At 37.9% G+C, this 57,671-nt stretch carries 44 protein-coding genes (2 of these 44 only partly in view); 34 read left to right on the top strand and 10 right to left on the bottom strand.

Annotated elements, in window-relative coordinates; translation table 11 throughout:
• Together ND855_RS10520 and ND855_RS10515 are read left to right on the top strand one after the other, a co-directional pair.
• A protein-coding gene (locus tag ND855_RS10520; RefSeq protein WP_265358297.1) for an NHL repeat-containing protein crosses the window boundary here: on the top strand, positions 1–1,134 show its 3' portion. The gene continues 132 nt to the left of window position 1, outside the view; only the last 1,134 of its 1,266 coding nucleotides appear in the window; the start codon falls outside the window, past its left edge; the stop codon is at positions 1,132–1,134.
• 66 nt (positions 1,135–1,200) lie between these two features.
• Positions 1,201–2,091 (top strand): LBF_1199 family protein, encoded by an 891-nt coding sequence (locus ND855_RS10515; protein ID WP_265358296.1) that lies wholly within the window; start codon positions 1,201–1,203, stop codon positions 2,089–2,091.
• A gap of 53 nt (positions 2,092–2,144) precedes the next feature.
• On the opposite strand, the gene ND855_RS10510 is transcribed toward ND855_RS10515, so the two are convergent.
• Genes ND855_RS10510 through ND855_RS10490 form a run of 5 tightly spaced genes read right to left on the bottom strand, consistent with a single transcriptional unit; the run spans position 2,145 to position 9,796 of the window.
• A complete protein-coding gene (locus ND855_RS10510; protein ID WP_265358295.1) occupies positions 2,145–4,526 on the bottom strand; it encodes a TonB-dependent receptor family protein in 2,382 nt (793 codons plus the stop codon).
• Positions 4,523–5,848, bottom strand: a complete 1,326-nt coding sequence (locus ND855_RS10505; RefSeq protein WP_265358294.1) for an HTTM domain-containing protein — start codon at positions 5,846–5,848, stop codon at positions 4,523–4,525. Before ND855_RS10505 ends, ND855_RS10510 begins: the two co-directional genes overlap by 4 nt.
• On the bottom strand, positions 5,835–6,971 hold the full coding sequence (locus ND855_RS10500) for an imelysin family protein (RefSeq protein ID WP_265358293.1): 1,137 nt from the start codon (positions 6,969–6,971) through the stop codon (positions 5,835–5,837). The genes ND855_RS10505 and ND855_RS10500 overlap by 14 nt, the downstream gene beginning before the upstream one ends.
• Positions 6,968–8,494: a di-heme oxidoreductase family protein gene (locus ND855_RS10495; RefSeq protein ID WP_265358292.1), complete on the bottom strand. Its 1,527-nt coding sequence runs from the start codon at positions 8,492–8,494 to the stop codon at positions 6,968–6,970. Before ND855_RS10495 ends, ND855_RS10500 begins: the two co-directional genes overlap by 4 nt.
• 12 nt (positions 8,495–8,506) lie before the next feature.
• Positions 8,507–9,796, bottom strand: a complete 1,290-nt coding sequence (locus ND855_RS10490) for an imelysin family protein (RefSeq protein ID WP_265358291.1) — start codon at positions 9,794–9,796, stop codon at positions 8,507–8,509.
• A 237-nt stretch (positions 9,797–10,033) separates the two neighbouring features.
• On the opposite strand from ND855_RS10490, the gene ND855_RS10485 reads away from it, so the two are divergent.
• The 3 genes from ND855_RS10485 (at position 10,034) to ND855_RS10475 (ending at position 13,642) form a co-directional block, all read left to right on the top strand.
• Complete coding sequence (locus ND855_RS10485; protein ID WP_265358290.1) at positions 10,034–11,299, top strand: SGNH/GDSL hydrolase family protein; 1,266 nt, start codon at positions 10,034–10,036, stop codon at positions 11,297–11,299.
• Between the two features lie 10 nt (positions 11,300–11,309).
• Positions 11,310–11,987: a hypothetical protein gene (locus ND855_RS10480; RefSeq protein WP_265358289.1), complete on the top strand. Its 678-nt coding sequence runs from the start codon at positions 11,310–11,312 to the stop codon at positions 11,985–11,987.
• A gap of 92 nt (positions 11,988–12,079) precedes the next feature.
• Entirely contained in the window at positions 12,080–13,642 is a 1,563-nt protein-coding gene (locus tag ND855_RS10475) for a HEAT repeat domain-containing protein (RefSeq protein ID WP_265358288.1), read from the top strand.
• A 122-nt stretch (positions 13,643–13,764) separates the two neighbouring features.
• Here the strand turns inward: ND855_RS10475 and ND855_RS10470 are convergent, their stop codons facing one another.
• Together ND855_RS10470 and zigA are read right to left on the bottom strand one after the other, a co-directional pair.
• Positions 13,765–14,292: a hypothetical protein gene (locus tag ND855_RS10470; RefSeq protein WP_265358287.1), complete on the bottom strand. Its 528-nt coding sequence runs from the start codon at positions 14,290–14,292 to the stop codon at positions 13,765–13,767.
• A complete protein-coding gene (gene zigA / locus ND855_RS10465; protein WP_265358286.1) occupies positions 14,289–15,515 on the bottom strand; it encodes a zinc metallochaperone GTPase ZigA in 1,227 nt (408 codons plus the stop codon). The genes ND855_RS10470 and zigA overlap by 4 nt, the downstream gene beginning before the upstream one ends.
• Positions 15,516–15,772: 257 nt before the next feature.
• Between zigA and ND855_RS10460 the strand changes: the two genes are divergently transcribed.
• The 9 genes from ND855_RS10460 to ND855_RS10420 all read left to right on the top strand — a co-directional run bounded on the left by ND855_RS10460 (position 15,773) and on the right by ND855_RS10420 (position 25,795).
• Entirely contained in the window at positions 15,773–17,305 is a 1,533-nt protein-coding gene (locus ND855_RS10460) for a methyl-accepting chemotaxis protein (RefSeq protein ID WP_265358285.1), read from the top strand.
• 129 nt (positions 17,306–17,434) lie between these two features.
• Entirely contained in the window at positions 17,435–19,192 is a 1,758-nt protein-coding gene (locus tag ND855_RS10455; protein ID WP_265358284.1) for an acyl-CoA dehydrogenase family protein, read from the top strand.
• Positions 19,193–19,283: 91 nt separating this feature from the next.
• Positions 19,284–20,192, top strand: a complete 909-nt coding sequence (locus ND855_RS10450) for an amidohydrolase family protein (RefSeq protein ID WP_265359384.1) — start codon at positions 19,284–19,286, stop codon at positions 20,190–20,192.
• Positions 20,193–20,245: 53 nt separating this feature from the next.
• A complete protein-coding gene (locus tag ND855_RS10445; protein ID WP_265358283.1) occupies positions 20,246–20,989 on the top strand; it encodes a hypothetical protein in 744 nt (247 codons plus the stop codon).
• Positions 20,990–21,059: 70 nt separating this feature from the next.
• Positions 21,060–22,370: a hypothetical protein gene (locus ND855_RS10440; RefSeq protein ID WP_265358282.1), complete on the top strand. Its 1,311-nt coding sequence runs from the start codon at positions 21,060–21,062 to the stop codon at positions 22,368–22,370.
• Between the two features lie 98 nt (positions 22,371–22,468).
• Complete coding sequence (locus ND855_RS10435) at positions 22,469–23,347, top strand: metal ABC transporter substrate-binding protein (protein ID WP_265359383.1); 879 nt, start codon at positions 22,469–22,471, stop codon at positions 23,345–23,347.
• Positions 23,325–24,038, top strand: a complete 714-nt coding sequence (locus ND855_RS10430; protein ID WP_265358281.1) for a metal ABC transporter ATP-binding protein — start codon at positions 23,325–23,327, stop codon at positions 24,036–24,038. The genes ND855_RS10435 and ND855_RS10430 overlap by 23 nt, the downstream gene beginning before the upstream one ends.
• Positions 24,031–24,885 (top strand): metal ABC transporter permease, encoded by an 855-nt coding sequence (locus ND855_RS10425; protein WP_265359382.1) that lies wholly within the window; start codon positions 24,031–24,033, stop codon positions 24,883–24,885. Before ND855_RS10430 ends, ND855_RS10425 begins: the two co-directional genes overlap by 8 nt.
• A gap of 7 nt (positions 24,886–24,892) precedes the next feature.
• A complete protein-coding gene (locus tag ND855_RS10420) occupies positions 24,893–25,795 on the top strand; it encodes a class I SAM-dependent methyltransferase (protein ID WP_265358280.1) in 903 nt (300 codons plus the stop codon).
• Here the strand turns inward: ND855_RS10420 and tmk are convergent.
• Positions 25,781–26,386 (bottom strand): dTMP kinase, encoded by a 606-nt coding sequence (gene tmk / locus ND855_RS10415; RefSeq protein ID WP_265358279.1) that lies wholly within the window; start codon positions 26,384–26,386, stop codon positions 25,781–25,783. The two genes, ND855_RS10420 and tmk, sit on opposite strands and share 15 nt — an antisense overlap.
• 79 nt (positions 26,387–26,465) lie before the next feature.
• On the opposite strand from tmk, the gene ND855_RS10410 reads away from it, so the two are divergent.
• The 3 genes from ND855_RS10410 (at position 26,466) to ND855_RS10400 (ending at position 30,050) form a co-directional block, all read left to right on the top strand.
• Complete coding sequence (locus ND855_RS10410) at positions 26,466–26,636, top strand: hypothetical protein (RefSeq protein ID WP_165780331.1); 171 nt, start codon at positions 26,466–26,468, stop codon at positions 26,634–26,636.
• Between the two features lie 196 nt (positions 26,637–26,832).
• Positions 26,833–28,092, top strand: a complete 1,260-nt coding sequence (locus ND855_RS10405; protein WP_265358278.1) for an EAL domain-containing protein — start codon at positions 26,833–26,835, stop codon at positions 28,090–28,092.
• A 44-nt stretch (positions 28,093–28,136) separates the two neighbouring features.
• The gene (locus tag ND855_RS10400; RefSeq protein WP_265358277.1) at positions 28,137–30,050 is read left to right on the top strand and encodes a B12-binding domain-containing radical SAM protein; all 1,914 of its coding nucleotides are present in this window, start codon (positions 28,137–28,139) and stop codon (positions 30,048–30,050) included.
• Positions 30,051–30,078: 28 nt separating this feature from the next.
• On the opposite strand, the gene ND855_RS10395 is transcribed toward ND855_RS10400, so the two are convergent.
• Positions 30,079–31,236, bottom strand: a complete 1,158-nt coding sequence (locus tag ND855_RS10395) for a DUF1577 domain-containing protein (protein WP_265358276.1) — start codon at positions 31,234–31,236, stop codon at positions 30,079–30,081.
• A 97-nt stretch (positions 31,237–31,333) separates the two neighbouring features.
• Between ND855_RS10395 and guaB the strand changes: the two genes are divergently transcribed.
• The 3 genes from guaB to ND855_RS10380 are packed head-to-tail and all read left to right on the top strand — an operon-like array spanning position 31,334 to position 34,321.
• The gene (gene guaB, locus ND855_RS10390; protein ID WP_265358275.1) at positions 31,334–32,860 is read left to right on the top strand and encodes an IMP dehydrogenase; all 1,527 of its coding nucleotides are present in this window, start codon (positions 31,334–31,336) and stop codon (positions 32,858–32,860) included.
• A gap of 9 nt (positions 32,861–32,869) precedes the next feature.
• Positions 32,870–33,640, top strand: a complete 771-nt coding sequence (locus tag ND855_RS10385; RefSeq protein ID WP_265358274.1) for an outer membrane lipoprotein-sorting protein — start codon at positions 32,870–32,872, stop codon at positions 33,638–33,640.
• Positions 33,641–33,643: 3 nt separating this feature from the next.
• On the top strand, positions 33,644–34,321 hold the full coding sequence (locus ND855_RS10380; RefSeq protein WP_265358273.1) for a 16S rRNA (uracil(1498)-N(3))-methyltransferase: 678 nt from the start codon (positions 33,644–33,646) through the stop codon (positions 34,319–34,321).
• Positions 34,322–34,328: 7 nt separating this feature from the next.
• Here ND855_RS10380 and ND855_RS10375 read toward each other — a convergent pair whose 3' ends face one another.
• The gene (locus ND855_RS10375; RefSeq protein WP_207762665.1) at positions 34,329–34,598 is read right to left on the bottom strand and encodes a hypothetical protein; all 270 of its coding nucleotides are present in this window, start codon (positions 34,596–34,598) and stop codon (positions 34,329–34,331) included.
• Positions 34,599–34,692: 94 nt separating this feature from the next.
• On the opposite strand from ND855_RS10375, the gene ND855_RS10370 reads away from it, so the two are divergent.
• The 14 genes from ND855_RS10370 to ND855_RS10305 form a co-directional block, all read left to right on the top strand.
• Positions 34,693–36,162: a hypothetical protein gene (locus ND855_RS10370; RefSeq protein ID WP_265358272.1), complete on the top strand. Its 1,470-nt coding sequence runs from the start codon at positions 34,693–34,695 to the stop codon at positions 36,160–36,162.
• A gap of 3 nt (positions 36,163–36,165) precedes the next feature.
• Complete coding sequence (locus ND855_RS10365; RefSeq protein WP_265358271.1) at positions 36,166–37,320, top strand: LIC10775 family protein; 1,155 nt, start codon at positions 36,166–36,168, stop codon at positions 37,318–37,320.
• Positions 37,321–37,338: 18 nt separating this feature from the next.
• Positions 37,339–38,124: a hypothetical protein gene (locus ND855_RS10360; RefSeq protein WP_265358270.1), complete on the top strand. Its 786-nt coding sequence runs from the start codon at positions 37,339–37,341 to the stop codon at positions 38,122–38,124.
• 99 nt (positions 38,125–38,223) lie between these two features.
• Complete coding sequence (gene kdpA, locus ND855_RS10355; protein WP_265358269.1) at positions 38,224–39,855, top strand: potassium-transporting ATPase subunit KdpA; 1,632 nt, start codon at positions 38,224–38,226, stop codon at positions 39,853–39,855.
• Between the two features lie 12 nt (positions 39,856–39,867).
• The gene (kdpB, locus tag ND855_RS10350) at positions 39,868–41,919 is read left to right on the top strand and encodes a potassium-transporting ATPase subunit KdpB (protein WP_265358268.1); all 2,052 of its coding nucleotides are present in this window, start codon (positions 39,868–39,870) and stop codon (positions 41,917–41,919) included.
• Positions 41,916–42,506, top strand: a complete 591-nt coding sequence (locus ND855_RS10345) for a potassium-transporting ATPase subunit C (RefSeq protein ID WP_265358267.1) — start codon at positions 41,916–41,918, stop codon at positions 42,504–42,506. Before kdpB ends, ND855_RS10345 begins: the two co-directional genes overlap by 4 nt.
• Complete coding sequence (locus tag ND855_RS10340; RefSeq protein WP_265358266.1) at positions 42,503–45,079, top strand: sensor histidine kinase; 2,577 nt, start codon at positions 42,503–42,505, stop codon at positions 45,077–45,079. Before ND855_RS10345 ends, ND855_RS10340 begins: the two co-directional genes overlap by 4 nt.
• 18 nt (positions 45,080–45,097) lie before the next feature.
• On the top strand, positions 45,098–45,778 hold the full coding sequence (locus ND855_RS10335) for a response regulator transcription factor (RefSeq protein ID WP_265358265.1): 681 nt from the start codon (positions 45,098–45,100) through the stop codon (positions 45,776–45,778).
• 142 nt (positions 45,779–45,920) lie between these two features.
• Complete coding sequence (locus ND855_RS10330) at positions 45,921–47,183, top strand: porin (protein WP_407658711.1); 1,263 nt, start codon at positions 45,921–45,923, stop codon at positions 47,181–47,183.
• A 149-nt stretch (positions 47,184–47,332) separates the two neighbouring features.
• Positions 47,333–47,713 carry a hypothetical protein gene (locus ND855_RS10325; protein WP_265358264.1) on the top strand — a complete coding sequence of 127 codons (381 nt, stop codon included), beginning with the start codon at positions 47,333–47,335 and terminating at the stop codon, positions 47,711–47,713.
• Between the two features lie 79 nt (positions 47,714–47,792).
• Positions 47,793–49,469 carry a hypothetical protein gene (locus tag ND855_RS10320; protein ID WP_265358263.1) on the top strand — a complete coding sequence of 559 codons (1,677 nt, stop codon included), beginning with the start codon at positions 47,793–47,795 and terminating at the stop codon, positions 49,467–49,469.
• A gap of 9 nt (positions 49,470–49,478) precedes the next feature.
• Positions 49,479–49,955: an LA_3150 family lipoprotein gene (locus ND855_RS10315; protein WP_265358262.1), complete on the top strand. Its 477-nt coding sequence runs from the start codon at positions 49,479–49,481 to the stop codon at positions 49,953–49,955.
• 235 nt (positions 49,956–50,190) lie between these two features.
• Positions 50,191–55,794, top strand: a complete 5,604-nt coding sequence (locus ND855_RS10310) for an alpha-2-macroglobulin family protein (RefSeq protein ID WP_322113535.1) — start codon at positions 50,191–50,193, stop codon at positions 55,792–55,794.
• Positions 55,795–55,835: 41 nt separating this feature from the next.
• Positions 55,836–57,671, top strand: the 5' portion of a protein-coding gene (locus ND855_RS10305; RefSeq protein ID WP_322113569.1) for a sulfatase-like hydrolase/transferase. 432 nt of this gene lie beyond the right edge of the window; only the first 1,836 of its 2,268 coding nucleotides appear in the window; its start codon is at positions 55,836–55,838; its stop codon lies beyond the right edge, outside the window.

The raw sequence follows: 57,671 nt of genomic DNA, 5'->3' as shown, positions 1-57,671 counted from the left end.
GCAAGGATCCTCACAGATGATGACCGAGAATTTTGTGGTTCTCGTGCCCCCAATAAATCCATTTGCGAAATGGACCCGCTTTCGATCATCCAACCTCGTCGTTGGAAGTATGTAGCGGAAGAACTTAAAAAACAAGCGGCCTTAGGTACTGACGGAGTGAGTTTTCAAACTTTCACCCAACCAGAAACGGGTTTAGCAAAATGGCTTGGTGGTGTTCTTACGAACCAAGAGTTAGTGTATTCTCTTCCCTATAATCGATCAGATCTTCTCGTCATTGATCCAACACAAAATTCCTCATCCAATGTGAATACAACATCGATTGGATCGGCACAATGGGAAGGAGGGGTACTTGCACCAAATGGTAAAATCTACGGAATTCCAAGGGATGCAAACCAAATCCTTGTGTTCAATCCACTCACGAATCAAAGTTATTTTTTAACTTCCCCTCTAACAGGTGTCGGTAAGTGGCGTGGTGGAGTGCTTGCTCCGAACGGTCTTATTTATGGAATTCCCAATTCTGCAAATCAAATTTTAGTCATAGACCCACAAACAGATTTGGTTCGCACCATTCCTTCTCCACTCTCATTATCAAATATGTGGGAAGGGGGAGTGCTTGCTCCCAATGGAAAAATTTATGCATTCCCCGTTGATATTGATTTTATTTTTGTTTTGGATCCTTATTCAGAAAGATCGTATACAATCCCTTCACCAAAAACAGGTTTAGGAAAATGGAGGCATGCTGTTGTGACATCTGATGGTATGTTAGTTGGTATTCCTTCAAACGATTCTGATTTTATCTTTTTGGACCCTAGTAATGATTCAGTAACCCTTCGAACTTCTCCAACAGGTGGTACAGGTAAATGGAGAGGTGGAATTTTTTCTGCCGATGGAAGGATTATCACCATCCCGGCAGATATTACAGATATACTTGCAATTGATCCAGTCAGTTTAGCATATACTACACATAATACGGGAATTGGTAGTGGAAATAAATGGGGAGATGGAGTATTGACACCTAACGGCAAGATAGTTGCTTTGCCACATACATATGATTCAATCCTGACCATTAATACTGGTTCTAGGGGAAAAATTTGTAAAAATCTTCTACTTAGTTCGTATTGGAATGTATATTAATATACTAAAAAAAAGAACTATCTAAATTTCAATTGACTTTGTTCGTTTTTCACATTATGAATAGTCATGCGATGGAAGGCCTCTCAATTTTGGAAAAACGCATCGCCAAATGAGCTTCTATCATTTTTTTCCTCCATTGACAAAGGTGAAGATCTTAAATCATTAGCTGAACATATGTTGTCAGATACTGAGTTTTGTGACTTGGTATTCGAATATTTATGGTTGTTACGCACTGAGGATGCGACAAAAAAATTTCTAAATGATCCGAACATCACTCCAGAACTTTTGATGAGATTCATTTACTTTGGATATGGAAAACAGTTTTTATTAGATCATTTTGATTCCAATGCCTATTTTTTGCAAATTCGAAGTATGTTTGATTCCGCTCAAAGTTTGAGAATTTTATCTCTTGGTGAAGAGATGGATCGTGATCCCACTTTAAAAATTCATCTCCTTTCGAATTTAGACCCTCAAACTTGGGAAGCATACTTTGATCTTTTAGAAGAAAAAAATATGACTATGCAAACCTTACTCGGAATATTTTCAAACTTAAGAGAAAATGAAATACGTAAGATTTTACTAAACAGCCATACTTTGTATTATTATCTAAGAATGATGATGGTTTCCGGAAATCTAAAGAATGAAGAAATTAGCGAAAAAGAAATTGAAAACAGGAAACGACTTGAGGTTATTTTAAGTTCCATCCATGTTTGGGAAACTTTTTGCCAGGAATTAAAAGATAAGTATGATTTGCAAAAAGAAATCAATTTAACTCCTAAGGAACGAAATTCCAAACGTATGTCTCTCGTTTTAAAAGAACTAACGAAAATTCCAACCGCAGAACGAAACGATGTATTGGTGTATTTAAAAGGGAATGGTGTTGTTCTTGATTCATGGGAAGAGACAACCGTACAATCTGCCCTTTTAAATTATGATCGAGTCGGAAAGTACTTTTAATCTCATTTCATTAGCTTATTTACTTTGATAGAAATTTGATTCATATATACAAATTATAATTCCAAGGTAAAACCAACATTGATTTGTCGGAATGGACCAGGTTGGATCCCAGTTGGTAGTCTTCCCGATACATATTGTTTATCTTGGATGTTTTTAGCATTGATGAAGACTGACCATTTGTCTGGAGATCGATACCCTAAACTTGTATTCCATAATTCCACTTTTGGAATGATCCCTTTATTTCCATCTTCCGATTCATCTTTCGTGTTCAGTAAATCTGAATATTGTTTTCCAATATATTGGTATTCTAAACGACCATAATATCCTTGTGGTGACGAAATCGAAATCGCTGTTGTAATTGTTTCTTTGGGAACATAGGGTAAATAATTTCCAGTTGTATCACTAGAGATGAATTGGTAGTTATTGACTGTATAAGCAGGTACAATCTCTATCAATTCACGTCCATCACTAGTTTGGGATACTGGGAAAGGATTAAAACTTCTCGATTTAGCTTCAATGCGAGAGTAGATCAACTCAATGGGCACTCTCCATTCTGATTTTTGCATTTTTGCCGGATCCCAAACAACAACTGCTTCACCTCCAGTATGGGTAGAATAACCAGTGTTTGCTGGTCTAATCCCGTTTTCTCCACCAACTTCGTTCACGTTGATGATTTGATCACGAAAATACATTTTATAACCAACTAGTTCTGTGTATAGATAGGAAGTTAAATCACCTCTGATGCCAGATTCGTAATTTGTAGAAGTTTCTGGTTTGAGTCGATAGTCATTACCTTGTGGGCTAAAGGAAGTTCCAAAGGTAGGAGGAGAAAATCCTTTATGAGCTCCCGAAAACCAAATGAACTTTTTTGTGATATCGTAAGTGATTCCAATTCCAGGAAGGATGATATGAGTTCTGGATTCACTTGAACTCCTTCTATTGACAGAAACATCATTGGGTAAAACAGCACCTAATCTATAATCTTCTTGTGTCGCTTGCCTTCTAGTGGTAATTGCTTTTTGTCTCACTTCTTCATATCTAATCCCTGGAATCAATTTCCAATTCTCAGATAGTTGGATCCTGTCTTGGAAATAAGAGGCAAAGGCTTCAATTTTTCTTTCTTGTCGGTTTAGGTTAAAATTCGGTAAGGAAGGTTGTAATAAGTTATTTGAAAGGGATTCCTCTTGCAGACTCGCTTTGGTTAGATACCCTAATGGATCGTCAGTTTTTTTTACATTTGTTTGTGTCAGATTATTTTCACCATGGAATCTGATTCCAAGGTCCGTTTCATGTTTTAAACCAAAGGTTGAAAATTTGGATTCCAGTTTTGTTTCCAAACCACCAACTAAAAAAGATTGGTCTCTGCTTGTGTACGTTTCTCGCATATAAATACTGTCGCCAGGTCGGTTGCCAATGATGCCTGGAGAGTATGTTCTAAGTGTATCGGTCGGTGGATTTAAATATCCACCTTCATCGGTCTTTCCAGATAAAAAGTCTTGCCTTGCCCAATTTCTTTCTGCTTGGGAAACATAACCTCGAATGATGAGGGAATGTTCATCTGTTAATTTCCAATTATGAGATATAATGGTCTGGCTGCGATTTAATTGTTTTTCATCATACTTGGCAGGATTGATTCTTGGATCTTTCCAAAATAATCCTTGCGACAAACCTAAGTAAGTCGATTGTGCATTTTGCATATGATAACCTAATTTGATAGTTGTGGTATGGTTCTCATTCCAATCTTGAATCCATTTTACATTTCCTTCTGTTACGTCAAAATTTTGATAATTCCGAAATCCATTTCCTTGTTTTCTTAAAAGAGAAACTTCAAATGCACTTGATCCAAAACTTTTACCATAGGAATTATAGGTAGAAAGGTATCCATTTTCGCCCCCTACGTTTTTTGTATAAAAGGTTGATTCAACTGGCGGACGTTTGGTGACAAAATTCACAATTCCACCAATCGTATTTGGCCCAAATAAAATGGAACCAGATCCCTTAATCACTTCAATTCGTTCCATTCTTTCAATTGACGGGGAGTAATAACTTTCTGGTTGCCCATAAGGAGATAGAGATGTGAGAATACCATCTTCAAGGATTAATGTTTTCCTTGATTCTTCATTACTTACCCCTCTAAATCCGATATTGGGTGTGAGTCCTGCTGCGTCTTGGAACCTAACACTGGCTCCAGGAGCCCTCCTTAACGCTTCCATTGGATCGGTCGGTGATGCTTCTTGTAAGTATTTATTATCGAGGATATAAGCAGAACCTGGGATTTTTTTTAGGTCTTCTTTTTTGTTACCAATGACATGGATTCCTTCATTCTTTTGAGGAATTTGTTCTTTTTCTTCTGTCCCAGATTGTGCGTAATTGTTACGACTAAGAAAGAAAAGGAGGATAACAAGTAATTGAAAACGGAATCGGAACGTATTCATCGATTGAGTCCTTTTAATGGTAAAAAATTAATTTCGATTTTCGTTAAATCTACATCTGGTGCAAACAAGGGTTTTGTTCGTTTGCCGTTTAGTGAAACATGGGATTGAACATACACTGGTATGTCTTTTTGGCCTGTTTCGATTGCGGCTTTCGATTGGATGTGTTTGGCGTATTGAATGAGATGTTCAGGTTGAATCACCATCATTCTGTATTGGTATTCTGTAAGTTCGTTCCTTGGATCAATGGATTTACCTTGGACAAAAAATAGGGCTTCACCCACTTTATCGGCTACCATCACTTGCCATGAGAATTTAATTCCTTCTTCTGTCCAAGTAACCTGACCAGGATAAAATAAGTGGCGAAAAGGAATCAGAATTTGAAATAGAAGGAAAACTATGAGAATCCCTTCAATTGGATACAAACGACTATTTGATGGAATTTCATTTTCTTTGTCTTCCAGTTGAATTTTATGATCTTTCTCTTTGAAAAATCGATTCCATACTTGTTTTGGCCAGTCTGCAGGAAAAAAGATAAGTGAAGATACACTCATCACAATTGGAAAAACACCTATCGGAAATAAAAACGAGGTAAATGAATGAAAGAGAAGGACTACACTCCATGTTACCAATCGAAACCGAGCGAAACATAGTAAAAAAGGGATCGATAGATCAAACAGGATTCCTATCCAAGAGAAAACATAAGCAGTCACAGGTAACCCAAGAATTGGGTCAAACCACGGAAGTTTTCCTTCTGATTGGTACAACCATAGTTTTAATGGTAATGCTTCCCACATCCAATCGGGTTGTAATTTGGCAAGTCCACCGAAAAAATAAACCAAACCAATTTGTAATCGAAATGCATAAATCCATAGTTTGGTGACTGGCATTGGAGTTCGAATCCAATTTTGAATTCCTGTGATCGGTGTGTCATACTTTGAGATCGGAGATAACCAGAGTAAAAATCCCAAAATTGATATCAGGTAATAATGATTCAGGTAAATAGTTGCATCGATAAAATGAAACCAAGTGAATCCGATCGTAAAAATCATAAGATTTGTGCGAACAAAATAACCAAATAAAATCCCAATCGAAGTCAAAAGTAAAATGATAAATAAAAGGTAAATGAACGAAGGTGGTAAGTTTGGAACCCATTCCAGTCCAAAATGTTTGAAAAAAAAAGTTGGTTGGATGAAGTAAGTATGGATCCATCCAAAATAAAAGTATCGAATGATGATAATCGTCGTTGTTAGCCCATAACCAAATCGTAGAAACTGTAAGGATAAAGATGAGACTGGTTGATTAAAAAATTTAATCACCGTCATTTGTACTCGCTCCAATGGTTCCACCAAGAGAACTAATTAATTCTGTACTGATCATCACACGGAGTTCTTTGAATTCACCTAACATCGCCTCTACATCTTGGTTTCCATTTGTGATCGCATTTTGGAACGTACCATATTTTGATTTAAGGGAATTAACGGATGAAATTGTCGATTTGATTTGTTCTTGTAGCCTAGGGACAATGGAATCATTTCTGAGAGCTAAAAATCGATAGAGTCCTACGTCTCCTAAATCAGAAATTCCTTGTAGGTTTTGGATGAGTGAGTCTAATGATAAATTTGCATAAGGAGTTTCTACTTTTGTAATATCTTTTACTCCTAGATTGGTTGCACGTAATCCAGAAGGTTCGGCAATTTTAATATCAATCATTGTGTTACAGAAAAATACCAATTGGTTAGTAATTTCCGTTAAACCATCTTTTGTATTTGGGTATTCAGCACTTCCTTTCCCCGCATTTGTGAAGGAATTATAAAAGGAAGAAGATCTTGATTTATCCCAATGGTAAAGTAATAATCCAGATTGTGTTTTAATGTCTTGGATGAGTTTTGTTAGATATGTTTTCCGATTTGTATCTGCAAAAGCTGTATTTGTAGTTGTAACATTGTCTTTGAACAGTAGGTATTCAACTGCATCCATACCATCAACTCGGAGTCCAGTAGGTGCTAAATTAGAGGTGATTTTGGATTCTATGGAAGTTGGATCAATCGGATAGGATCTAGTAAAACTATCTAAATATAAATACACATTATAGGGAATGGAGGCGGGGCCAAAATAAGCCCATTCAATTTGCCGATATGCTAAATCTGCTTTCATCCAAGCATTTCTTACATTAGTAAGGTTTGTCACATCAGTTGTTGTTACATATGCATTGGCAGTTGTCTGAAGATTTGTGATTTTATTGTTTAAATTGGTATATTTAGGAAGGATTAGATTATTGGAAATATCCAGTAACAGACTGGAAGTTGAATAGTTTCGGAAGTAGGTATCAACAAGTCCTAATATTTGGGCATTATCAGAGGATTGTCCAGGTTTTGTTCCACAGTTGATCAGAAGTAGGTAGAAACTATAGAAGATAATTTTTGATAGAATATTGTTTTGTTTCATAATGATTTTAGAAATGAAATTAATTTGGTTCTTTGGTCTTTGGATAATGACTTAAAATTATTTTTGATTGGTTCAGCTTCTCCACCATGCCAAAGAATCGCTTCTTGAATTCCTCTTGCCCTGCCGTCGTGTAACAGAAGTTCATGTCCATTAACTCTTTCGATGAGTCCCAATCCCCATAAAGGTGTTGTTCTCCATTCATTCCCACTAGCCTTAAAATCAGGTCGAAAATCACTGAGACCATCACCCATATCATGGATGAGTAAATCAGTATAAGGTCTTATCTCTTGGTTTGCAATTTCAGGAATAGGGTGGTCTCCTGTTTTGATTCTTGGGATATGACAAGATGCACATCCTATTTGAATGAAAATTTCTTTTCCTCTTCTCACATCATCAGATTTCCATCCCCTTCGACCAGGAACACTTACCAGACTTGTATAGAATGTAACTCTCGCTAGACGATCATTGGAAATTTCAGGATTTGTTCCATTGCCTGTGGGGCTAGATGAACATAAGGTTTGACCTGTTGCACAATTTTCGGTTGGAAAAATAGATGTAGTGAGTCCAATATCACCAAGAAAAGCACTCGCATTTTGGTGGTTTAAGTTTGGTTGGTTTGCTTTCCATCCAAATCTACCCAAAAAGGTTTTTGCTTGTTTCGTATCCCAAACTATATTGGGTCTACCTGAAATCCCATCTCCATTTGTATCGAATTCATCGGCAAACGATCGTATGGTGGTTTCTGGGATTGCTTCCAATAAACCGAGTCCCGGCATCATAGGTGATGTTCTTGGTGAGATCAAATAGGATCCAGAAGCATTGTTTGTAGGGTGGTAAGGTTGGCCAGGATTTGCCACATTGATTTGAGTGGCACCACCTCCCACATTCCATGTGATTGTATAATTTGGTTTTCGTAAAGAGTAGGATTCTCCATCAGGAAAGGTTCCTGGTTCTTCTGTATAGGTAATGGTAACAATTCCTTCTTTTGGAATTTGAGTACCAGTTCCATATTCGGTAATCCCTTCTGTATTCAATTGTGTTCCGAAATTTGTCATCGCAACAGGACCTCCTGTTGTTGGATTGTTTCCTGGAACACTCAAACGAATCAACATGGAGGATAAACTTGTTCCGTCTGCGGGTGGGCGGCCTCTTCCATCTTTTACATGGCAACTTTGGCAAGACCTGTTATTAAAAACTGGCCCCAGCCCCGCAACAGAAGAATTACCAGCTGGTAACCATGTTCGATTAAAGTTAGCATTTCCATCTTGGAAATCAATGGACCTCCTTGCATCTAATACATTCGCAGCTTCTAGATCAAAGGCAGATTCTGTTGAGTCGAATGTTGTGGTTTCCCCACCACTGTACTGTTCACAAGGGTCATTCAATGAATCTCCTAAAGAACAAGATGTGGCAGATAAGACTGCCAAAAGTAAAACTGAATTTTTTTCATCATCACTGGATTGTGTTTTGCAATTCACAAAGACAAATGATGTTAGAACAAGGATAAGGTGGATGTATTTCATTTTTTTCTATTTTTATTGGATCACAAGGCCATCGTCACCGATGGAAACTCCAAAACTCGCTGCGGTTCTTTGCATTGACTTTGCGATTTCTTGAACAGCAGGTTGGATTTGATAACGAAAGAGTTGGTAATCTGCATTTTCAGTAGCAGAACCCGATACATTGACGGTTGCGATCATTCGATCAAATCGACTAGAAATGAGACTGCCACTACAGGTTTGATTTAGGGAAGTATCTTCAGCAAATTCATTCAAACAGAATTGTTCTGCAGTCGCGATCCTTTCTTTGATATAATTTGTTTCTTTGCCTAATAGATTTTTCAGTCCATACCCGGTGATGGTTTTCGAACCAGTGTAGGTTCCGTTAAAGATATTCTCTAAACCTTTGGCATCATAATAAAAGTCTGATTTTGTATTGTCGGAAAAACAAGAATGTTCTTCTTCCTGGTCTCCACCAAAAACACCTGTCATTCTTTCTCCTCCCCATTCACCACCTGCAAACTTGGCAATCCCTCTTAGGATATTTTCAAAAGAAGTGGAACTCGTTTTGAATTTTTGAACATAGGAACCTGAGATAGAAGGATCCCATGCATTTTTTATGAGCAGTAAATGTGATTCTAAAATTTCTGTAGCATACAATAAATAAGCAGAACGTTTGGCTTGTGCACTTCCAGATCCATTCGCAGTGGTAAAGTTAGTTTGGGTGATGCTTGTACCTGGTGTTGAGTTATTTGTCGCATCAACTCCCCATAAGATATATTCTATGGCATGCCAACCAACAGAGATATTTTTAGCAGTATCTCCATCGGGGCATGTTCCACTAGAACAATCACCTTGGTTTTTATCGATTAATCCTTGTTTCGTGACAGTACCTGCTAACACAACTGTATCAATGTATCCTTCATCTAAAGGCCAGGAATTCATCAAAGGTTCGAGTTCCACACCTCCCGTAAGATTTGGGTTATCCACAGGTCCTTGGCTAAAACGGAAGATTTCTGCTTGTAAGTAACTCCTCCTTGCTTTTCTCCAAAGGGTTCTGATTTCGTTTAGTTCGGAAAGAGAAGGAGAGGCTTTTTGTGTAAAGGTGGTTACCTTTTCTCGCATCAAAACTACATCCGCATAAGCATCGCTATAGTTTTGGAAGGCAATTTGGGAATAGGTTTCTAAAAAGGCAGTTTGGTTTCCACCCGCACCAACAAGTGCTAAGGAAGCAAGTAGTGACGCTTCGTTGTTTTCTTGTTTGGTGCATCCCATAGTGGATATCCCAAGTGTTAGTACGATGGTTATAATTTGCTTCCCAAACATCGGCTGATAGTCTCCCTTTGCGAATGAGATTTATTCTCATTGTCAATTAAACAAGGTTCTGTAGAAGGCCTCTTGCCGTAAATGAAAATTTAGGACCAAATGTAGTGGGATTTGTTATGAACTTAGTTCAAAAAATTGCAATGGTTCGGAAATAAATTATTTGACGCTCGTTCAAAAAGACACCAAAATGTCTCAATTGTTCAAAATATGTTGAAAATGTTCTGATTGGGAGGAAATATGAAGACAAATAAAGCATTCAGTTTGGTGCTCGCTTTGTTTCTGGCAGGTTCATTATCTGCGCAAACACAAGGTGAAATGTTCCAAAGAGTTGGGGTCGTAGGAGATTCCTTAAGCCAAGGTTTTTTTGGTGTCACCGTAGAGAAAAAAACACAAGATTGGGCTTATCCCGTTCTTGTATCAAAACAAGCAGGAGCATCCGTATCTTATAATGTTTTGAAAGGACCTTTCGTTAACTTAGAAGATGTCCTTAAGTGGGATTGTGGGATTTTTTGTATTGCGGAAAGCATCATCGGTGGAAACAAATCCACTGTTTCCTTACCAACACATGCAGGTATCACAGGTGCAGAGTATACAACTCTATTAAAAACATCAGGTAAATGTGAAGATATCACTGCCACAAAACAAGCAAAAGAATGGTATTGGGCAAAGTGGTATTGGTATACATATCGTTGGGTAACTGTTGCTGATTGTCAGGAACCAGACAAATTCCACAGATTTGGTTTACGTGATGCAGGAACGCAAGCGCAAGTGATGGAGAAAGTAAAACCAACTTTCTTATTTGGTTCTGCTGGAGCAAACCACGTACTTTGTACTGCACTTCATACATCTACTGATTGTTTAGACGAAGCTCGTTTCAAAAGAGACATTCGTGAATTTTTCAGAAGAATGGCTGCTATGGGAAGTTTAAAAGGTGGGGTTTTATTTACTGTTCCAAACGTAACAGCAATTGCCTTTCTTGAACCTTACAAAGATCCAAGTGGCAGAGCAAATTACTCTGGACTCAAAGCATTTTTTAGAAACTCCGTATCAAATCCAAACCAAGTTTTGGATGCGAATGAAATCGGAACTATTTCCAACTTTTTAAATATGTTGAACAACGAAATCAAAGCTCAAGCTGCTACAATGCGTTTTGCAGTTGCTGACTTACGTGTGATTTTTGATGACCTTAAAGAAAACGGAAGACCGATTCGTAGTGCTTCTGGTTGGTCACCAGGAAATGCTCGCGCAAATTGGCCACTTCCTAACCAACCAGGTGTTTTTGGTTTAGATGGTGTCCACCCAAATATGTATGGTCACTCACTATTTGCTAATGAGTTGATCAAAGCAATTAACACACGTTATGGATATTCAATTCCACAAGTGAGTGAATACACTGCTTGGTATTACGATACTTTGAATCGAAATCCAGTTGATTTGAAAAAATTCTTAACAGAGAATATTTTCGGTCAGGCAATTTCTTGGGTAGTATCAATCTTTACATAAGGTATTAACGATGAGTAAACGGTTTTTAGGTATTCTTTCGGTTTGTAGTTTTTTCTTAGCTTTGTTTGTTTTTTCGATTTGGAAGTTCACTTCTGATAAAACAAAACAAGATACAGTTGTGTCAAATTCCGATTTTGGCAGTTCAGAAAAACACGCAAATTCGTTGTTTGATGATCCAGAATTTGCGGATGCTCCCAATCCTGAAGAATTGGAATTGGCACAAGCGGAAGTACTATGGCCGTTTGCTCTCGAAAAAAAACCGAATCGTAAGGAAGAGATTAAGGAGGAGTGGAGAGATTTTGCGGCGAAATACCCAAATAATTTCTACATTCCCCGTGAAATTCGTGCTCCTCTTACAGAAACACAGGAGAAAGAACAACTTGATATGTTGGATTCTTTTACCGCTATGGATGCGAGTTTTTCAGCGAGCCAATCGAAGGAAAAATGGGCAGACAAACCTTCGAGTGAAGAGCCGAATGCGGGAGAACGTCCTACTCCCAAAGCGCAAAAAGCTTACTTTGATTTTAAAATCAATGAGTTAGAGTCACGTATCCAAATGGTTGAATATTGGCTCGAAAACAAAAAACCTGATAGTGATGTCAAAGGTTCTGCTGAGAAAGATTTACAAGTTTGGCGTAAAGAACTCGCGACGTTAAAAGAAGTAAGGAACCAAGTTCCTAATAGTTAAACTTTCAAACCATTCCAAAGAATAAAGCTTCCTAGTGTTAGGAAGCTTTTTGTTTTACAATCCTCACCGTAATTAATACCATAGATACATCCATGCAAATCCTAGATAAATCATTCATTTTCCTTTTCGTATGTGGCCTAAGCCTAAATTGTTTTGGTGGTCCAAACGAACCTGAAACTCAGGAGGTACTACCTGTGGAAGAAGAGATTCCGACTGAAATGCTCATCAAAACATTGGAATCTGGTTCCAATTTTGATAGAGGCCAAGCTGCGATCCAACTGGGAAGCCGTGGGATCACAAAAGCAATTCCAAGTCTTCGAAAGATGTTAAATGAAAAAGATCCTGGCTTAAGAGCAGGTGCAGCAATTGCACTTGGAGAATTAAAGGACAAGGTTTCTTCCTCTACCATTGCCAATTTGATGTGGTCTGATACAGAAAATCCGAAAGATGTTTATTTAGATGCATTAACTCGTATGAAAGATCCTTCTGTACTGAATCGAATTTATCCATTATTAGAAGATGATAATGCAACTCTACGATTACAAACTGTGGATGCATTGGTGCAGATTGGAAATCGATCTGTAGGCTCCCAAATTTTGAACTTGGCTTTAAAAAACAAAAACAGAGAAAAAGACAAAACCTTTGCAATGGCACTCGGAAAATTAAATGTAAGTTCCGCTGAATCGTATTTAGTCAATCTAACAAAAATCCAAGATGAAACTCCAACACTCGCTGCATCCTATTTAGCTCTCGGTAGGATTAAAGCAAAAAATGCCAGTGAAATACTCATCAAAGCCCTTACTCTACCTTATGATAAGGGTAAAGAAAATGCTTCCATGGCACTGATTGAAATTGCAAATCCAACGGTTGTGCCTAAAGTATTTGCTGTTTTAAAATCTGATAATTTAGAATCAAAAATGTATGCAACTGATGTGTTGTGTGCAATTCCTTCTAAAGAAGCAGCAAAACTTGCCTTTGGAATTTTATCTTCTGATGAAACGAAAAACTGGGGTTATGCGGCAAAAATCATTGGTCGACAAAAGTACAAAGAAGGAAAAAATCGAATCGAAGAATTACTCCTCAAACCATCAACTCCGGAACGAGATAATTTTGCAGAAGCACTTGGATGGATTGGAGATCCAAGTTCCATTCCTATCTTACGCAAAGTATTACTCTCCGGTGAAAAAGAAGGCCCTTATGGTTCTGCTTGGGCACTTGGTGTTATGGGAGCAAAAGAAGCAGTACCAGATCTCATCAAAGCATTAGACAAAGGAGACGCCAAACTGATGGGATATGCATTGGAAGCACTCGGATCCATTGCAGACCCAAGTGCCTTACCAAAACTAAAGGAACTATTATCAGATCGTCCTAAAATGGCTCCTCAAATTCTATCAACCGTTGCCCTAATTCCAACAGAAGAGGCAAGGTATCTTATCGAAGAAGCCACTCGTTCTAAGGATGCAGAAGTATACAGACCTGCGATGGAAGAAATAGCCAAACGAAAAGACAAAAAATCAATTCCACTTCTGATTTCATTTGTAAACAGTGATAATGCTGAAAAACGCAAATTAAGTTATTATGCACTAACAGCCATTACTGGTCAAAAATTTAGAACGGCTATAGAATGGAATGTTTGGGCGAAGGCAAATCCATAGACCAAGCTTAGATTGGAATCCAGATTGTTTCGGGCCCTATATAAGGGCTCTTCCTTTGTTCTATAAAAAAAAACGATACAAAACAAAGGACACTGGATTTCATTCAAAGATTCTTATTTCCCTTATGAATACAATCCTCTCTCCAATCGATTTAAAAATTGTTTGATATTTGGTACACCGTATTGTTGCTTAGGGATATAAGATCCTATAATTCTTCCATCTTTGAGTGCAAAAAGTGCATGTGCCAATCGATGTGAGTTTTTGACTCCCACTCCCAACATTTGTTTAAAGTTATGTATTTCTTTTTGACTACAGTTTTGAAGCGAATACCCGCGTGCTTTCAACTGTGGATGTAACTTTTTGATCTCTGCCCAAGACTCTTTTCCACATGATGCAAGATGGAAAATTTTTGCAGGGATATTGCGTTTGTTAATTTCAACTTCTAAATCTAAAACTTGTGCAGAACAGGCAAAGGATTTTACATTGGGTAATGTAGAAAGAAATATGATACCCTTACTTTTTTGCAGATTCGGAAATTTAGTTTTTGTATTGAGCACTGGAGTAAACCGATATTTTCCTTCAATCGGATTTCCCAACCTTGGTCTCTTGCCAGTGAGTTCCACTGGCAATTCTCCTAAATAAACTTTCATTTTGAAATTACCTCGGTTTCAGGTTCACCAATCATTTCATCCCAATTGGGAAACGGATCTTCTAAGTTAGCCCAAATCTCAGGTCCTTGTTTGTATTCTTCATCGGTTAACAAACATTTATCGAGAGATGACCTTATCTTTTTCTCATTCATGTCCCTACCGATAAGGACAATTTCTTGCCGTCTGTCACCCCAAGGTTCTAACCAATGGTGTTTTATATTTTCAATGACATCCGGCTCGTCTGGAATGTCCTCTTCTCTTATACTTGCCCACCAAAAACCTTCTGGTTTGTATGATGAAAGATTTCCAGCTTGGGAATACAACACAACCCAATCCATTTTAGTAGCAAGCCAGACAAATCCTTTTGCTCTCACGAGTCCGTCTTTTTCAGAATCCAACCAATCATAAAAACGTTTTGGATGCATGGGTTTTCGATTTACATACACAAAACTTTTAATTCCGTATTCTTCAGTTTCAGGAACATGTTCCCCCCTTAATTCTTTTAACCACAATGGAAATTGACTCGCTTTTTCAAAATCGAACTTGCCCGTATTAAATACTTTATTAAGTGGAATTTTTCCAAAATCTGTGGTAATGATTTCAGCTTCAGCATTGAGTGAACGTAAAATTGTGAGAAGTTTGTTTTTGTTTGATTCTGATAAAAGACTAATTTTGTTTACTACTAGCAGATTCGAAAATTCAACTTGGTCTACTAATAAATCTACTAAATCTCGATCATCTTCCTCTCCTGCACCTAATTCTCGTTTTTTTAAGGAATCTAAACTTTCAAAATCCTTTAAAAAATTGACTGCATCAACTACTGTAATCATGGAATCGAGTTGAACGAGATTTGATAAGCTAACACCCGCTTCGTCTTCAAAAGTAAATGTTTCAGCAATAGGTAATGGTTCTGATACTCCAGTTGATTCGATTAGAATGTAATCAAATCGATTCTCCTTTGCAAGTCTAGTTACCTCAATGAGAAGATCCTCTCGTAACGTACAACAAATACAACCATTGGACATTTCGACGAGAGATTCGTCTGTTCGACTGAGTGAAGCGCCATTCGCAACTAACTTGGCATCAATATTCACTTCACTCATGTCATTGACAATGACAGCGACACGCATACCTTCTCTGTTCGAAAGAACATGATTGAGAAGGGTGGTTTTGCCTGCTCCTAAAAATCCTGATAAAACAGTTACGGGTATTTTTTTGTCCAAGTGGAGACCCTCCTTATGCAATTAAGTTGCATTTGAAAAGTGGGAGGTTTTTTGTCAAATAAAAATGCAACACAGTTGCAAGAATGTTTCTGGACTTGGTATTCCGTTTTGCTTTTTTTTGGATCGAAATAGAAACAATTCTGGTAACTTTTTTTGATTCGTTTGATTGATTGGTCCGCGATGAACCTTAGTGGGTTCCTGCGAGAAGTATTTCCTTGCAATCTATATGGGAAACACCATGATAACCTCCGTATCTTATGGACGAATATAAATTACAATCAGCCAAAACCATCAATACCATACGGTTTATTTTATTTGGAATTTATGTATTGGGTATTTTGGGAAGTTTAGGTTCACTTCGGACTGACCAATTGGTTGTGATGGTCATTGCAACTGTCTTTTATGGAATTTTTGCATTTACTCAATTGTATTTATTTCGACGACATCTTAATCCTTATCCTTTTTTGTTTGTGATAGGTGATGCAATTCTTGTAGGCATATCCACTTGGGGCCAATCACTCATCACTTTAGATTTATCAGCAGCTGCTCTTAAACTTGGAGTGAATTACACAATTTGTTTTTTTGTGATCTTGTATTCAGGTTTTTTATTTTCTTCCAAACAAACCATCATCGTAGGTGTACTTCTTATTTGTATCCACATTGGTTCATTGTTATTTTCATACCAGATGGGAGTTAGTTTTGTCGATAGAAACGATGTCCATCATTTGCCTCATTCCTTGTCTTTACCTATTGAAATTGTGAAAATTGTTTTTTTAATCTTAGCAACTTACTTTATGAGTAAGATGGTGGGACTACTCATTTCCATTCGCGAAGAAGCAATGGTTGGTAAAAAAGAAGCAGATGCCCATGCGAAAATTGTATCAGAACAAAAAGAAGCAATGGTTGAAACAGGTGAAAACTTAAACCAATCTGTTGCTGCTTTAAAAGTTTTTACTGATGATTTGAATGGTCTTGTTCAAAACCAAGCTGCATCCATTGAAGAAATATCAGCATCCCTCACCGAAATTGCCCAATCAACAGAAAATTCATTTTCATTTGTGAAAGACCAATACCAAAGGATTGAATCGTTAAATGAAGAAAGTAAAACTTTAGAAGGAATTGTCACTTCAGTTCGTTCTGAAATTGAATTGATTTCTGGGCTAATCAAAGAGTCTTCCAAATTCAGTAATCTAGTCACACTCTCCATGGAAAATTTAAACAATGTACTCTCCGAAGTCAGTGATAGTTTTCAAAAAGTGGAAGATGTCAACCAAATCATGAAAGAGATTGCAGATCAGACCAACTTGCTTGCGTTAAATGCTTCGATTGAAGCTGCAAGGGCTGGAGAACATGGAAGGGGATTTGCTGTTGTCGCACAAGAAGTAGCCAAACTAGCAGATAATTCTGCAACCAATGCGAGTATCATTTCCAAAACCATTTTGAAATCAAAATCAGATTTAATGAAAGGGAATTTATCTGCGAAAGAAGCAAATTCTCTTGCCAATAACCAAGAAAGAGAGATGTTAAATATCCAATCTAAGGTTATAAGTTTTAATACAAAAATCATCGAATTACAAAAATTAAATGCAAGGGTAGTGGATTCTCAAAAAGAATTAAAAGATATTTCCTCACAACTAGAAACCATTGCCAAAGAACAATCCATTGGTAACCAGGAAGTGATGCGTGCTGCCCAAAACATTGAAGATGCAGTCCAAGTAGTGGCTGAAAATACTAGGGTGCTTGCAGAACACATCGAAGACATCCAAGTCCTTGCCAATCGCATCAAATGATCCTTGTTTAACACCATTAACTTAACGGATTGGACATTCGTTCAGGAATCCACCAGGGAAAATTATTTGTAATTCTTTTCACGATATTGAAACGTGAGTGAAAGTCCTTGTTAGGAGCCAATAAATTGTATGATATCTAATAACTATTTTAATGATAATGATGACCTAATTGATCATTTTGATTCTCTCACACCTTGGAATGCGGTCATCGACCAATACGAACAAGGGTTCGAAGATTTTGCAGAATTCCAAAAATCAGGAAAAGAGGAACTCACCTTTGCTCCTGGAAATTACGAAGATGCGATTGAATTTTACAGATCCACACTCGAAGCAGGTGGGGACATTGCTGGAAATGACATCTCACAAGTTGCCAAACAAATGGATGAAGAGGGACTCAAATACAAAGACGGCCAAGTTGGTTTCCCAAAACCAATGTTAGACGTGGTAGAAAAAATTAAATCTGCTGGTTTATTGCCGTATGGAATCCATAGACATTACGGTGGACTTGGATTACCTTCTGTCGTTCAATCCATGTTATCTGAGTGTGTATCACGTGGTGACGGATCCCTTGCGATCACTCTTGGTTGTATGAACCTTGCAGAAACTGTGGAACGTTTTGGAACAGAAGAGATGATTCATGAGTATGTTCCAAAAATGGCATCTGGTGAACTTTGTGGTGCGATGGCACTTACAGAACCTAACTATGGTTCTGACCTCCCAAATTTACAAACAAAAGCAGTTAAGGGTGAGGATGGTGTTTGGAGAATCACTGGAACCAAACGATTTATCACCCATGCATGCGGATTTGGAAATGCCCCTTCCATCATTTTAACTTTAGCACGAACAGGTACCACAACCAGTGGAGCAAGAGGACTTTCCTTTTTCTTAGTTCATTCAAAGGATGTGTTTGTTGCATCCATTGAAAAGAAAATGGGGCTTCATTGTTCACCAACTTGTGAAGTTGTTTTTGAAAATGCTCCAGGTATCCTTATCGGTGAAGAAGGAAAAGGACTCGTTAAATATTCAATGGCAATGATGAACCAAGCAAGGTTAAACATTGCGGCCCAAGCTATGGGAATTGCAACTGCTGCTTATTTTGAAGGAAAAAAATATGCAGAAGAACGTGTCCAATTTGGAAAAACCATCAGCAACATCACTGCTGTGAAAAAAATGTTAGAAAGAATGGAACGTGAAGTTGCTGCAATGCGTTGTATTTTATACGAAGCTAGTTTTGCAGTCGACCAATACCGTTGGAAAGAAGAACGAGGAAAAATGAAAGGCCTCACCGAAAAGGACATCAAAAAAGATGAAACCTTTAAAAAATGGGAAAAACTAGCCTCACTCTTCACACCACTTTCCAAATACTACATCACGGAAATGGCAAACGTAGTTGCTTATGATGCTCTACAAATCCATGGCGGTTCTGGTTATACAGAAGATTATGACGTGGCAAGGTTGTATCGAGATGTTCGGATCACAAACATTTACGAAGGAACGACACAACTCCAAACAGTAGCTTGTATCGGAGGTATCGTTTCTGGTATGACAGAAACTGGAATTTACCGTGAATACTTAAAATCGGAAATGTCTGGTTTTGTTTCTTCTTCCGAACTAAACGAACTCTTCAAACAATTTGAAACTGTTGTGGCAGAATATGCTGAAATAGATTCAACACCTCTTCGTGAGGAGTTAGCATTTGAAGTAGTAGAATCTGCTGCAAGATTCCATAACAGTTTGTTACTCGAAAGAAGTATTGGAAGATCCAAAGTAGAAAGACGAAATCATAGAAAAACACTGACTGAAAGTTATATTTTAGACAGTGCAGCGATCTTGGCGTCTAACCTAACTAAAATTCGTGGAAAGAAAAAAACTCCAGTCACTGCATAACCACAAACTGGATTCACCTCTGCTTCCTTGTTACGCATGTTTTGCGAAGGAAGTAGAAGATGGAAGTTCAGCAAATGTAAAAGACACACGAATCTCCTCTCCCTTTCCTTGGAGGGGAGATTTTTTCCCTCCCATTCTTGACGATCCCATTCCCGACCACTTGAAAAAAATTTCCGATTTAGGGATCCCTCATATCTTCGATATCCACACTCATTTTTTTCCAGAAACCATTATGAAATTAATTTGGCGTTGGTTTGATAATGCCAATTGGGCAATTGGATACCGTCTGCCAGAACTGGAAAGAGTAGATCGACTGCACCACAATGGGATCAAACAGTTTACCACTCTCAACTATGCTCATAAAAAGAATATGGCAAAGTCACTTAATGATTGGACTTACAACAATTATCAAAATTGGCAAGGTGCCATACCCTTTGGGACATTTTATCCTGAAGTAGGTGTGTACTCCTATGTAAAAGAAGCGGTTGAGGTATATGGTTTTTTAGGATTTAAACTCCATTGTGAAGTATCCAAACTCAATTTAAACGATCCAGAACTCAGTGATTGTTTTGGTTATTTGGAAAAGAAAGAAATTCCGATCCTCATCCATACGGGTACCGCACCTTTACCGGGTGAATTTACTGGAATTCAATTTTTTAAACCATTTATCCAAACCTATCCAAAATTACATGTAATAGTCGCTCATATGGGAGCACATGAAATATCCGCCTATGCTTCGTTACTTGAAGAATATCACAATTTAGCTTTGGATACAACAATGGTATTTGTGGATTTTTTAGCGACTGGCAAAGAAACCGATGTGGACGAGGCAATCCCTCTCCTCGAACGATACAAGGATCAGATTTACTTTGGATCTGACTTTCCGAATATCCCTTATAATCTAAACCATCCGATTTCCAAATTTTTGGACCTCCCCATCTCCGACAAAGCCAAACAAAAAATCCTCTTCGAAAACGGAAAAAACCGATTTTTTAAATGAAACGTGGTTGCATTTGCAACAGCGTTGCAAATGATGTCTCCACAGAGGTACTTATGAATTTTTTAAAACCCATCTTGGTATTTGTGGTATTTGTCTCTCTGGGCAATTGTGCGGAACTTTTTTCATCCAAAGAAAAGGATAATAACGATGTAATCCTCGCTGCTTTATTGGCAAACAGTGGAACTTGCGGACAATCTGCACGTTCTGGAGCTGCGGGAAATGGAACACGGTTTAATTTTTTTGGCTGTTCTGGTGATGCGACAACAACCTTACTTGGTTTAGGGTTTACTGCTCAGAATGTGACTTTTAATGGTGGTATTTCAGGAACCAGTGATGCATCTACAATTGTCACACGTGCCAGTAGTTTATCATCTTCTGGTGGTTCCAAAAAAGCGGGGATAGAAGTTACATACGTTTTAAACAATGCATCATCCACTTTAAAAGCTATTTTGCCTGGTGAAACCAATTTCAATGGACCTGGTTTTCTGATATCTGCTACAACGATTCAGAAATTAGTAGATAATACTTCTTCCGCTTTTACAAAATCTGCAACTTGGGGAACTTCTCTTGGGATTGAAAAAACGTTATGTTTAGAAGTTCATGAAGAAAGTGGTGCTCATATCTTTGGTTGGGAAGGATCTTGTGATTCTGTAAACAGATCTTCTTACCAATTCGAACAGGATAGTGTGACAGTGAATGTAAATGGTGACCGAGTTGGTCTAAGACTTAATAATGTCATTGTCAAATCGATGACCATCTATTCGTCTGTAATAGGCACTTCAGGAATGATTCGATAAGGATATAAATATTAGTATTGTGAAACTTGGATTCCATAAACATTTTTCCTTTCTTCGGCTGGTAGTTGTTATGCTACCAGTCTTTTTTGCATTTTGGTTGTATGCGGATACAAATGACTGGGAAAAAGAACTAGAAGAACCAGATTCCAAAAAACAATCAAACTCACTTAAATCCAAATCGCCAAATCCAGAACCCAATGATTGGGAAGCAGAACTTGATAAAGATTTAAAAGACCAAGAAACAAGAAGTAAAAGTACAGAAGGAAGTCGTGGAGTCACGTCCAACGTACAACAACCCAACCAAATCAATCGTTCTGCACAAAACTTGATGATGGATGTTTCTGCCGCGATTGACATAGTCGGAGCATGGGATCGAAACAAACCAAGGGGAACAGGGGAACGTATCGATAATAAAATGGATGTTCGTTCTGCTGAGTTTGGATTTACAGCTGCGGTTGACCAATGGATGCGAGCCAATTTTTTGGGTGCTGCTCACGGGGAAGATGGGAAATATTATTTTGAGGTCCATGAAGCAAATGTTTTGTTCCCATTTTTACCTTTTAATACTTCTCTCAAAGTAGGACAGATGTTTCTCGATATTGGAAGGTTGAATCGAATCCACCTTCACGACAGGCCTTTCACGATGAATCCAATCGTACATGAAAAATTCATTGGTTTTGAGTCTGCTATGGATACAGGAGCAGAGTTTAGTATTTTATTACCATGGAAATGGATTACCCAGGAATTAGTGTTAGGTGCAACTAATGGAAGGAAATGGGGTCATGCCCATACGGAAGGCCAACAAAAAAATAACCCAATGGGTTATGCCCACCTCAAACATTTTTATTATTTTGGAAATAACTGGGGAACCCAATTTGGATTTTCTGGAGTTCGGTATGAACCAACGACAGATAGAAAAAACCAAAGGTATCTGTATGGAATGGATGCGGTTTTAAGATGGAATCGTTCCAATCTCAGAGAACTCATGATCATGTCCGAAGGTTGGTACCAACAAGAAATTTTCCCAGAACAAATGGACCCAAGCACCTTCCAAAAATCAAAAGCAGCATCCAGAGACCAGTGGGGTTATTACTTTTTTGTGGATTATAAATTCCACCAACTTTGGTCACTCGGGTATCGTTATGATTATTTTACTGATAAATCACTTGTCGACAAAAATGGAAAACTAGCAGACAATGCTATAGAAGCCCATTCGACTCAAATTACTTTTCATAGTTCAGAATTTGGAAGGATTCGTGGTTCGATCGAAAGGCGATACATCCAGGATTTTTCCAAACAAGAATTCCAGGAACAGCGCGAGTGGAGATTTTATGTGCAAGCAGTCGCCATTTTAGGTTCTCATCCTGCACATAGTTATTAAGGAAATAGGATATCATGTATCAATTTGATTCTGCAATTTATCATCATCAAAATTCAAAGAATAAACCAATCTTTCATTTTCTGATTCTCTCTATCCTTATGTTTATTTCCTCACCTGTATTTGGAAAGGTATCACTTGTAGCAAGTATCTCGGATATTAAGTACATCGCCGAACAAGTCGCAGGTGATAGGGCAGATGTTTATGGAATGATCCGTGGAGTGGATGATCCACATTTTGTGATGACTCGTCCTGATTTTTTAGTCAAACTCAGTGAAGCTGATGTTTTATGTGTTGTGGGTCTCGATTTAGAAATTGGTTGGATTCCTTATCTCCAACAACAATCTCGCAATATGAAAATCCAAAAAGGCCAACCAGGGTATTGTGACACTTCCTTTGGAGTGAAAATCCTTGGGGAACCAACCGTGATGATGGATAGGTCCATGGGAGATATGCACATTTATGGGAATCCCCATTATTGGAATGACCCGATCAATGCCATCCAAATGGCCCAAAACATCAAAAATGCCCTTACAAGAGTGGATCCACTCAATGGGGAGTACTATGAAACTAATTTTAATTCCTTTAAAAAACGTCTCATCCAACTGACGAAAGAAGAGATGAAAAAAATGGAACCCTATTTTGGATTAAAAGTAGCAGTGTTCCATGACCAATTTGTTTATTTGGCATCTCGGTTTAAATTTAATGCAAACCTTACCATAGAAGAACGTCCTGGAGTTCCACCTTCTGTTCGTTATATGGATCAGGTGATCGGATATATGATAGCAGAAAAGATAAAAATTATCTTGATCGGACCCTATCATAATCCAAAGTATGCTGAGTACGTATCGTCCAAGGTGCCTGGATCGGTTGTGGTCACACTTCCGGTTTCCGTAGGTGCACTAGACACCACTAGTTATGAAGAGAACTTACGTTTGAGTTTACAAAAGATACGCGATGCAAGCGATAAAACTAAATAGTCCAAAGACTCACACCACTTTTATCCATGCAGACCACTTGTCTGTTGGGTACAGAAAAGAGTTTCCTGTTGTCTCAGACATCCACCTACACATTGAATCCGGCAAAACTTACGCCCTAGTCGGTGGAAATGGAGCTGGAAAAACAACATTGTTTCGAACACTCACTGACTTACTCCCACCACTTGCGGGAAACATCACTTTCTCAAAATCAATTACCACATCCTATGTTCCCCAAGCGAAAAAAATGGCATTGGATTTCCCTCTCAGAGTGGAAGATGTTTTACTGATGCCAAAAAATATTGGGCTTAGTTTTTTACCTAAATCTAAATTTTCAGAAGAGGATAGAGAATTAATAGAACGAACCGGTGTTAGTTCCTATTTGAAAAAACAAATTTCATTGTGTAGTGGTGGGCAACTTCAAAAAGTTCTGATTTTACGATCCTTACTGACGAAGGCAAACTTGATATTTTTAGATGAACCAATGGATTCATTGGACCATAACGCAAGGGAACTCTTTCAGTCTGTTTTATCCGAATATCTAAAACAAGGAAATCGATCTTTGTTTTTCATTACCCACAGTCTTGAACATGATTGGGGATTTGGGTTTCATGAAATTTTTGAAATTGATGAAGGGAAATTATTTAATATCACAAAAGGAGAAAGGCCTCCCAATTGCCACCACCATGACTAGTCTCCTTTCCAGTTGGAATTTATTTTTACCTCAAATTTTAGTCGGAAGCCTTGTTGGAGCTTTATTATCTGTACTCGGTATCCTGATTGTTTTAAGGGGTATGACATTTTTTGGTGTGACCCTTTCACAAGCGGTTACGTTTTCAGTTGCCTTGTCTTTGTTTATGGAGTGGCCAGGTGAAATTTTTCCTATCCTATTCTCTTGTATCTTAGTTTTTCCTTTATTGTATGTGCGAAAACTTCCTGGTATGAAGGAAGAAGTGATCCTTGGTATTTTATTTGTTTTCTTTTCTGCCGCATCGCAGTTTATGTTAGCACTCGGTGGAAATGTGCAAAACCATTTGATGGCAGCGTTTTTTGGCGATATATTAACTTCGCAAGTCAGAGCAGATTCACTTGGTATTTATGTTGCTATCTTCTTTTTTATCTTATATTTAAGTTTTTTTCGTCGGTTTTTGTTTATTAGCTTTGATCGAGACGAATACAAAATCCAAGTAGGAAATCCACTTCCATTTGATCTTTTGTTTTATATCATCCTTGCTGCTTCCCTAACTGTTGCAGTTAATTTACTCGGAACCTTTTACAGCATTGCTCACCTTTTACTCCCTGTGTTTGCATTACTTCCCATCATTCGTTCATTAAAAATTTTAACTGTTGTTTGTGTTTTGTTTTCGATCACTTCGACTTGTTTCGGATTTATGGTATCTCTTATTGGATTGGAGAGGAACGGTGAAATGATTTATTTTCCCACTTCCTCCAGTATCATCCTTGTTCTTTGTTTTTTTGCATTTTTTATTCATACAAGTCGCTATCTAATCACTTCCTTTTTTTCACAAAAAAGCCGATAGGAAATCTGTGGAAACCATTCCTTGTAATACCTGTGGCAAAATTTCTTTTACCCATTTGCATACGAAAAATAGCCCGTTAGGGGAATCATTTTCGATTGTTAGTTGTGATCATTGTGGACTTGTACAAGTGAACCCACAACCAAGTTTGTTAGAAGTTAAAAAATACTATGATGATTCTTATTTTACCCAGAGGACGGAACGTGGGTATGATAATTATTATTCCAGTGACCTCCGAAAAGAAATCTCTCGTGTTTTCCAATTGAATCTACAAGATTTAGATTTTTTTCATTGGGAGAAAAATCGGATCAAAGAAAAAGAGTCCACATTGAACAAACTTTCCTCATTGGATATCGGATGCGCAGCAGGATACTTCGTTGCTTATATGAAGGAAAGAGGGTATGACGCGAAAGGAATAGAAATTGCAGATGGTCCTGTCAAGTATGCTAGGGAAACTCTAGGTCTTTCGATTTTCCAAGAAAATTTTTTAGAATGGGATCTTAGATATCAAAACCAATTTGATGTCATCACTCTCTGGGCAACAATCGAACATTTACACAAACCCAAAGAAACGTTAGAAAAAATCATGAAACATTTGTTACCTGGTGGAATACTGATTTTGTCCACGTGTCGGTATGGATTCCTTGCAAAATGGAATGGAATTCATTGGAGGTATTTGAATGTACCAGAACATCTTTATTATTATTCTTTTTCTGGACTAAAACAATTATTAACTTCGCTTGGTTACAAATTTCCCAAAGCCTTTACTTATGGAAGTGGTCTTACAAGTCGAAAAAATGCCAGTGTTTTCTTTCGATTTCGAAAGGCATTTTTTGATCGATTCGTGAAAGGGTTCCGCATGGGAGACATGATGGTCTTTCGTGTGACAAAAGACAAATCAGACAGAAAGTGATTTTAAAATATCCTCAACACAAAAGTTAACTACTTCCTCTAAATCGGCAGTTGCATCTACAAATATTGTCGATTCAGGTAAAATTGCTAGATAGTTTTGATAAATTCGCGTTTGTTCTGAACTTTCATCAAACACTTCTTGTTTTCCCCCGCGAGTATTCCTTCTCTCTAAGGCTTCTTCAGGAGATAAATCTAGGAAATAAACATGGTTTGGTTCTGGGAAACCTTTGTCTTCATTCATGTACAAAATGTCCGCAGCATGTTCTTCGTCTCTACCTTGGTAAGCTGCAGTTGAAAAATAGTATCTGTCTTGCACAATTGATTTACCATTCTTTAACGTTGGTAAGATGATGTCTTGAACAGATAGTTCCCTGTCTTGTAAAAAGAGTTTTAATTGTTCTTCTTGGGTGAGTTTGATTTTCCCTTGGAGGAATTCTCGGATTTTTTTACCGAAAACACTATCGGTAGGTTCCCTGTGCCATACATTTGGGAACAATTTTTCATTTAGAATTTCAGAAACCCTCTTTGAAACTGTTGTTTTCCCTGAACCATCGATCCCTTCGAAGACAAAAAACTGCGACTTTACTGGCATATCTCCTCCATATTCAGAATCATCGTTTTTTCCTCGACTTATTTACGAAATTCGACAGTTTAGTCTAAGGAGCAAATACATGAAAAAAATTTCGTCTATGCTAATCATTGCTTTATTGGCTGTATTTATGATCAACTGTGCCTCTGAAGAAGTGAAACAACCGACTCAGCCAGTGGTAGAAGAACCAAAACCTTCTAAAAAGCCAAAATTGGATGACTCATTCAAAACAAGAGCAAGAGACATCAAGTAATTGATGCTTTGCGTTCGGAAGCCACTCAAGGAGACTTGGGTGGCTTTTTTTTTACCATTTTGCTAAAAACTTCTACATAAATACCAGATTTTTACAATACTTGTTCGCTAATGCTAAAAAAACAAGCATGATGCAGTAAACTTCACTACATTGCTCATTGGTACCGTTCTTGCAACAGGAATGTATGTACCCCTCTATGCAAATAGAAAGTGAAAGTCATAAACTGGTTCGCGAGTGGAAAGAGTGGCTTGCCAGCGGAGATCTCACACCCGTTTTCCAACCTATCTTATCTTCAGAGTCGACTGGAATTTATGGTTACGAACTCCTTGGCCGATTGTCCACAGACCGAGGTTTATTTAGTTTAGGTGATTTTTTTCTCACTCATACTTTGGGTTATGATGAATTGTTTTTTTTGAAAAAACAAGTGGATGAAGAAATTCGATTTTCAGCCTTACAGAAATTTGCAAAAGAAGCACCTCCCGAAACCAAACTATTTTTAAACATATCGCCGAACATTTTGTACCATGCTCTCCTCAATTTGGAAACAACCTTACCACAGACCATTCGAATGGTGAGAGAAGTGGAACTTGATCCTTCTAGGATTGTGATTGAAATTACCGAAGAACGTTTTCCACATAATTTGGAACTTTTAAAACCTGTTCTCAATTTATACAGAAAGGAAGGATTTTCCATCGCCGTAGATGATGCTGGTTCGGAAGCAAGTAACTTAGATAGAATCGGTTTATTTCACCCTGAGATCATCAAAGTAGATTTACAGATGTTACGTAGATCAACCTTTTCTAGAAATTTTAAAGAGATATTACTCAACTTATCAAAATTAGGTGAGTCACTTGGTAGTAGTTTGTTATTCGAAGGTATAGAATCTGAAGATGAATTGTACAACGCTTTGAATTACGGAGCCAGGTACATCCAAGGGTATTACTTTGCAAAACCCGAGATGAATTTTTCTGGTCGATTTGAATACAGATCGGAAATGCAATCTTCTTTGGAATACTTCCATGCACGAAAACAAAAAGAGATGAACCACCAAATTGAATGGGAAACGATTTGGAAAAATAAACTTTCTGAAATTGTAATGGGGTTTGGGGAAGAGGATGGGATTTGGGAATGGAAAGAGGATTTTTCCACATCTGTTTTTGGTGATGGGGACTTTTTTCGGATGTACATCACGAACCATATGGGGTTCCAAGTATCACCCAATTATGCGAGGTCAGAAACCGGTGAAATGAAACCTGATTATTCCATCTTGGGAAAAAACTGGTCCTTTCGGCCTTATTTTTTTGAGCACTTACATAAATCCAAAACAAGTCGTGATGCATGGACACTCTCTCAAATGTACCATGATATTTCGGAACGGATGATGTTACGGACATTTGCTAGAAACTTGTCCGAAAATTTGATATTATTTATCGATGTGATCGTGTCTCGAAGCTGAAAGTTTTTGCCGAACCAATCGGAACGTGAAAACTGGTTAGAGATATGGCAAAAATCCAGTTTTTGCAGTTACCCGTTCCTCCGCCGAGTTATTTTGCGGCCACAGGAAATGTTCCCCTAGCAGCTGCTAGTTTGGCAAGTTGCCTAGAATCCAAAGAAGATCCGATCCAAGGGATTGTCCCATCCGTTATTTCGCCTGAAGACACCGACTCTTTAGGGGATAAAGACTTAATTGACCGAATCTGCAAGGAAGGCCCTGATTTTTTGGGACTCTCTTTGTATTTATGGAACACGGAACGAAGCCTTTATATCGCCAAAGAAGTTAAAAAGAGAAATCCAGAGATCCAAATCCTAATCGGTGGACCAGAAGTCAATGAAGACAACCCTTATGTACTTGGTGAAGACGGATATGATATTGCAGTTTCAGGAGAGGCAGAACATAATTTTCGCAGTTTAATGAAAGCTTTGTTAAACAAGGAATCGCTAGAGAATGTAGAAAATGTTGCCTATCGAAAAAAAGATGGTTTTTTAAGTCCATTTGGAACTCCATCACCAGCTAACTTTCCATTAACGGATTTTCCATCACCCTATACAACTGGTCATTTACTCGTGAATCCAAAACGGTCCACTTATTTAGAAACAGTGAGAGGTTGTAAGTCACAATGTACATATTGTTTTTATCCAAAATCATCCCAAAACCTTCGTACACTTGATATCAGAGAAACGATCCAATTGATATCCAACTTGAAAGAGAAGGGAGCTCGAGAACTTGTGTTTTTAGATCCAACATTCAATCATAGACCTGGTTTTGATTCTTTTTTGGATGCAATTGCAGAAGTGAACTCCGATGGCCAAATGACCATGTTTGCAGAACTTCGATCAGAGGGAGTGACTCCGAAACTTGCCACCAAACTGAGAAAAGCTGGGTTCAATCGAATTGAACTTGGATTACAATCTGTGAATGAAGAAACACTAAAACGTGTAAAACGTTACGGTAGCCCTCATAAAGTTGCAGAAGTGGCGAAAATGTTGGCTGGGGAAGGGATTGACCTCTTACTTGATTTGATCATTGGTCTTCCTGGTGACACTCCCGACGATGTCGAAAGAGGGATTCATTTTTTCTTAGAACATGGATTAGGTGAATGGGTGCAAGCATTTCCACTTTCTGTTTTGCCAGGCACAAGTATGCGTAAAGATGCAATTAGAGAAGGTCTTGTTTATATGCCAACACCTCCTTACCGAATCATCCAAACACCTACATTTAGCCCTGAGGCACTACGTGATTCTGTGTATTTTGCTGAAGATTTATTGGAACGAAGGTTAGATGAATTTCCGAGGCCATTCTTGTGTGATGTGGCACCTAACAAAAAGGATCGATTTGATTGGTATCCGAAAGATAAAAAACAATCAAATTTGGATTTTTTAGAAACGATAGAACGTGGATCAAGGCACCAAAGTCTTTGGTTCCATACCGATTCCCTTTCGAAAGATCGAATGGAAATTATGTCGGTCATCGAAAAAAAAATAGTCGCAGAGCCATTTTGCACCATTGATTTTGTGATTCCGTTATTAGAAGTTCCAAAACCAAATGAAATCTCAACTTTAGAGAACTTACTCCATTCCAAACGAAATTCGTATTTGGCAAAAACCTTAGAATACCGAGGTGAAAATTTACAACACCGATTGGTTTTTGTGATCCCACAAGGAAAAGAATCACTCAGAAATTGGAGGGATTCACTCACGGGAGAAGAATCCTTTTTGGTGTATGAAACCATTTTTCCTGAAACCATTTCCAAATTAGATCCTGATGATTCGTTTTTTTATTTGGTTAGTGGTGATACCATCACAACAAAAGATTGGGAATTGTTAAAACATATGGATCCAGAGACAATCACATTCACAAGTCGAAACTGGGAAGAAAAATGGTCTATGGAAGTATTGGGATACGGAGAATTATAGACCGATCCTATTATGCAATAGCAAGTGCTTAGTTTTTTTGGAGTTGTTTTCGGAAAAATTCTACGTTTTCTAAGAATCGTTTTTTTTCACCTGCTCTTGAGGAATGCCCTGCGATCGCAAGTCCAACAGTTAGGTGGCCTTCCTCATTTTTCGTGATCGTTTTGATCTGACCGAAAGCAGTGAGAGGGGATTGCATCTTAAAAAATATATCAAACTGAAATCCAGTGAGTTTCGGAAGGCTTTGGATGAGATCAGGATGATCTACTATTACTTTTAATCCACCTTCTGAAATATCAATCACTGGGAATTTACCATCTGATTTAATCATATTGGAATGACGAATTCGATCCACCATTTCAAAACATAAAGTTTTCATCTCCATTGCTTTTAAGAGATCAAAGTTCTCTGTTTTACTTTGCATGTGGATGTATCCAATCGGGATGGATTCTTCCTCATCGTTTAAATACAAAATAGGTAGGATGAGTTCCGATTTGATTTTTAAATTACGACGATTGTTGATTTCTTTATTGATATCTTCTTCAATTTCGTCAGCAAAAACGATAAAATCTTCGTTAGGTGAAGTTTCATAACATTCCCTATTATTGACATCCTCGAGAAGTAATCCTTTTTTTGTTTTTTTGATCAGGCGTATGATTTCGCCATCTTCACGGGAATTAAAAGTTGAAATTTTGATGAAATCCACTGAATTTTTCAGTTTGGTTTCATAGTCTTGGAAGTTGACTTTCACTGCCGTCGGAACATGAAACATATCGGTTTCAATTTTTGCCTTACTGGAAACCACATTGGTAATCCAAGCTGACCCAGGAGGGACGGGGATCCTTGAACTTTCTCTGTCCTTTTTAGCAATGGCAATTTTATTCAAATGTAAGATGTATTGAGATTCACCTTTATCTTGTTCCACAGTGCATTCTAAATGCAGGTAACGGCCAAGGATTTTGTAGAGAGTGATTTTTTGGCCCACGGAAAGGGTGATGGTTGGCCTTACACCCACGAGAACTTTGTTCCCGTCTTGAGACACTTTTTTGAGGTAACAAATTTCTCCCGAATGGATATCGTCTTTCAGGTTTAATTCCTGATTTAATAGAAATTTGGTCAAAACATGCAGTTTTTTTTCCGTGTCGGAAAAAACATCCAAGGAACGTTTGTTTCTTTCTACTGTTTCCATAAAAGGTCGTGGTACTCACTATTATCGGTCAATTTTCTCCTGAAATTCTCTTGCACTTAGAGTTTTCTTACCTAAAGTAGAAAAAGGAAGGATAATTATGTCAAATCACCCCCTACCAGGATCTGAGCTTCTCGATGGAGTCAGTGGACAAGAGCTCTTCTCGGTCAACATGGGACTCACGTATCGAGATTTTTTAGTACTACCTGGATATATAGACTTCAATCCAAGCGATGTTGATCTCGAAACAAAACTTTCTAAAAATATTACACTCAAAAGACCTCTTATGAGTTCTCCTATGGACACTGTCACTGAGTCTGAAATGGCAATTGCACAGGCACTCATGGGTGGAATTGGAATCATTCATTATAATAATACAATTGAAGAACAAGTGGAGTTAGTGCGAAAGGTAAAACGTTTTGAAAATGGTTTTATCAAAGATCCAATTTTACTCTCTCCTGAACACACACTTGCTGATTTAGATGCCGTAAAAGAAAAATATGGATTCAGTGGGATCCCAATTACGGAAGATGGCACCGCAAGAACCAAGTTAGTTGGTATTGTTACCAACCGAGATGTTGATTTTGAAAGAGATCGTGACATCAAGTTAGGGAAGGTAATGACGACTGAGCTCATCACAGCAAATGTGGGAATCAGTTTACGGGAAGCTAATGACATCCTTCGTACAAGCAAAAAAGGAAAACTCCCAATTGTAGACAAACAAGGAAAACTTGTTGCTCTTATTTGTCGTAGTGACTTGAAAAAAAATAAAGAATTCCCTCAATCTTCAAAAGACGACCAAAAAAGATTAAGAGTGGGTGCTGCACTCTCCACCTTACCTGAGTCACGTGATAGAATGGCGGCTCTTGCAGAAGTGGGAGTGGATGCAATCATCATAGATTCTGCACAAGGAAACTCAAGTTACCAAATGGAAATGATCCAATGGATTAAATCCAATTTTCCTCATACAGATGTGATTGGTGGAAACGTTGTCACAAAAGCACAAGCGGCAAACCTTATCGCGGCTGGAGCAGATGGCCTTCGGATTGGTATGGGACCTGGTTCTATTTGTATCACCCAAGACACTATGGCTGTGGGACGTGCACAAGCAACTGCAGTATTCAAAACAGCAGAGTATGCACAAGCTCACGGAGTTCCGGTGATCGCCGATGGAGGGATTTCAAATATCGGTGATATTGCCAATGCACTCGCGATTGGTGCCTCTATGTGTATGATGGGTTCTATGTTTGCTGGAACAAAAGAAGCACCAGGTGAGTATTTTTATGAAAATGGCATTCGTCTAAAGAAATACAGAGGAATGGCAAGTTTAGAAGCGATGAACAAAGGTGGAGACAAACGGTATTTCTCTGAATCCCAAAAAATCAAAGTAGCACAAGGTGTTTCTGGTTATGTTGTGGATAAAGGTTCTGTTTTAAATCTCATCCCTTACCTCGTACAAGGTCTCAGACAAAGTTTCCAAGATATGGGTTACCGAAATATTCCTGATCTTCATAAAGCGTTACGGGCAGGACAACTTCGTTTTGAACGTAGGACAGAATCAGCCCAAGCACAAGGAAGTGTGCATGGATTGTATTCCTATACAAAACCTTCAATGAGAGCTGAATAAAGAAATCACATGCGAAAACTTTGGAATTTATTTTTTTTGATTTCTTTTGTATCTCTCGAGGCCCAAGCACCTGACACTAGTTTATCGGCTCAAGAATTACTAGCAAGGCTTGACCGAGAAATGGATTATGGAAAGGGCCTTGTGAAAGGAACCTATGTTCTCATTCGTAGGAACGGAACATCGGAAACATGGAGAATCAATCGATTTTTTAACGGGGAAGATGCTTTGCTTCTTTTTGATAGAAAAGGGCGAGGCCTCGAATCCAAACTGCTAACAAAGGATGAAGGGGAAAATGTATTTTTCTTCAACGTCCTCAGTGCCAAACTGTTTCGCAAAACAGATGACGAAAAGTACGAATCCCTCATGGGGACTGGATTTTTTTATGTGGATCTGTCTGGTTATTCGTATCAGGCAAATTATAACCCACTAGTCAATGGTGATTTGGAAATTGGTGGAGAGATGTATTACAGAGTTTCTCTCAAACCAATTCTACCATATTTCTACAAAAAACTGGTGTTACTCGTTGGCAAAAAGGATTTAAAACCTTACCGCGTTGACTTTCATGACCGAGATGGTATTTTATTCAAAACATTAAACTTAAAATATGGACCTGTCAAAATCAAAGATGCAACGGGAAAAGTGGAAGACGTTCAAAAAGCTTCTCGTTTGGAAATGTTAGATTTGAATACAGGTAGTATCACCGTTTGGGAAATCCAAGAAGTGGACAAAACTGTAAACCCAGACGCGTCTCTCTTTAATGTTGACAACTTGAGTAGATAATCATTGGAACCGGGACTCATCCTATTTCGCACTCCATTCCAAAAAAAAGACATGATCCAATTAACGAAGGAAGAAGTGAATCACCTTCGTGCCCTTCGTTTAGGAAATGAAACTACCATCATTCAGATTCGAGATGGAGAAGGTGGGTTGTATGATTACCTACTCACTCCCCATTCGAAGGAACTGAAGTTCCAAAAAGAAACAATTGTTCCTCCAAAAGCCAATCGAAAAAAAATTGCCATCGCTTTGCCAAAAGGGAATCGTTTGGATTTTTTCTTACAGAAGGTGACTGAGATTGGACTGAATGAAGTGGTATTTTTAGTGTTTCGCCATTCGATCCGAAAGGAATTTAACTTGGAACGTGCAGAAAAGATTGTGAAGGAAGCAGCTGCTCAATCTAAACAGACTGAAATCTTAAAACTATCGATTGAATCGGCTAAGGATTGGATGGAAACACATAAGGAAAGTTTGGTGGTGTTCCATCCTTTTGGACAAAAACCGTTCGAATTGTCCAGTTTGTCTGATAAAATTCCAGTCATCGGGCCGGAAGGTGGTTTCCATGAGGAAGAAGAAAATTGGATGCAAAGGAATCAGATTCCAAAACTGACTTTACCTGGTGGTGTGCTGAGAACGGAAACTTGCGGAATTGTTGCCGCAAGTTTTTTGGTCTATGGAACGTAAAGCCGGCTTATTTGTTGGTTAAGAGGAGTAAGGTTGCTGACAAACTACAGTTGGTAGAACAATTGCTGAAGCAGGTAGAAGCAGTCGGATAATTGTCACCTGTGATGTTTGGGTATTTTGCTGCACAATCAGCATTACATGCAGTAAGGCTGCCCCCAGTGCAGGAAACGATGAATGTGAATAAGTTTCTCTCCAATGTTTTATCTTGTCGTTTTTGGCAAGATGTAGAAAAGAACACGACAAATCCAAGTGTCACTAGTAAAAAAAAACGTTTCATATCGTATAGACTCCTCTCTGCTAGCATTTCGTCAATCGGTTCGTAAAAATCTTGACCCTTGTTTCTTTTCCTATGTTTTGGATGAGGTTCCATTATGGCAGAAACTAGCAAAAAAGTCTTAGAGAAAAAAGGACAAGGGGAATATGAATTCACCGCTTATGGGGAATTTTTGTCCTATTTCCATGCCCATATTGATATTTTCAAACGCCTCTTAAAAGCCAAAAAGATGGATCCCACAAAAGTGGAAGAAGTCGCAAAACAAATCAAATCATACATGACAGGGAACATCAAAAAAACGGATCAATTTTTTGAGCACCTCCCACAGTTTGCGACATTGTTAGGTGTTTCAAAAGAAGAAGTATCTGCGTATCTCAATTCCAATTTTATCGAAGTCCTTAACAAAGTCCAAGAAAAACTGAAAACCCAAGAATTGGAAAAAATGAAAAATGCTCCAGTTCCTAGTTTTTCATCCATTGCCGAAGAAATTGTAGAAGGATTACATTTTACTCATCCTGCTGATTTTGTTTTTGCTCAAAAAGGGATTTTAATGGTTCTCGAAAATCCTCTTACAGGTGAGATCATCGAACCACAAGGCCTCATGGCTGCTTCTGCAAAAGCGGCATTATCGATTCCATCTGGTTCGGAATCTGAAAAAGAACCAGTGTCATTAACGGAAGCACTTGCTGTTGCCAATGCACCTCCCACTCCAATCGTAAAAAAACAATCATTGATTCCTGAAAAAGAAAAATCCATCTTACAGGAAATAACCGAAACCTTCAGCGATCTTCTAACGGGCGAAAGGTTAGAAGTAAAAATCGGTCCTGAAGTAACAGACACTCCTCACTTAGAAACGAATTCAAATGGCAATTCAGCCAAAACTAATGAAGAATACGAAATTGAAGATCTTGAGTTTGATGATTCTTCTGACTCTCCATCTGACAAAGCAAACGACGGTAGTTCCGAAGACCACGATGATTTTTCTGATGATTTAGGAATTGATTACGAGGAAGAGACACCAGCTCCTCCACAAGTTGACTTAAATATGGTGCGATTAGGGAATTATTCTGTTAAAGAATTTATGGACTTGGTGCAAACCATCACCACCTACCAAACCAAAGGCGACCAAGTAGGTTACCAAAATTGGTTAAGAACTCTATCAGAGTTTGATAAAGCAGTTGTATCATTACGTACCCAAGTTTTAAAAGAACAAAAAAATGAGGTTGTTGATTGGAATACACTTTTCCAAATGATGAGCTCAAAATCAGAATTAAAACCTGATGTCCTTAAAGGGATCGTTAAAAAAATCAAAAATTTCCAGATCGTAAAACTTACGTTAGATAGAATGATTCAGGAGTTCAAAAAGGGAAGTCCTGAGTTTATGCAGATCGTCAAAATGGCATGGCCTCATATCCAAAAATCATTTTATGAAGTTCCTAACTACCAACAAGTACAAACCTTGTTACGAGGAATTTTGTCGCGAGTGAATGGTGATGTGCATAAAAAAGAATTTTCGAAGATTTTTACTATGGCTCTCAATTTTATCCAATCCAAATTCCAGGTGTAAGTGATGTCTAGAGAGAAATATTCTCTCTCCTTTTTACATTGGAATTGGACTTTTTGTTTTGTTTCACTTACGATCCTTTTGGGTTTCGGGAACACATACCTACATTCACAAAACCAACCGAGTGTCATTGTTGATCCTCTTCTCCAAAAACCTTGGATCCCAGATGCAGAAGAGGAAGAATCGAGAAGTTACCATCGATTTTTAAGCGAGTTTAAAAACAAACAAACCTCTATAAAAAAGAAAGATCGTTTTGGTAGGAATTACCTAGTGTCTCCATCAGGAAAAATTAGGTTTCTCATCGATGATGAATATTATAAAGAATTTCCACTCCAAACAGAAGCAGACATCGCAGCAAAAGAATTGGAAGTTTTGTATGAAGTAAGAAAGGAAAAGGATGTCGTATTCCTTGGAAAGGGGATCCACCTCTGTTACCGATTAAAAAAAGAAAAAGATTCAGGTTTTTTTCCTGAATGGTTGATTCGTTCGAATGAAATTACGAATCGAGCGGCCAATGAATGGTCAGACCAAACCATTCCATTAGATTTGGTAAGTGATCCTTATGGATGTTATGTGGATGAAGTTTCTTTACGAGATTATTTGTATCTGGAATCTGAATCGTTTCGTTATCGATTGAAAATCCCATCGACTCTACGTTACGAAGGTCTATACGGAAATCGACTTGGGATTTATGGTGAAAATCGAGATAGTATTTATAGGATCGTACGGTTTGTTGAGTTTTTATCCAATTACCTTCCTGAAGGACAAACAGAATGGGAAGAAGCTTTTCTTTTGCAAGTCTCAGGTAAAAAAAAGAAAACAATACCAAAAATCATTTTGTCAATTGGTTCTAGTTTTGATAAAGTAAGACCTCTACGGAATACTAAAAATTATTTTGTATTTTGGGACTCTCTTCGTTCCTTAAACAAAAGCCAAATGCGAAAACTGCAATTCAAACGTTCAGAAAAAGACAATGTTTATTTGAGTGAATGGGTTGAAGTAGATGATATCGGGAACCGAATCGAAATGGAAATGAAAGAATATTATTTATACAACGCTCCGAGAGGTTATTTTTTAGCATTATCCTATCCAAAACGAGAAAAAAAGAAAGCAGATGAGTATTGGAATACAGTTCGAAGTAGTTTTCTTGTGAAAGATTAAAATCGATTAGGAATCAATATGTTTGTTTCTTTTGTTGAAAATAAAAATCGGAAAAAACCAGAACCTAGTGATGGGGCTCCTCCGTTATTCTTTCAACTATGGTTAGGTTTGGCATTTATATTTGGATTCAGTGTCGTATTACTACCGTTTGGTGTTTATTGGCCACTTTCAAATTCCATTTGGATCTTACTCATCTTCTTTTTGCCTTTGGTTTTTTTAGGAATTCACTTCATCAAATCAAGTGGGTATAAAATCCTTTTTGCTGTTTTTTTGTCATTACTCGCAGGAGGGAATGTTCTTTTGTTTTTAGGGGATGCCATTGGTTACAAGTTAGGCCTCACTTCCCAATTTGATGTTTTACCAGAAGAGTCTCATTTAGCAATGGGGAATCGATATTTGTATTTGCGGGAATTTTACTTAGATGATTCTGATTCAGGTTCGTTTCGATCTCACTTACTTGTTAGACGTAGATCAGGTAGTGTTGTTTATGGTCCAATGATTACATTCCATTACAAAAGGATTCGTGCAGTTTCAGGAAAGGAAACAAAATTGCCCATCTATGCTTTGTGTTATTCGAAAGAAAATGGAAACTGTTCAGTCTCTAGTTTATTTTCGGGAGGAGTTTTGTTAAAAGAAACGATCTGGGAAACGAAAGAGGCAAAGTTGAATCAAGATTCTATCTTTATCATTTGGAAAGATCGATTGGATTCAGAGTTTGAAACAAAGGGTATATTTTCGTTTTTATTTTTCATTTTACTCCATCTGATTTGGGGGATTGTGGTTTATTTTCCGTTTTGGAAATGAAGTAAGATCTTTTAATCTTAATACAATCTTAATACCATCTGTTAGCTTCTTAAGTTCCCAACACTTTACCAAAACTGAATTTTATGCGACCATGAAGCTATGGTTGAATTACTCTATTTTCCATTTTTCATTGGGTTACTGATTTTAGTATCACCATTTTTCGGTTATTACATGGCATTCATTTTGAATGCAAAAATTTTGCCAGGGGAAACAATTTTTAACCATTTCCTTTATTCTGGTGAACCAACGAGCCAAAGTGCAAAACAATACTTACATAGTATGTTTTGGTTCCATCTCTTGGGTGGCGGAATTCTTTTTTTGGTTTTACGATACCAGAATGTTTTACCTCTCAATGCGAAAAAAATCGAAGGCATGGATTGGGACTTAGCTCTCAATACCACGATCTCTTTTATTACCAATACCAATTGGCAGGCCTATTCTGGTGAAAGCCAACTCAGTTATTTTTCCCAAATGGTAGGGCTTACACCTCAAAATTTTTTAAGTGCAGGAGTGGGGATTTCGGTACTAACGTTTGTGAGTCGAGCCATTGTCTCCTCCTCTGAACAAAAGTTTGGAAATTTTTGGCAAGATCTGTTTCGTTCCACGTTTTATATCTTATTACCTATATCGATCCTTGTTGCCATTCTTTTAATTTCCCAAGGTGTGATCCAAACTTGGAATGAACCTCTATCTTTATTAGGAACAGAAAATCAACTTATCCCACTTGGCCCTGCTGCATCTCAAATTGCGATCAAACAACTGGGAACCAATGGTGGGGGATATTTTGGAGTGAATAGCGCTCATCCCTTTGAAAATCCTACGCCAATTTCTAATTTTATCGAAATGTTTTCGATTCTCTTTATCCCTGCTTCCTGTGTATTTTTGTATGGAAAGATTACCAATTCCTTCCGACATGCATGGGTTGTTTTTTTCATTATGTTAAGTTTGCTTGTCTTCGGCTTTTTTGCCGTATTTTTTTCGGAATGGAATCATCTAGGATTTTGGGAAGGAAAGGAAACTCGGTTTTCGTTAACGGAATCAACTTTGTGGTTGTCAGTTACGACTGCAGCATCAAACGGTTCTGTCAATTCTATGCATGATAGTTATTCTCCGTTAGCTGGTGGAATTGGAATTTTCCAGATTATGTTAGGTGAAATCATTTTTGGTGGAGTTGGAGCAGGGATGTATGGAATGATTCTTTTCCTGATCCTTACCGTATTCTTGTCAGGACTTATGACAGGAAGAACCCCCGAATATTTTGGGAAAAAAATTGGAAGTTATGAAATCAAATGGACTTTGTTTGGAATCCTAACACCAACCGTTTGTATTTTGATCGGAACTACCATTACCATTTTTTTAAACTCTGGTTATGCTGCAAAAGGACCACATGCACTTTCACAGATCCTCTACGCATTTAGTTCTGCGTCTGGCAATAATGGCTCTGCATTTGCTGGATTTGGAGCAGATACCTTGTGGGGAAATTTATCTCTAGGCTTCTGTATGTTAGTTGGACGATTTAGTGTGATTTATGCAGTCATAGTTGTTGCAGCAAGTTTAGGAAGTAAAATTACAACAAAATCTTCAGAAGGAAACTTTCGTTTGGATACCGTTTTGTTTGGGGTTCTAAGTTTCAGTGTGATTGTGATTGTTTGTGGATTGTCTTTTTTTCCAGTATTGGCTCTTGGTCCGATTTTGGAAGAGTTACTGATTCGAAGTGGAATTTTCTATTAAGAGGAATTATATATGAAGCCTAACTATTTTATTTCCAAGGAATTGTTTTTTTCCTCCATCGGGAAAGCATTACAAAAATTTTCACCTAAATATGCATTTTCTAATCCAGTGATGGCAACAGTTTGGGTAGGGACCTTACTCCTGTTACTTCAAATTATATATTTTTTAGCCATTGGATTAAACCTGAAGAATGAATTACCAATTTTTTTCTGGTTATCGTTAACTTTGTTTTTTGCCAATTTCGCCGAAAGTGTAGCAGAAGGGCGAGGCAAGGCAAGAGCCGATAGTCTTCGTAAGACAAGATCTTCAACGGTAACAAAACGAGTGGCCCAAGCGGGAGATAAGAATTTTACAGAGATCACATCAAATGAATTGAAGGTAGGTGATATTGTCTTCGTGGAAGCAGGGTCAACCATTCCTGGCGATGGGGAAGTGGTTTTGGGAATTGCCAGTGTGGATGAATCGGCAGTCACGGGTGAGTCCGCACCAGTGATCCGAGAGAGTGGAGGGGATCGTTCTGCAGTCACTGGAGGAACAAAGGTGATTTCGGATTATCTTTATATCAAAATCACGGCAAAACCTGGTGAAAGTTTTATTGATAAAATGATTTCGATGATTGAAGGAGCATCTAGGCAAAAAACACCTAACGAAATCGCCTTGGGAATCTTATTATTTGCATTAACCATTTTGTTTTTGTTAGGTGTATTGACTTTGATGCCAATCGCAAAATTTGTAGGAAATCAAATTGGACAAAATTGGAATTTTGAATTTTCTGTTTGGCTTGCCTTGTTTGTCTGTTTAATTCCAACCACGATCGCCGCGTTACTGAGTGCGATTGGAATTTCTGGAATGGAACGCCTCATTCGTTATAACGTGATTGCCAAAAGCGGAAAAGCAGTCGAAGCCGCAGGCGATATCCATGTCCTGTTACTTGACAAAACGGGAACCATTACTCTCGGTAACAGGGAAGCACATCGATTTTATCCAGCAGATGGTGTTTCGGAAGAGGAACTCGCTGATGCCTCTCAACTTTCTTCTTTATCTGATGAAACACCAGAAGGACGTTCAATTGTAGTTTTAGCCAAACAAAAATTTGCAATCAGGGAAAGAAAATTGAATGCATTAGATGTTAGGTGGATTCCGTTCTCTGCTTCGACTCGGATGAGTGGTGTGGAAGTATATGAAAAGGGATTGGAAGTTCGAAACATTCGGAAAGGTTCGTTTGATTCTATCAAAAAACATATCGAATCATTGGGGGGAGTGGTTCCGCAAAAGGATCTTTTGTTGATTGAGCAAATTTCTAGAAAAGGGAGTACTCCCATCCTAGTTTCCGAAGGAAAAAGATTGTTAGGAGTGATTGAACTCAAAGACATCGTGAAGGGTGGTTTAAAGGAAAGGTTTGCCTATTTAAGAAGAATGGGGATTCGCACAGTTATGATCACTGGAGATAACCCACTCACTGCCGCGGCCATTGCAGCTGAGGCAGGTGTCGATGATTTTATAGCAGAAGCAACTCCTGAAGCTAAGTTAAAACGTATCCGAGAAGAACAAGCAAATGGGTATTTGGTGGCAATGATAGGGGATGGTACAAATGATGCGCCGGCTTTAGCTCAGTCAGATGTGGGAGTCGCAATGAACACCGGGACACAAACGGCAAGAGAAGCGGGAAACATGATCGATTTAGATAGTAACCCAAGTAAACTCATTGAAATTGTCGAAATTGGAAAACAACTACTCATGACACGGGGTGCACTCACAACGTTTAGTATCGCAAATGACGTTGCCAAATACTTTGCAATCCTTCCTGCTTTGTTCTTACCATTGGCTCCCTTAAATATCATGCAATTGTCTAGTCCCAACAATGCGATTCTTTCTGCTGTGATTTTTAATGCTTTGGTAATCCCTGCTCTCATTCCACTTTCTTTACGCGGTGTTAAGTATGTTCCTAAATCTCCAGACCAAGCATTACTAAGGAATTTCCTGATCTATGGTGGTGGAGGTATGGTGTTTCCATTTATTGGAATCAAAGTGATTGATGTGATTTTATCTGGAGGAATTTTATGAATACAAAAACATCTGTAAATCAATGGGAAATCACAATTCGATTTCTTTTTGTTTCGATCTTATCCTTTGGATTTTTATATCCACTTGCCATCACTGGCATCGGCAATCTACTTTTTCCTAGACAAACAAAAGGAAGTTTGATCGAATCAGAAGGGCAAATATTAGGAACGGAACTTTTTGCAAGGAATGAAACTGGCATAAATTTATTTCAGTATAGACCAAGTGCTGTATCCTATTCCACGTTTCCCAGTGGTGCATCGAATTTAAGTCCTTCTAGTCTCGAGTTAAAGGCATTGGTGGAAGAAAGAAAAAGAGAGTTATTAGAAAACGAAATTGATCCAATTAAGTGCCAAGAATTATTGTATACCTCTGGATCGGGACTGGATCCACATATCACAGTTGATTGTGCCTTAGAACAAACAAACCACCTAAGCAAAGTAACTGGGGTCAATTTGGATACCCTGGAAACATTGGTATGGAAAAATGTTGAGTCGCCTATATTTGGATTTATCGGGCGTGCACGAGTGAATGTTACCAAATTAAACCAAACCTGGAAACAAATTCAGTTGGAAACAAAAACAAAATGAATGAAGGCAAACGACCCGAAGATTTTTTGTCTTTAGCCAATCAGTCAGAACCAAACAAATCTGGGACCTTAAAAGTATATTTTGGAATGTCACCAGGTGTAGGGAAAACCTATGCGATGTTAACGGAAGCTCACCATCTAAAACAAGATGGTGAAGATGTTAAAATTGGTATCGTGGAAACTCATGGAAGAGTAGATACAAAAGCCTTAGTGGATGGATTGGAAAGGATTCCACTCAAAAACATTGAATATCGTGGAAAAGTTTGGGAGGAAATGGATGTCGAAACAATCCTAAAAGAAAAACCAGGTTATGTGTTAGTGGATGAATTGGCACATACCAATATTCCAGGCTCTCTCAACAATAAACGTTATCAAGATGTCCTTCTATTATTGGATGCTGGGATCAATGTTTTGTCTACTGTCAATGTTCAACATTTAGAAAGCCAGGTTGATTCGATTGAAAAGATTTTACAAAGTCCAGTAAAAGAAACAATTCCTGATAGTATTTTAGAAAGAGCTGACGAACTTGTGTTAATTGATATTATCCCTGACGAATTGCTGAAAAGACTTTCAGAAGGGAGAGTATATGTTCCAGAGAAAATCATCCAAGCGAAAGAAAATTTTTTCCGAAAAGAAAACTTAACCTATCTAAGGGAGTTATCACTTACTTATACAGCAAAGTACGTCGAAAAAAGAATGCCTCAAGGTAGAGAAAGGATCATGGTTGCAATCTCTGCAAGCCCTCATTCGAAAACCTTATTAAGGAATGCAAAACGATTGTCCCTAGAAAGGAATTCCGAATTGTATGCTTTCTTTTCTGAAAGTGAAGAAACGAAAAATTCTGAATCTGCATTTGCTGTTCGCTCCCATATTAGACTTGCAAAAGAACTTGGTGCTGAAGTAGTTCATTCCTTTGAATCTGATCCTGTGGTGGGAATTGTTTCTGCCATACATGAAAAAAGAATCCATCGTTTGGTGATTGGAGGATCGAGAAAACGAGGACTCTTTCCATTTTTACAAAGAAGTATCACGGAAAAAATTTTGAACCAACTTAAAGATGTAGAAGTGATCATCATTCCTTTCCATGATGATCGGACCTTCTTCCATCTCGATTTTTATAAAAAGTTGATTCCTTCTTCGAGTCTTCGTCAATATGCATCTATTTTTGCTCTGACATCCTTGGTTACGATCATAAATTTATTTATGCTTTCTTACATAGGATATTGGACAGTTTCTATTTTGTATTTATTCTATGTTGCTTTGCTTGGTATGTTCTTCAGTCGAGGTCCTGTATTACTTGCAGCTATTTTATCTGCTAGTTTTTGGAATTTTTTATTCATTCCCCCTATTTATACTTTTTATATATCGAAATTAGAAGATGCATTGATGTTTATCATCTTTATGTTGATTGCTCTCATCAATGGCGGTTTAACCGCTAGGCTTAAAAAAAATGAAACCAAACTTAGGTCACGTGAAGAAAAATTATCTATCTTGTATGAATTAGCACAAAATTTATCCAAAACATCCACATCGAAAGAAATCATTGAAACAGGAGACTCATTTTTTAAACGTATCTTTCCTTTCCCCGTGAAATTGCATTTTTACCAATCGGGTGAATTCATTCCTAGTATTGTAGACCAAAAGGACTTAGCAGTTGCCTCTTGGACGATTAAAAACGGAAAACCTGCTGGTCGGTATACTGACACATTATCACTTTCGAATACTACATTTTATCCACTAGTGTCACCTGGAGGTATAACGGGTGTCATAAGTGTGAAAGCAAGTTTTGAGCCAAGTTTAGAAATGGAAATTTTATTAAATACTGTCGCTAACCAAGTCGCTTTAGCCCTCGATCGAGATGCACTATCCGAAGATTCGAAAAAAAACTATTTAATCAAAGAGTCGGAAAAATTATACAATTTGGTATTTAATTCTCTTTCGCATGAATTAAAAACTCCTTTAACTTCGATTAGAGGTTCTGCTTCAGCCCTGTTAGATCCAGACATTGAATCGAATCCGGAAGCGAGGAGGGCATTACTTGAGGAAATCCAGGAAAGTTCATTGGTGTTGAATTTGCTTTTAGGAAATTTATTAGATATTAGCAGAATCGAATCAGGTTATTTGACCTTAAAAAAGGAAAAGGTTTATCCATCTGATATCATTCACGATGCTATTTCTTACTTAGGCAAAAACAAAACAAATCATACCATTGTTACCAGTTTAAATGAGAATGATAACGAGATTGACTTGGACCGAGTGTTATTTTCACACGCAATTTTTAACTTATTGTACAATGCATGTTTGTACACTCCAGAGGGTTCAACGATTTGGATTTCGATTCATAAATTAAATGATCATACTATGACTTGGGTTGTGGAAGACAATGGGAATGGATTGCCGATCGATTCTTCTCGTATTTTTCAGAAGTTTTATCGTGGTGAATCGTCTGGTAAAATTGGAACTGGGCTTGGTCTTGCCATTACCAAATCAATAGTTGAATTACACGGTGGTCAAATTGAAGCTGTAAATCGAAAGGAAGGTGGGGCAAAGTTTGTCATTGACATCCCTATCTAAAAAGATATAAACAAACCAATGAATCATGATTTGATCCTTTTGGTTGATGATGATAGTGCCATTCGAAAGATGTTACGAATTGCACTTGAGGCAAAAGGTTATCATATCCTCGAAGCGATATCCAAAAAAGAAACAATTGAATCCATCGCACTGCATTCTCCAAAGTTAGTTTTACTCGACTTACAATTACCTGATGGGAACGGATTGGAAGTGATCAAGGAAGTTAGAACCTTTTCAGAGGTTCCCTTTATTGTTTTGTCTGTGATGAATGCAGAAGCGGATAAAATTGCCTTACTCGATGCAGGTGCAGATGATTATATCACAAAACCGTTTAGTATGGGAGAACTCCTTGCGAGGATACGCACTGCTTTTCGACGATTGCCTGTCGAGGATACTCCCACAAATTGGGAAAACGAAAACTTAATCATCGATTTTTCCAATCACCAAGTTTGCAAAAACAATCAGAGTATTAAATTAACACCAACAGAATTTCAAATCCTTACCTATCTAGTGAAAAATTCTGGGAAAACGATCACACATGAAATGCTCATCAAAGCCATTTGGGGAGACCTAGCTCAAAACGAAATGAACTCACTTCGTGTTCACATCACCCAATTGCGTAAAAAAATAGAAGACACACCCAACCAACCTAAGTGGATCACAACGGTTCCTGGTATTGGTTATCTTTGGCTCAAGTGATTCATTTTTTGATTTTAATGTTTTGGTTTTTTGCTATTGTTATCTCAGTAAATAAATCTTAATCTTTTCTTAATTTCAAATCATCAATCATAATCTCTCTCCTATTGTCTAGTTTCATGAATTCTGATACCTTTAAAGAATCATGTTACAACGATTTGCAATGTATTTTCATTTTGAAAATGAATGGATACTGAATCAATTTTCAAAATTTCTTACCGTAGTTTTTACTTTTTTTCTCTTTTTATCTCCGATGCAATCAGAAGAAATCAAAGAGAATGAAGAAGAAACCAAAACTGATGTAAAAGAAAAATCTATTACCGTTCCAAGTTCCTTTCAATTCGGAGGATTTATTGATTCGTATTATCTGTACAACCGAAATCTTCCGAAAGACACAGAAAGAAATTATACAACACAAGCCGTTCGAAATGAAGAATTTAATATCAACTTAGCCTATATCGATGTCAAAGTGGAAGAAAAAAAATATAGAGGACGTATTGCCTTCCAATGGGGAACTTCGGTGAACGCTAATTATGCAGCAGAAATCACAACAGAAAAGTATTCTAATCAAAACTCAGTTAAAAATATCCAGGAAGCATATACAGGATTTAAAATCGGAAAAGACACCTGGATCGACATGGGAATTTTTTTTGGTAATATTGGATATGAATCTTGGATTTCTCAAAATAATGTAAATTATACAAGAGCTTATGCCTTAGATTATGTACCCTATTATTCCTCGGGGGTTCGTTTGACACATCAGTTTACAGACAAGTTGAGTGGACAGGTACATATCTTGAATGGTTGGCAAAACATTACAGATAATAATAAAGACAAATCATTTGGTAGCCAGTTGAAGTATATTTTTAATCAGTATTTTACTTTGACACTGAACCAATTTGTCGGGAATGAAGCACCTAACTTTGAAAGAAAACAAATGCGTTACTATAACAATTCCATTCTTGAATGGAACGTTACCGACAGATTTAAGTTAGTTGGACAATTTGATGTTGGTGCTCAGAAAGCAAAACAAAGTTTTGAATATTCCCCATGGTTGGCAATTTATGATCCAAGTTTAGGAGAATACCGAGAGACTGCTTCTAATGCATATCGCCAATGGTACCATGGAACGATTTGGGCTAGTTTTTTACTGACCCCTGAATACCGACTGAGTTTTCGAGTGGAACGATTTTATGATCCTTTACAAGTTTTGGCAACTACAGGAACTCGGAATGGTTTTATGAGTAATGGTTACACCACCACCTTTGATATCCTAAGTTTTAATCCTGGTTTATTACGATTGGAATATGTCTACCGACGTTCTGCGGATGCGATATTTGCATATCGTGATTCTCAGACTTCTAAAAAGGAAGATTTCGTTCTTGTTGCATTTTCACTGAAATTTTGAATTTCCCTCTTGTTTGGAGCCATCTCATTTCCATTGCAAATAAGAGACAATTGTAAACCGTATGTAATCTATTTGTAACAATAGTCCTGCATACTATTCGATTAATAGCATATTGCCATTTACAAATGCAATTTGTTGTAAAAATGAATATGGAAAGTTCCAGATTTGATTCAGCCTATCGAAACCTGCTATTTGTTTTCTTATTAGCGGGATTTTCTGGGAACCTGTTCTTTGAGAACCAATCTATATACAGGCAAGATTTGGATGAACCCTCCCTCGGGATGGTATACCATTCATCGAAACAACTTCCTTCTAATCCTGAAGAAACGTTTTTATTTAACGAATCAGATTCAAACGACCAGGAAGAAGAAGGTCATTCAGTTGTAGAGTCAAACATTTATGTATTGAATTGTCCCAAGGCGATCGAATCAAATACCGAATGCAAACGGATTCATTTTGAAAATCAGTACTATTTTCATAAATTTAGTTTTTATCACGAATACAACATCCCTCCACCTTCTCTAATTTAATTACAATCTTTAAAACCAAAACGGTAACCCAATTCATTGGGCTAACCAATATTAGATTCTATTTATTTTGGAGAATTAAATGTTTCATCTCTTTAAAAATCCTTTTGGGATACGTATCCCACAAAGGTACATCATCTTATTTTTTTTATTCAGTAGTATTTCTCTTTTCCAACCAGTTTTATCTCAAAGTGCAACTGAGTTATATGAGGACAAGGATACAGGACAAATTTTTACGAAACCAGGGAATAATCGTGTTAAGATAGATAAATTCCCAAGTGTTCCTGATGATCGCACAAACAAAACCAATCACAATGTAACAACGTTACCGGATGCCTTTGCCCATCGCCCCGATGATGTCAGTAAAGAAAAACTTACAATTACAGGAAGGGTTCAGTTTCGTGGTGCGAGTGGAACTGCCCAATCTCCACTTTCCAATGGGCATCGAGATTTTAATGCCATTGATTATGCTTTTAGAAGGTTAAGGTTAGGTGCGATGTATGAGAATGATTGGTGGGGTGCAAGTATCCAACTACGACTTGAAAATATGCTAAATCGTGTTGATCTCTCTCAGACAACACAAACGGTCAATTATACAGATGCCAATGGCAGACCTGGAAGTGTAAACGTTGTCACCAACGAAAGATTAAAAGACAACAGAGGTTATATCCAAGAGGCAGTCATTTATACAAAACTTCCATATGCTGGTGGTAGAATCACGTTAGGACAAATCAATGTTCCATTTAACAGAGAATATATTGGTTCAAGTGCCAATCTTGTCTCTCTAGAAAGGAGTATGGTAACAGCGGCTCTTCCACAATTCGACAATGGTATCATGTTACAAGCAACTCCATTGAAGGAAATTCATCCGAAGTACGAACGTTATCTACATCTATCCTTCATGGTGGGAAATGGAAAAGGTGGCGGTGGTGATTATGGAACGGGAAGAAGGCAAGATCTTACTACTTCCAATCGTTACGGTTTTGTGAATATTTCCCCAATGTATTATGGTAGGGCAGTTTGGAATGTGTTTGGAAGTTTAAAACGAGAATCGGATGGCCGTGAAGTGAATTGGCAAGAGGGAGAGGAAATTTTCCAAAGGGATATGAAATTATCTTTGGGATCAGCGTTCCAACAAACTCAAAACCTTGTCACACCTGCTGTATCTGCGATGGAATACAATGCGGGAACGACAAGTGGAATCTCATTTGTTACACCCCAAGGAGTGAATGGATACCCTTCCGCTGATGGAGGAAGTTCTACCCTCGGATACAATACACAAAATGGTGGTACAACTCCGGGACGAACCAAGATGGGACTCATTGCCCATACATATGATGCTACCTTTACATGGAGTGGTTTTTACTTCAATACTGCGTATACGAAAATGAGTGGGCCTGCATCAAACGGTCTCATCGGTTGGCATACGACATTTGGATACAATATCCCAATAACTAACAAATTTTATCTAATGCCAATCTTCAAATATGACCAATTGATGGGTGATTTTAATCGGAATGGCAATCGTCATGATCCAAACGAAACCTTACGCATTTATTGGATTGGATTAAATTTATTTGGTGATAAACATCATTATAAAGTACAACTTTATTATGAAATTCTAGCAAACAAACTCGATAGAGATGTGAATACAGGAAGTCCAATGCTCATTGACGACAGAAGGATTTACCTCCAAGTGCAAGCTAATTTTTGGACAGGCACTACATCTCCAGAATCGTATGGTTATAGATCAAATTAAAGGATTAACATGAGAAAATTATATATTATATCAATTATCGTATTACAGATGTATTGCGTTCAATCGAAAGTTCAAAACACAGATGGAATGACTGCCTTGTTATTAAATAATGCATCCAATGGAGCCGTATCCGATAAATTCAATAATGGATCTTTGGTCCATATCACAAGAGCGGACCTTGTGAACTTATCCTTTACAGGAGAATGTTATGACAGTTTCACACTCGTTGGAATCATTGTGAGTCCAACTAACTACTACAATACACCACAAGGTGGATCTGGTGGGATTTTGAATACGGATTTAGAAAAGTGGAATCTTTCTCTATCCAATTGTAGTTCTCTTGGATTTTCCCCTCCCAATAATACAAATTTTGGTACGAGCTCACAAAGACCAAACTCCAATCAAACATTTACCTTTAAGATGTATAGTTGTGATCCTAACAATAACCCATGTGCAAACAATGCCATTAAGGCATCGGGTTTTTGAAATGATTGTAGTAGAAACTCTGACTAAACGAAGGAAGTGAAAGTTGAGTTTGATTTTGGTATGAAAATGACGATTCGAAATGGAAAGGATCTAAAAAATGAAAACCTTTTTACGGAAAACGAGGTCTAAAATTCGTTCATAGATGTTTCTCCTTATGAGACCCGCAGGGAGGGGCCAATATCCCTGATTTTCTTTTTTTTCTTTCCAATCCAGTTCCCGTTTCTAATTTCTTTCCATGTTCTTTCGATTCCGCATTTTTTTGTCCGTTTTTCTTTCGCTTATTTTGGTGAGATCCGATTTTTCCCAAGCGACTCCACCTTCCATTGAATTTTTTACTCCCAACGGTTTTATCAAAGAACCCAAACAAGTAACAGCACGTTTTACAAAACCCATGGTGGCCCTGGGTGATGTCCGCCCAGAAACTGAAATTTTCAAAGTGAATTGTCCTTTTCCTGGAACCAGTCGCTTCATTGACTCTACCACTTGGGTGTATGAATTTGAAAAAGAATTACCAGGTGGAGTGGAATGTTCCTTTGTATTAAAAGAGGGAATTAAGTCATTTAGCGGAGAGAAAATACAAGGAGAAAGATCGTTTGGATTCCACACAGGTGGTCCATCAGTTAAGTACGCAACACCTTACCAAGAAAGTACAATTGCGGAAGACCAAGTATTTTTATTACACTTAGATGGAAAACCCGACCTTGGTAGTTTTCAAAAATTTGCCTATTTCCGTTCGGAAGAATTAGGAAATCGAATTCCAGTGGTTCTCATCTCTGGTTCTGAACGAAAAACTTTCTTACAATCGATGGGTAAAAAGGACAAAGAAGAAACCATTGTTTTAAAAGCCAAACAAACGTTTTTGCCAGAAAAACAAATCCAACTTGTTCTTGGGAAAGGCATTAAGTCTATATGGGGTGGTGCCATTCCAGAAGATGAAGTTCTCACTTTCACAGTAAGACCCGTATTTTCTGCACGTTTTAGTTGTGAGAGGACAACAGCTGATGCAAATTGTATTCCAATCCTTCCAGTAAGTTTATCTTTTAATTCTCCCGTCTCACAAGAGTTAATTGAAAAAATTAAATTGGTAGATAAGGATGGAAAGGAATATCCAAAACAAAAAGTGACTAACAAAGGAAACGAATATTCGGATTGGGTAAGTTTTCCTGGTCCTTTCCCAGAAAACACCGAGTTTCAAATTAAAATTCCCGACATAGTTGATGATGCAAACAGAAGTTTGGCGAATAGTGCTGCCTTCCCATTAAAATTTAAAACAGATGAGTTTCCACCGCTTGCAAAATTCAGTGCAAAGTTTGGAATTTTGGAGTCAAAAGCAAATCCTGCTCTTCCAGTCACCTTACGAAACTTAGAAGCAAGTCTCCCCGTCAAATCGACTTCCTTAGGAATGGGTGCAAAAAGCCAAAAAACAATGGACATCGTGGAAATCCAAAAGTGGTTTCAAACATTATCCAAAGTCGAAAGGAACCAATCTGTTTTTCAATCACCTGCCTCCAATGCAAAAGTAAATTCCTTCCAACTACCAAAACCCAATGGCAAAAAACCAATGGAAGTCGTAGGAATTCCTTTTGATTCACCAGGTTTTTATGTAGTTGAATTAACGAGCGAAGTACTTGCAAACCATCTCTTTGCACAAGGTGAAGGAAAAAAAATGTATGTATCGAGTGCAGCCCTTGTTACTAATTTATCTCCTCATTTTAAATGGGGGAAAGATACAAGTTTAGTTTGGGTGACAAGTTTGGATACAGGTCTTCCTGAAGCTGGTGTACAAATTAAAATTTTAGATTGTAGCGGTAATATACGAGGAGCTGGGATCACTGGAAAAGATGGAACTATGCTTTTTGGAAACATCAATTTCCAAGAAGTGCCTTATTGTGGTTATCATGAGTTAGGTTCTGGTCTTACTGTTTTTGCTCAAAAAAATGATGATATCAGTTTTACTTCCAGTACATGGGAAAAAGGAATTGAAAGTTGGCGTTACCAACTCCCTCAAACAAGTGCAGGGTATGCCAATTATTTAGAATCAATTGTTCTCGATCGTACACTTTTTAAAAAAGGAGAGACAGTTCACCTGAAACACGTTAGACGAAGTTTTGGGAATAAGGGTTTAATCCCTGCAGAACCAAAAGACTATCCAAATACCGTTGTCATTAAACATGAAGGTTCAGGAGAAAGTTATACAACACCTCTAGTTTGGTCATTCCCAGGTCATGCTGAGTCCGAGTTTAAAATTCCCAAAAATGCAAAACACGGTGTTTATTTAGTCACCTATCCTTACAACCAAGAGGACACAAGTTATGGACGAACCATCACACAATTTCGTGTGGAGGAATTTCGTCTACCCGTCCTAAAGGGGAATATCCAACTATCTTCCGAATCACAAAACCTTGTATCTCCTAAAGAAACAAAAGTTCTTTTTGGATTGGAATACCTCTCGGGAGGTGGTGCCTCTCTTGTTCCTGTGAAAATCCGTTCACAAGTGGTACCTGGTTATTATAGTCCAAAAGAAGAATATTCTGAATTTACCTTTTCGCCAGAAACCATCAAAGAAGGAAAGTGGAAGGTGAGTGGGTATGAGGAAGAAGAAGTGGAAGAAACAAAACCAAAGGTGTTGTCCACAAATGCAAAAATGGATACAAAAGGATTTTTAGAATACAAATTTGAAAATCTAAAATCCATTCCAGGTTATGGTAACTTTCAAGTGGAAATGGAATATGCAGATCCTACTGGAGAAATCCATACAATCGCAAGGAGTTTTCCAGTTTCACTTTCTGAAGTTCATTTAGGAATTTTACCTGATGGATGGTATTTCACAGAAGACAAAGTAAAACTACAGTTAGTTGTTTTGGATGCAAAAGACAAACCTGTTCCGTCGCAGAAAATTAAAGTAAACGCATACAAAAAAGAATTTTATTCCAATCGAAAACGTCTCGTTGGTGGATTTTATGCTTATGAACACTATGAAGAAGTGAATCAGTTAGGAGAGTTTTGTGAAGGAAAAACTGATAACAAAGGGATTCTCATTTGTGAAGGAAAATCACCTGCTACCGGTGACATCGTTTTTGTGGCGGAAACAAAAGATAAAAATGGAAATCAAACAAACTCTACTTATAATGTATGGGTGAGTTCTAAGGAAGAAGTTTGGTTTGATGTAAGTGATCATAACCGAATGGACATCTTACCTGAAAAACGATCAGTAGAAATTGGTGATACCATCAAAGTCCAAGTGAGATCTCCCTTCCGCGAAGGAACTGCTCTTGTCAGTTTAGAGAGAGAAGGTGTGATTGATTATTTTGTTACACCAGTGAGTGGAAAAGATCCTTTTATCAACATTCCGATCAAAAAAGAATATGCTCCCAATGTTTACGTTTCTGTTTTTCTTGTGCGTGGGCGAATGGGTGATCCTAAACCTACAGGCCTTGTTGACTTAGCCAAACCTAGTTACCGATTGGGGCTTTCTATGTTGAAGGTTGGATACAAGCCGTACAGTTTGTCCGTTTCTGTCACTCCCAATAAAAAACAATACCAGGTTAGAGAAACAGCAGAAGTGGAATTGGAAATTAAATCATCAGATGGTAAAATTCCTACAGAGTCAACTGAGGTTACATTAGCAGTTGTAGACGAAGCATTATTAGAACTTTCTCCCAATCCAACTTGGAATTTATTAGATGCGATGATGGGGACAAGACCTCTGCAAGTTGTCACTTCAACAGCCCAATCCCAAATCATTGGGAAACGTCACTTTGGGCTCAAAGCAAAACCTGAAGGTGGTGGAGGAGGAAAACAATCCACTCGTTCTCTTTTTGAAACTCTACTGTATTGGAAAGGAAAGGTCATTGTAGGAAAGGATGGAAAGTATAAATTTAGTTTTCCATTAAACGACTCACTCACCAGTTTCCGTATTGTTGCCGTTGCTAGTTCTGGTCCTAAAGAATTTGGAACAGGGATGGCAAAAATCCAAACATCCCAAAAAATCCAAACATTCTCTGGAATCCCTCCCGTTGTTCGGATGGGAGATAATTTACAACACGAAGTGACTTTGCGTAATGCAAGCGAAACCAAAGAACAACTTAGGCTTCGACTGAGCGTAGTCGATACGAAAAATGGTTCCGAATTCAAAACGGAATTAGAAACCAAATCGGCTATGTTATCTCCCGGGGAATCAAAAGTGATCACTTGGGATCTGACGGTTCCGGAAGAGATCGTAAAACGTAAATTTTCATTAGAAGTATCTTCACCTAACGGAACAGTGATGGATTCTTTGTCCGTTGAACAAAATGTGATACCTGCTTTTACAGAAAGAGTGTACCAAGCAGGACTTCTGTTATATGAAACACCTTTTAAGGAATCAGCACAAACTCCTCCAGGTTCTAAACCAAATACAGGAAAGATGGTTTGGAAAGCTTCCCCTACAATTTTAACAAGTACATCTGGAATCCAAAAGTATTTTCAAACATATCCTTATTCTTGTATGGAACAAAGAGTTTCAAAAGCGATAGGTTTACGTTCAGACGTTTTATGGAATGATGTTTTAGCAGATTTAAATTCATTTTTAGATTCAGATGGACTTGTGAAGTATTTTGCACGTATGGATTATGGAAGTGAATTACTTTCTGCATATGTTTTAACATCCGCTAAACTAACAAACAAAACCATACCGGATGAAGTTTTATCAAAGATTATGAATGGTTTACAAGGATTTTTGGAAGGTAGGGTTTATGGAGAAAGGTATCGATTTGGTGCCGATCTTGTTGTCAGAAAAATCATCGTTTGGGAAGCCTTAACTCGTTACCAAACATATGAGTGGGAACAAGTGCGTCCCATTTTTGATAACTTGGAATTTTTACCGACTGCATCACTCATTGATTTATCTGATATTTACAATCGTGTGAATGGAGCGGATCCAAAAGTAAATAATCGTCTGTACAGTGTTTTGCGATCAAAATTAAATTTGCAAGGTTCTGAGTTAATCATTGCTGACTCTGGTTTTACCAACCCATGGTGGATTCTTGGAAGTAGGGATTATACTATGGCAAAATTTTTGTTATGGTCCATCTCCGAACCCGCTTACAAAAAAGATATGCCACGGATTGTCAAAGCGTTTGTCAAAATGCAAAAACAAGGAAGGTATGATAGTACACTTGGAAATGCTTATTCTGTTTTAGTTTTTGATCGTGTGAGTAAACTTCTGGAAGGTGAAAAGGTAAGTGGTGGGAAAGTCAAAATCCAAACAGAAAAAGAAACATTAAGTTTGGAACCCAATGGCAAACAAACCGTCACACAAACTCTTGGTATGAACCCTGAAACCTTCACTGTGAGTTATGATGGAAAAGGAAAACCTTGGTTGGAATGGTCTGTACAAAGTGTCCTTCCTTTACAAACTCCTATCTCCAGTGGTTACCGCCTCAAACGTTCTTTTGAACCTGTACAAATGGCAAAACCAGGTGTTTTATCCAAAGGAGATACGATCAAAGTCAGACTGGAAATTGAGGCAGACTCCGATAAAACTTGGGTGGTTGTGGAAGATCCAATTCCACCTGGATCCCTTCCTCTTGGGCGTGGGTTTGGGCGAGAATCACAGGTAAACCAAGACAAACCAGGAGATACTTCTTATTACTTAAGTTTTGAGGAAAAAACCTTGTCCCTCTACCGTGCTTATTTTGAGTACCTGCCCAAGGGAAAACATGTGATTGAACACAGTTACCGCCTAAATCACGTGGGGAATTTTGTCCTACCTCCAACACGTGTGGAAGCCATGTATTCGCCTGAAACACATGCAGAATGGCCTAACGAAATCGTGAGGATTTCGGAAAATAAGGACTAGGAAAAGTTTACGGATAAAGTGGGTTTGGAATGATGACTCTAATGGGTCCGAACCAAGCCCCTTTTTTCCCCATCCGAATTTTTAAAATTTCCCTCTATTATTCAGTTTTTTTTTATCTATTCTTTCTCCTCTTTAATACCAGCTTTACAATTATGGGTGTCGACGTTGGCGACTTCCTTAAACAATACTTAGGTGCCTTTTTTGGTGTTTATTTGACCACTACGGCTAAGGTTTTTGCCGTTTCTCTTTTTATCCATACAAGTTTATTCTCACTAGTGAACTTAGGTTTCTCCTTATGGAATCGTTCAGTTGTTAAATGGTATTTCTTGGTTGGAAGTGTTTTATTCATCGAATGTTTGGCTCTTTTCCAATCAATGATCATGTTCCCTCAAATTTATGGGGAATTTTTCTTCTTTCGGTATCCTAGTTTTGCACCATTTCTTTATTTTTTAACTGATACCATCTCACCAATGTTTCTCAATTTTGTTTTGGGGATATTGGTTTTACTTCTCTTTGTAATTTTAGGCCGCCATGTTTACCTTCATAAAAACAAAGAAAGTTTTTTTGCCATCTTACATGTTTTGGTGTTAGGCTTTCTCCATTCCAATGGATTGTACTTAATTGGATTACTTTATTTTGTTTTTGTGATATTGCAAGGGAAACACTATCAGAATGTTCATATCAAAACATATGGCGTATTACTCATTTTCCTTTTGTTTTTATATGGTTTGCCAAGTTTATGGATGGGAATATCTTCCTTCCGTTACTCTGAAGAAAAAGGAAAACCACCTATCTTCATCTTATCTGCAGATTCATTACGTTACGATAAAATTGGTGCAAAGATCAATGGCCAATCCATCACACCCAATATCGATTTATTTACAAAAGATAGTTTTGTATTTCATGACCACCATACAACGATTCCACGAACTTTCCCAAGTTGGGCAGACACTCTAACTGGTAAATACTCGATGGAACATAAAGTTCGAGACATGTTTCCGTCACCGGAAGAAAAACAAAGGATTGGGTCTCCTTCCTTTCCAACACTCCAACAAATCCTAAAAAAAATTGGATACGATCATTTTGCCATTGGTAGTTTTGCCGCTGACATATTTCCAAGAGCCAACTTTGGTTTTGATGAAGTATATGCTCCAAATTTTAATGCAAGGATCATGACGGTCCAAAGGACAGCAGAAACACAAATTCTAATGATGCCATTCCTTGTAGGTTCTTGGTTTTCGGGAGAAAAATACTTAGAAGAACTTGATGGACTTTCCACTTGGGGAGATGGGGATCGTTTACTCAAACGCTTTGATTCTTTGGTGAGTGAAAGAGGAAACTCTCCTTATTCCATTACCTATTTTTCCAGTGTAATCCATTTTCCATACACACCTGCCTACCCACATTACAAACGTTTTACGAATCCTCATTATTATGGGAAATATAAGTATCTTAAATTTGTAGATCCGACGGATTCCAGTCTTCCCAATCAGGAAGAAATCTCTCAAATCCGAAGCTTATTTGATAGCGCAGTTTATGCCTTTGACCAAGAATTTGGTGAAATGGTTGGTTATTTAAAATCAAAAGGAATTTATGATGATGCGATCATCATTTTAACTGCCGATCACGGAGAAGCACTGTATGAAGACATCCATGGGCAAGGGCATGGTGAACACCTTCGTGGTGAATCTGTCACCCATGTCCCTTTGATGATCAAATTTCCGAAATCATCCAAGTTTGAATCCGTTCCCCCGATTGAAAAAAATTTCGATGGCATTACCTCCAGTATTGATTTAGTTCCCACTCTTTTGGATTATTTTGAAATCCCTTCCCAATTGGAATACCCAGGCAAATCCTTATTAACCATTCTTGGGCAA

The sequence above is a fragment of the Leptospira paudalimensis genome, assembly GCF_026151345.1.
GTDB classification, from domain to species: Bacteria; Spirochaetota; Leptospiria; order Leptospirales; family Leptospiraceae; genus Leptospira_A; species Leptospira_A paudalimensis.
This window is presented reverse-complemented; position numbering and strand designations above follow the sequence as displayed.

What these genes read in the sequence shown, in the direction of transcription:
- ND855_RS10515 (WP_265358296.1), top strand. Translation starts at nt 1,201, where the DNA reads ATGCGATGGAAGGCCTCTCAATTTTGGAAAAACGCATCGCCAAATGAG.
- ND855_RS10510 (WP_265358295.1), bottom strand. Translation starts at nt 4,526, where the DNA reads ATGAATACGTTCCGATTCCGTTTTCAATTACTTGTTATCCTCCTTTTC.
- ND855_RS10505 (WP_265358294.1), bottom strand. Translation starts at nt 5,848, where the DNA reads ATGACGGTGATTAAATTTTTTAATCAACCAGTCTCATCTTTATCCTTA.
- ND855_RS10500 (WP_265358293.1), bottom strand. Translation starts at nt 6,971, where the DNA reads ATGAAACAAAACAATATTCTATCAAAAATTATCTTCTATAGTTTCTAC.
- ND855_RS10495 (WP_265358292.1), bottom strand. Translation starts at nt 8,494, where the DNA reads ATGAAATACATCCACCTTATCCTTGTTCTAACATCATTTGTCTTTGTG.
- ND855_RS10490 (WP_265358291.1), bottom strand. Translation starts at nt 9,796, where the DNA reads ATGTTTGGGAAGCAAATTATAACCATCGTACTAACACTTGGGATATCC.
- ND855_RS10485 (WP_265358290.1), top strand. Translation starts at nt 10,034, where the DNA reads ATGAAGACAAATAAAGCATTCAGTTTGGTGCTCGCTTTGTTTCTGGCA.
- ND855_RS10480 (WP_265358289.1), top strand. Translation starts at nt 11,310, where the DNA reads ATGAGTAAACGGTTTTTAGGTATTCTTTCGGTTTGTAGTTTTTTCTTA.
- ND855_RS10475 (WP_265358288.1), top strand. Translation starts at nt 12,080, where the DNA reads ATGCAAATCCTAGATAAATCATTCATTTTCCTTTTCGTATGTGGCCTA.
- ND855_RS10470 (WP_265358287.1), bottom strand. Translation starts at nt 14,292, where the DNA reads ATGAAAGTTTATTTAGGAGAATTGCCAGTGGAACTCACTGGCAAGAGA.
- ND855_RS10460 (WP_265358285.1), top strand. Translation starts at nt 15,773, where the DNA reads ATGGACGAATATAAATTACAATCAGCCAAAACCATCAATACCATACGG.
- ND855_RS10455 (WP_265358284.1), top strand. Translation starts at nt 17,435, where the DNA reads ATGATATCTAATAACTATTTTAATGATAATGATGACCTAATTGATCAT.
- ND855_RS10445 (WP_265358283.1), top strand. Translation starts at nt 20,246, where the DNA reads ATGAATTTTTTAAAACCCATCTTGGTATTTGTGGTATTTGTCTCTCTG.
- ND855_RS10440 (WP_265358282.1), top strand. Translation starts at nt 21,060, where the DNA reads ATGCTACCAGTCTTTTTTGCATTTTGGTTGTATGCGGATACAAATGAC.
- ND855_RS10435 (WP_265359383.1), top strand. Translation starts at nt 22,469, where the DNA reads ATGTTTATTTCCTCACCTGTATTTGGAAAGGTATCACTTGTAGCAAGT.
- ND855_RS10430 (WP_265358281.1), top strand. Translation starts at nt 23,325, where the DNA reads ATGCAAGCGATAAAACTAAATAGTCCAAAGACTCACACCACTTTTATC.
- ND855_RS10425 (WP_265359382.1), top strand. Translation starts at nt 24,031, where the DNA reads ATGACTAGTCTCCTTTCCAGTTGGAATTTATTTTTACCTCAAATTTTA.
- tmk (WP_265358279.1), bottom strand. Translation starts at nt 26,386, where the DNA reads ATGCCAGTAAAGTCGCAGTTTTTTGTCTTCGAAGGGATCGATGGTTCA.
- ND855_RS10410 (WP_165780331.1), top strand. Translation starts at nt 26,466, where the DNA reads ATGAAAAAAATTTCGTCTATGCTAATCATTGCTTTATTGGCTGTATTT.
- ND855_RS10405 (WP_265358278.1), top strand. Translation starts at nt 26,833, where the DNA reads ATGCAAATAGAAAGTGAAAGTCATAAACTGGTTCGCGAGTGGAAAGAG.
- ND855_RS10400 (WP_265358277.1), top strand. Translation starts at nt 28,137, where the DNA reads ATGGCAAAAATCCAGTTTTTGCAGTTACCCGTTCCTCCGCCGAGTTAT.
- ND855_RS10395 (WP_265358276.1), bottom strand. Translation starts at nt 31,236, where the DNA reads ATGGAAACAGTAGAAAGAAACAAACGTTCCTTGGATGTTTTTTCCGAC.
- guaB (WP_265358275.1), top strand. Translation starts at nt 31,334, where the DNA reads ATGTCAAATCACCCCCTACCAGGATCTGAGCTTCTCGATGGAGTCAGT.
- ND855_RS10385 (WP_265358274.1), top strand. Translation starts at nt 32,870, where the DNA reads ATGCGAAAACTTTGGAATTTATTTTTTTTGATTTCTTTTGTATCTCTC.
- ND855_RS10375 (WP_207762665.1), bottom strand. Translation starts at nt 34,598, where the DNA reads ATGAAACGTTTTTTTTTACTAGTGACACTTGGATTTGTCGTGTTCTTT.
- ND855_RS10370 (WP_265358272.1), top strand. Translation starts at nt 34,693, where the DNA reads ATGGCAGAAACTAGCAAAAAAGTCTTAGAGAAAAAAGGACAAGGGGAA.
- ND855_RS10365 (WP_265358271.1), top strand. Translation starts at nt 36,166, where the DNA reads ATGTCTAGAGAGAAATATTCTCTCTCCTTTTTACATTGGAATTGGACT.
- ND855_RS10360 (WP_265358270.1), top strand. Translation starts at nt 37,339, where the DNA reads ATGTTTGTTTCTTTTGTTGAAAATAAAAATCGGAAAAAACCAGAACCT.
- kdpA (WP_265358269.1), top strand. Translation starts at nt 38,224, where the DNA reads ATGGTTGAATTACTCTATTTTCCATTTTTCATTGGGTTACTGATTTTA.
- kdpB (WP_265358268.1), top strand. Translation starts at nt 39,868, where the DNA reads ATGAAGCCTAACTATTTTATTTCCAAGGAATTGTTTTTTTCCTCCATC.
- ND855_RS10345 (WP_265358267.1), top strand. Translation starts at nt 41,916, where the DNA reads ATGAATACAAAAACATCTGTAAATCAATGGGAAATCACAATTCGATTT.
- ND855_RS10340 (WP_265358266.1), top strand. Translation starts at nt 42,503, where the DNA reads ATGAATGAAGGCAAACGACCCGAAGATTTTTTGTCTTTAGCCAATCAG.
- ND855_RS10335 (WP_265358265.1), top strand. Translation starts at nt 45,098, where the DNA reads ATGAATCATGATTTGATCCTTTTGGTTGATGATGATAGTGCCATTCGA.
- ND855_RS10330 (WP_407658711.1), top strand. Translation starts at nt 45,921, where the DNA reads ATGTTACAACGATTTGCAATGTATTTTCATTTTGAAAATGAATGGATA.
- ND855_RS10325 (WP_265358264.1), top strand. Translation starts at nt 47,333, where the DNA reads ATGGAAAGTTCCAGATTTGATTCAGCCTATCGAAACCTGCTATTTGTT.
- ND855_RS10320 (WP_265358263.1), top strand. Translation starts at nt 47,793, where the DNA reads ATGTTTCATCTCTTTAAAAATCCTTTTGGGATACGTATCCCACAAAGG.
- ND855_RS10315 (WP_265358262.1), top strand. Translation starts at nt 49,479, where the DNA reads ATGAGAAAATTATATATTATATCAATTATCGTATTACAGATGTATTGC.
- ND855_RS10310 (WP_322113535.1), top strand. Translation starts at nt 50,191, where the DNA reads ATGTTCTTTCGATTCCGCATTTTTTTGTCCGTTTTTCTTTCGCTTATT.